General features: G+C 62.8%; 51 protein-coding genes and 4 pseudogenes (1 of these 55 cut by a window edge). 30 read left to right on the top strand and 25 right to left on the bottom strand.

Annotated features, from left to right (window positions below):
* On the bottom strand, positions 1-464 hold the 5' end (the start) of the coding sequence (gene pdhA, locus ACIP9X_RS08595) for a pyruvate dehydrogenase (acetyl-transferring) E1 component subunit alpha (protein WP_400479293.1). The gene continues 799 nt to the left of window position 1, outside the view; only the first 464 of its 1,263 coding nucleotides appear in the window; its start codon is at positions 462-464; the stop codon falls past the left edge of the window.
* A 159-nt stretch (positions 465-623) separates the two neighbouring features.
* Between pdhA and ACIP9X_RS08590 the strand changes: the two genes are divergently transcribed.
* The 5 genes from ACIP9X_RS08590 to ACIP9X_RS08570 all read left to right on the top strand — a co-directional run bounded on the left by ACIP9X_RS08590 (position 624) and on the right by ACIP9X_RS08570 (position 6,921).
* Positions 624-1,088, top strand: a complete 465-nt coding sequence (locus ACIP9X_RS08590) for an Lrp/AsnC family transcriptional regulator (protein WP_400479292.1) — start codon at positions 624-626, stop codon at positions 1,086-1,088.
* 369 nt (positions 1,089-1,457) lie between these two features.
* Positions 1,458-2,999, top strand: a complete 1,542-nt coding sequence (locus tag ACIP9X_RS08585) for a polysaccharide biosynthesis tyrosine autokinase (protein ID WP_400479500.1) — start codon at positions 1,458-1,460, stop codon at positions 2,997-2,999.
* A gap of 292 nt (positions 3,000-3,291) precedes the next feature.
* Positions 3,292-4,188 (top strand): glycosyltransferase, encoded by an 897-nt coding sequence (locus ACIP9X_RS08580; RefSeq protein ID WP_400479291.1) that lies wholly within the window; start codon positions 3,292-3,294, stop codon positions 4,186-4,188.
* 992 nt (positions 4,189-5,180) lie between these two features.
* Positions 5,181-6,146, top strand: coding sequence for a hypothetical protein (locus ACIP9X_RS08575; protein ID WP_400479290.1), 966 nt, complete (start codon positions 5,181-5,183; stop codon positions 6,144-6,146).
* Positions 6,147-6,411: 265 nt separating this feature from the next.
* Positions 6,412-6,921, top strand: a complete 510-nt coding sequence (locus ACIP9X_RS08570; RefSeq protein WP_400479289.1) for a transposase family protein — start codon at positions 6,412-6,414, stop codon at positions 6,919-6,921.
* Between the two features lie 3 nt (positions 6,922-6,924).
* Here the strand turns inward: ACIP9X_RS08570 and ACIP9X_RS08565 are convergent, their stop codons facing one another.
* The 4 genes from ACIP9X_RS08565 to ACIP9X_RS08550 all read right to left on the bottom strand — a co-directional run bounded on the left by ACIP9X_RS08565 (position 6,925) and on the right by ACIP9X_RS08550 (position 12,566).
* Positions 6,925-8,217 (bottom strand): ISL3 family transposase, encoded by a 1,293-nt coding sequence (locus ACIP9X_RS08565; protein ID WP_400479288.1) that lies wholly within the window; start codon positions 8,215-8,217, stop codon positions 6,925-6,927.
* 409 nt (positions 8,218-8,626) lie between these two features.
* Positions 8,627-9,532 carry a glycosyltransferase gene (locus ACIP9X_RS08560; RefSeq protein WP_400479287.1) on the bottom strand — a complete coding sequence of 302 codons (906 nt, stop codon included), beginning with the start codon at positions 9,530-9,532 and terminating at the stop codon, positions 8,627-8,629.
* 530 nt (positions 9,533-10,062) lie between these two features.
* Complete coding sequence (locus ACIP9X_RS08555) at positions 10,063-11,259, bottom strand: hypothetical protein (RefSeq protein ID WP_400479286.1); 1,197 nt, start codon at positions 11,257-11,259, stop codon at positions 10,063-10,065.
* A 119-nt stretch (positions 11,260-11,378) separates the two neighbouring features.
* Positions 11,379-12,566: a glycosyltransferase gene (locus ACIP9X_RS08550; RefSeq protein ID WP_400479285.1), complete on the bottom strand. Its 1,188-nt coding sequence runs from the start codon at positions 12,564-12,566 to the stop codon at positions 11,379-11,381.
* A 511-nt stretch (positions 12,567-13,077) separates the two neighbouring features.
* On the opposite strand from ACIP9X_RS08550, the gene ACIP9X_RS08545 reads away from it, so the two are divergent.
* The 6 genes and pseudogenes from ACIP9X_RS08545 to ACIP9X_RS08520 form a co-directional block, all read left to right on the top strand.
* Entirely contained in the window at positions 13,078-14,508 is a 1,431-nt protein-coding gene (locus ACIP9X_RS08545) for a sugar transferase (RefSeq protein ID WP_400479284.1), read from the top strand.
* Between the two features lie 54 nt (positions 14,509-14,562).
* On the top strand, positions 14,563-16,446 hold the full coding sequence (locus ACIP9X_RS08540) for a DUF4012 domain-containing protein (protein ID WP_400479283.1): 1,884 nt from the start codon (positions 14,563-14,565) through the stop codon (positions 16,444-16,446).
* A gap of 166 nt (positions 16,447-16,612) precedes the next feature.
* Positions 16,613-17,236 carry an LPXTG cell wall anchor domain-containing protein gene (locus tag ACIP9X_RS08535; protein ID WP_400479282.1) on the top strand — a complete coding sequence of 208 codons (624 nt, stop codon included), beginning with the start codon at positions 16,613-16,615 and terminating at the stop codon, positions 17,234-17,236.
* Positions 17,237-17,394: 158 nt separating this feature from the next.
* A pseudogene (locus ACIP9X_RS08530) lies at positions 17,395-17,688 on the top strand (hypothetical protein); the annotation flags it as partial.
* Between the two features lie 232 nt (positions 17,689-17,920).
* Positions 17,921-18,802, top strand: a pseudogene (locus ACIP9X_RS08525) (ISL3 family transposase).
* A 184-nt stretch (positions 18,803-18,986) separates the two neighbouring features.
* Positions 18,987-19,860, top strand: a pseudogene (locus ACIP9X_RS08520) (transposase); the annotation flags it as partial.
* 180 nt (positions 19,861-20,040) lie between these two features.
* Here the strand turns inward: ACIP9X_RS08520 and galU are convergent.
* Positions 20,041-20,931: a UTP--glucose-1-phosphate uridylyltransferase GalU gene (galU, locus tag ACIP9X_RS08515; protein ID WP_400479281.1), complete on the bottom strand. Its 891-nt coding sequence runs from the start codon at positions 20,929-20,931 to the stop codon at positions 20,041-20,043.
* An 87-nt stretch (positions 20,932-21,018) separates the two neighbouring features.
* On the opposite strand from galU, the gene ACIP9X_RS08510 reads away from it, so the two are divergent.
* On the top strand, positions 21,019-21,477 hold the full coding sequence (locus tag ACIP9X_RS08510) for a VanZ family protein (protein WP_400479280.1): 459 nt from the start codon (positions 21,019-21,021) through the stop codon (positions 21,475-21,477).
* 22 nt (positions 21,478-21,499) lie between these two features.
* Here the strand turns inward: ACIP9X_RS08510 and ACIP9X_RS08505 are convergent, their stop codons facing one another.
* The 9 genes from ACIP9X_RS08505 to ACIP9X_RS08465 form a co-directional block, all read right to left on the bottom strand.
* Positions 21,500-22,279: an enoyl-CoA hydratase/isomerase family protein gene (locus ACIP9X_RS08505; protein WP_400479279.1), complete on the bottom strand. Its 780-nt coding sequence runs from the start codon at positions 22,277-22,279 to the stop codon at positions 21,500-21,502.
* A gap of 45 nt (positions 22,280-22,324) precedes the next feature.
* Entirely contained in the window at positions 22,325-23,563 is a 1,239-nt protein-coding gene (paaE, locus tag ACIP9X_RS08500; protein WP_400479278.1) for a 1,2-phenylacetyl-CoA epoxidase subunit PaaE, read from the bottom strand.
* A gap of 10 nt (positions 23,564-23,573) precedes the next feature.
* Complete coding sequence (gene paaD / locus ACIP9X_RS08495; protein WP_400479499.1) at positions 23,574-24,110, bottom strand: 1,2-phenylacetyl-CoA epoxidase subunit PaaD; 537 nt, start codon at positions 24,108-24,110, stop codon at positions 23,574-23,576.
* Between the two features lie 11 nt (positions 24,111-24,121).
* Entirely contained in the window at positions 24,122-25,033 is a 912-nt protein-coding gene (gene paaC, locus ACIP9X_RS08490) for a 1,2-phenylacetyl-CoA epoxidase subunit PaaC (protein ID WP_400479277.1), read from the bottom strand.
* Positions 25,030-25,401 carry a 1,2-phenylacetyl-CoA epoxidase subunit PaaB gene (paaB, locus tag ACIP9X_RS08485; RefSeq protein ID WP_400479498.1) on the bottom strand — a complete coding sequence of 124 codons (372 nt, stop codon included), beginning with the start codon at positions 25,399-25,401 and terminating at the stop codon, positions 25,030-25,032. Before paaB ends, paaC begins: the two co-directional genes overlap by 4 nt.
* A 161-nt stretch (positions 25,402-25,562) precedes the next feature.
* Positions 25,563-26,591, bottom strand: coding sequence for a 1,2-phenylacetyl-CoA epoxidase subunit PaaA (gene paaA, locus ACIP9X_RS08480; protein WP_400479276.1), 1,029 nt, complete (start codon positions 26,589-26,591; stop codon positions 25,563-25,565).
* Between the two features lie 125 nt (positions 26,592-26,716).
* The gene (locus ACIP9X_RS08475) at positions 26,717-27,532 is read right to left on the bottom strand and encodes an alpha/beta fold hydrolase (protein WP_400479275.1); all 816 of its coding nucleotides are present in this window, start codon (positions 27,530-27,532) and stop codon (positions 26,717-26,719) included.
* A 244-nt stretch (positions 27,533-27,776) separates the two neighbouring features.
* On the bottom strand, positions 27,777-28,193 hold the full coding sequence (locus tag ACIP9X_RS08470; RefSeq protein ID WP_400479274.1) for a DUF302 domain-containing protein: 417 nt from the start codon (positions 28,191-28,193) through the stop codon (positions 27,777-27,779).
* 33 nt (positions 28,194-28,226) lie between these two features.
* Entirely contained in the window at positions 28,227-28,484 is a 258-nt protein-coding gene (locus ACIP9X_RS08465; protein ID WP_011777016.1) for a metal-sensitive transcriptional regulator, read from the bottom strand.
* Between the two features lie 124 nt (positions 28,485-28,608).
* Between ACIP9X_RS08465 and ACIP9X_RS08460 the strand changes: the two genes are divergently transcribed.
* From ACIP9X_RS08460 to ACIP9X_RS08435, 6 genes are all read left to right on the top strand, one after another.
* Positions 28,609-29,229 (top strand): rhodanese-like domain-containing protein, encoded by a 621-nt coding sequence (locus tag ACIP9X_RS08460; protein WP_400479273.1) that lies wholly within the window; start codon positions 28,609-28,611, stop codon positions 29,227-29,229.
* Positions 29,229-30,125, top strand: coding sequence for a sulfite exporter TauE/SafE family protein (locus ACIP9X_RS08455; protein WP_400479272.1), 897 nt, complete (start codon positions 29,229-29,231; stop codon positions 30,123-30,125). Before ACIP9X_RS08460 ends, ACIP9X_RS08455 begins: the two co-directional genes overlap by 1 nt.
* Before the next feature lie 26 nt (positions 30,126-30,151).
* On the top strand, positions 30,152-30,493 hold the full coding sequence (locus ACIP9X_RS08450; RefSeq protein ID WP_400479271.1) for a rhodanese-like domain-containing protein: 342 nt from the start codon (positions 30,152-30,154) through the stop codon (positions 30,491-30,493).
* Between the two features lie 47 nt (positions 30,494-30,540).
* Complete coding sequence (locus tag ACIP9X_RS08445; RefSeq protein WP_400479270.1) at positions 30,541-30,837, top strand: rhodanese-like domain-containing protein; 297 nt, start codon at positions 30,541-30,543, stop codon at positions 30,835-30,837.
* Between the two features lie 194 nt (positions 30,838-31,031).
* Positions 31,032-32,432 carry a rhodanese-like domain-containing protein gene (locus ACIP9X_RS08440; RefSeq protein WP_400479269.1) on the top strand — a complete coding sequence of 467 codons (1,401 nt, stop codon included), beginning with the start codon at positions 31,032-31,034 and terminating at the stop codon, positions 32,430-32,432.
* Positions 32,433-32,555: 123 nt separating this feature from the next.
* Positions 32,556-33,824 carry an MFS transporter gene (locus ACIP9X_RS08435; protein ID WP_400479268.1) on the top strand — a complete coding sequence of 423 codons (1,269 nt, stop codon included), beginning with the start codon at positions 32,556-32,558 and terminating at the stop codon, positions 33,822-33,824.
* Positions 33,825-33,946: 122 nt separating this feature from the next.
* On the opposite strand, the gene ACIP9X_RS08430 is transcribed toward ACIP9X_RS08435, so the two are convergent.
* Positions 33,947-34,792: an SDR family oxidoreductase gene (locus ACIP9X_RS08430; protein ID WP_400479267.1), complete on the bottom strand. Its 846-nt coding sequence runs from the start codon at positions 34,790-34,792 to the stop codon at positions 33,947-33,949.
* A 126-nt stretch (positions 34,793-34,918) separates the two neighbouring features.
* Here ACIP9X_RS08430 and ACIP9X_RS08425 point away from each other — a divergent pair, with 126 nt between their 5' ends.
* Entirely contained in the window at positions 34,919-35,848 is a 930-nt protein-coding gene (locus ACIP9X_RS08425; protein ID WP_400479266.1) for a helix-turn-helix transcriptional regulator, read from the top strand.
* Between the two features lie 42 nt (positions 35,849-35,890).
* Here ACIP9X_RS08425 and ACIP9X_RS08420 read toward each other — a convergent pair whose 3' ends face one another.
* Entirely contained in the window at positions 35,891-38,557 is a 2,667-nt protein-coding gene (locus ACIP9X_RS08420) for a DNRLRE domain-containing protein (protein ID WP_400479265.1), read from the bottom strand.
* Positions 38,558-38,873: 316 nt separating this feature from the next.
* Between ACIP9X_RS08420 and ACIP9X_RS08415 the strand changes: the two are divergent.
* Together ACIP9X_RS08415 and ACIP9X_RS08410 are read left to right on the top strand one after the other, a co-directional pair.
* Positions 38,874-39,056, top strand: a pseudogene (locus ACIP9X_RS08415) (CBS domain-containing protein); the annotation flags it as partial.
* A 114-nt stretch (positions 39,057-39,170) separates the two neighbouring features.
* A complete protein-coding gene (locus tag ACIP9X_RS08410; protein ID WP_400479497.1) occupies positions 39,171-39,347 on the top strand; it encodes a CsbD family protein in 177 nt (58 codons plus the stop codon).
* Positions 39,348-39,431: 84 nt separating this feature from the next.
* On the opposite strand, the gene ACIP9X_RS08405 is transcribed toward ACIP9X_RS08410, so the two are convergent.
* Both ACIP9X_RS08405 and ACIP9X_RS08400 read right to left on the bottom strand, forming a co-directional pair.
* A complete protein-coding gene (locus ACIP9X_RS08405) occupies positions 39,432-40,472 on the bottom strand; it encodes a hemolysin family protein (RefSeq protein WP_400479264.1) in 1,041 nt (346 codons plus the stop codon).
* A complete protein-coding gene (locus tag ACIP9X_RS08400; protein ID WP_400479263.1) occupies positions 40,465-41,826 on the bottom strand; it encodes a hemolysin family protein in 1,362 nt (453 codons plus the stop codon). The genes ACIP9X_RS08405 and ACIP9X_RS08400 overlap by 8 nt, the downstream gene beginning before the upstream one ends.
* A 198-nt stretch (positions 41,827-42,024) precedes the next feature.
* Here ACIP9X_RS08400 and ACIP9X_RS08395 point away from each other — a divergent pair, with 198 nt between their 5' ends.
* The 3 genes from ACIP9X_RS08395 to ACIP9X_RS08385 all read left to right on the top strand — a co-directional run bounded on the left by ACIP9X_RS08395 (position 42,025) and on the right by ACIP9X_RS08385 (position 44,061).
* Positions 42,025-42,423, top strand: a complete 399-nt coding sequence (locus ACIP9X_RS08395) for a YidH family protein (RefSeq protein ID WP_400479262.1) — start codon at positions 42,025-42,027, stop codon at positions 42,421-42,423.
* Between the two features lie 5 nt (positions 42,424-42,428).
* Positions 42,429-42,800, top strand: coding sequence for a DUF202 domain-containing protein (locus tag ACIP9X_RS08390; protein WP_400479261.1), 372 nt, complete (start codon positions 42,429-42,431; stop codon positions 42,798-42,800).
* 178 nt (positions 42,801-42,978) lie between these two features.
* A complete protein-coding gene (locus ACIP9X_RS08385; protein WP_400479260.1) occupies positions 42,979-44,061 on the top strand; it encodes a TerC family protein in 1,083 nt (360 codons plus the stop codon).
* Positions 44,062-44,157: 96 nt separating this feature from the next.
* Here the strand turns inward: ACIP9X_RS08385 and ACIP9X_RS08380 are convergent, their stop codons facing one another.
* Entirely contained in the window at positions 44,158-45,102 is a 945-nt protein-coding gene (locus ACIP9X_RS08380; protein ID WP_400479259.1) for a GlxA family transcriptional regulator, read from the bottom strand.
* Between the two features lie 138 nt (positions 45,103-45,240).
* Here ACIP9X_RS08380 and ACIP9X_RS08375 point away from each other — a divergent pair, with 138 nt between their 5' ends.
* Positions 45,241-45,879 carry an isochorismatase family protein gene (locus ACIP9X_RS08375; protein ID WP_400479258.1) on the top strand — a complete coding sequence of 213 codons (639 nt, stop codon included), beginning with the start codon at positions 45,241-45,243 and terminating at the stop codon, positions 45,877-45,879.
* A gap of 113 nt (positions 45,880-45,992) precedes the next feature.
* Here the strand turns inward: ACIP9X_RS08375 and ACIP9X_RS08370 are convergent, their stop codons facing one another.
* Positions 45,993-47,273 carry a glycosyltransferase gene (locus tag ACIP9X_RS08370; RefSeq protein ID WP_400479257.1) on the bottom strand — a complete coding sequence of 427 codons (1,281 nt, stop codon included), beginning with the start codon at positions 47,271-47,273 and terminating at the stop codon, positions 45,993-45,995.
* A gap of 364 nt (positions 47,274-47,637) precedes the next feature.
* Between ACIP9X_RS08370 and ACIP9X_RS08365 the strand changes: the two genes are divergently transcribed.
* The 3 genes from ACIP9X_RS08365 to ACIP9X_RS08355 all read left to right on the top strand — a co-directional run bounded on the left by ACIP9X_RS08365 (position 47,638) and on the right by ACIP9X_RS08355 (position 50,138).
* Positions 47,638-48,387, top strand: a complete 750-nt coding sequence (locus ACIP9X_RS08365) for a DUF2306 domain-containing protein (protein WP_400479256.1) — start codon at positions 47,638-47,640, stop codon at positions 48,385-48,387.
* Positions 48,384-49,388 (top strand): NAD(P)-dependent alcohol dehydrogenase, encoded by a 1,005-nt coding sequence (locus ACIP9X_RS08360; RefSeq protein ID WP_400479255.1) that lies wholly within the window; start codon positions 48,384-48,386, stop codon positions 49,386-49,388. The genes ACIP9X_RS08365 and ACIP9X_RS08360 overlap by 4 nt, the downstream gene beginning before the upstream one ends.
* A gap of 147 nt (positions 49,389-49,535) precedes the next feature.
* The gene (locus tag ACIP9X_RS08355) at positions 49,536-50,138 is read left to right on the top strand and encodes an NADPH-dependent FMN reductase (RefSeq protein ID WP_400479254.1); all 603 of its coding nucleotides are present in this window, start codon (positions 49,536-49,538) and stop codon (positions 50,136-50,138) included.
* A 140-nt stretch (positions 50,139-50,278) separates the two neighbouring features.
* Here the strand turns inward: ACIP9X_RS08355 and ACIP9X_RS08350 are convergent, their stop codons facing one another.
* Together ACIP9X_RS08350 and ACIP9X_RS08345 are read right to left on the bottom strand one after the other, a co-directional pair.
* The gene (locus tag ACIP9X_RS08350) at positions 50,279-51,532 is read right to left on the bottom strand and encodes a type II toxin-antitoxin system HipA family toxin (protein ID WP_400479253.1); all 1,254 of its coding nucleotides are present in this window, start codon (positions 51,530-51,532) and stop codon (positions 50,279-50,281) included.
* The gene (locus ACIP9X_RS08345; protein ID WP_400479252.1) at positions 51,525-51,728 is read right to left on the bottom strand and encodes a helix-turn-helix transcriptional regulator; all 204 of its coding nucleotides are present in this window, start codon (positions 51,726-51,728) and stop codon (positions 51,525-51,527) included. Before ACIP9X_RS08345 ends, ACIP9X_RS08350 begins: the two co-directional genes overlap by 8 nt.
* Positions 51,729-52,038: 310 nt before the next feature.
* On the opposite strand from ACIP9X_RS08345, the gene ACIP9X_RS08340 reads away from it, so the two are divergent.
* Both ACIP9X_RS08340 and ACIP9X_RS08335 read left to right on the top strand, forming a co-directional pair.
* Positions 52,039-53,703 (top strand): DUF222 domain-containing protein, encoded by a 1,665-nt coding sequence (locus tag ACIP9X_RS08340; protein ID WP_400479251.1) that lies wholly within the window; start codon positions 52,039-52,041, stop codon positions 53,701-53,703.
* A gap of 242 nt (positions 53,704-53,945) precedes the next feature.
* On the top strand, positions 53,946-55,211 hold the full coding sequence (locus ACIP9X_RS08335) for a S8 family peptidase (RefSeq protein ID WP_400479250.1): 1,266 nt from the start codon (positions 53,946-53,948) through the stop codon (positions 55,209-55,211).
* Between the two features lie 28 nt (positions 55,212-55,239).
* Here the strand turns inward: ACIP9X_RS08335 and ACIP9X_RS08330 are convergent, their stop codons facing one another.
* Together ACIP9X_RS08330 and ACIP9X_RS08325 are read right to left on the bottom strand one after the other, a co-directional pair.
* The gene (locus ACIP9X_RS08330) at positions 55,240-56,007 is read right to left on the bottom strand and encodes a cation diffusion facilitator family transporter (protein ID WP_400479249.1); all 768 of its coding nucleotides are present in this window, start codon (positions 56,005-56,007) and stop codon (positions 55,240-55,242) included.
* Positions 56,004-56,330, bottom strand: a complete 327-nt coding sequence (locus tag ACIP9X_RS08325; RefSeq protein ID WP_400479248.1) for an ArsR/SmtB family transcription factor — start codon at positions 56,328-56,330, stop codon at positions 56,004-56,006. The genes ACIP9X_RS08330 and ACIP9X_RS08325 overlap by 4 nt, the downstream gene beginning before the upstream one ends.
* Positions 56,331-56,379 lie beyond the last annotated feature (49 nt).

Genomic DNA, 56,379 nt, shown 5'->3' with positions numbered 1-56,379 from the left:
ACTAGGTCGACTCCTCTGGCCATGACGGCGACAGAGTCACGGTAGGTGGGAAACATCCAGTCACCGTCGGAGAGGCAGAGCGCGGCAGCCACCTGGCAGGCCTCCTGCCCATGGCTGGAGGGGTAGACGGCCATCCGCCCCTGCCGCACCAGGGCGGAGTTCTGGTCGTTGACTCGGCGGCCGACAACAAGCTGCTCATAAGCAGCAATAAGTTCCTCGTCACTGGGCAGCGGATACTCGTGGCCCGGTTCAGTTCCCTGTTCGGAGTGCGGTTTGAGGTTGCCGTCCTGATCCACCATCTGGATCTGGTGGCGTGCCGGCAGCATGTAGTCCTCGGCGGTGATTCCGAATTTGCGCACGGCTTCGGCAACGGCGCCTTCCAGGTGCAGGTCTTGGCCATGTTCCGGGGCCTGCCCGGCCTGCGCGGCCTGGTCCCGGGCAGTGTGGTCCGCGGAGATCGTCATTGGTCCGTCCTTCTGTAGCCACTATTCGCTCTCAGTATGCTCCCGGACGAAGTTTCGTATCCAGCCCCTGCCGGAATCATGGAGAAGTTTGAGGCATTGCCATAATCTGAAAGACGAATCGTGACTCTGAGCGGGGTTACCGACGGGAGTAGTAGACGAATGGCTGGAGCTGAACCGGAGCAGGTGGCGGTGCCGCTGGACGCTGTGGACCGGAACATCATCGCGGAGCTGACACGGGACGGGCGGATGTCCGTGACGCAGGTGGCCGAGAACGTGCACATTTCCCGTGCGCACGCCTACACGAGGATTGCCAGGCTGACCGGCGAGGGCGTGCTGACGAAGTTCACTGCAGTGGTGGATCCCATCAAGGCGGGGCTGAAGTCATCCGCATATGTGACGCTAAAAGTGCGGCAGCATTCCTGGCGTGAGCTGCGGGAGCTGCTGCAGGCTATCCCTGAGGTGCACCACATTGCCCTCGTGGGTGGCGATTTTGACGTCATCCTGCTGGTAAGGGCCGTGGACAACGTTGACCTGCGCAGGGTCATCTTCGACCAACTGCAGTCCATGCCTGGAGTATTGGATACACAGACGTTTTTAGTCTTCGAGGATGTAGACACAAGATGAGTCATGCATTCCTTCCAGAAATAGCCATTCCTGACAGAGTTGCAACAGGCCGTTAGCCTGAGAGCTCCACTGACGCTGTTAGTAAGAGGGAATGGTGCCTCAGAAAAGGTCAGTTCGGCTTCGGGAAGTAGGACGCTCAGCTAACGCAGTCGTTGAGTCCAGCTCGAGCCGTTCGGCAAGACGAGCACAATCCGCTCGGGGAGCGACCCGAGGCGATCGACATAGATGGCTGGCAGCTACGTATGTGAAGCGGGGGTATTGAGCGACCGGCAACTCATGGCGGGTAGAATTGAGAGAATCGCACGAACACGCCGATCTGGTGACCGCCATCTGGCCGCTCCAGTAACCTGTACAGGGGGACCCAAGGTTTTGGATATACATGACTACGTGCGCGTTTTGCGCCGCAGCTGGGTGCTTATCACCGCAGTAACCTTGGGCTGCCTGTTGACAGGGGGCGCAATCTCGGTCCTGGTCAAGCCGACATATACGTCGGAGACGCAGCTTTTCGTTGCCCTCCAAGGCTCAGGAAGCATCTCTGAGCTGCAGCAGGGGAACACGTTTAGTCAGGCCAGAGTGCAATCGTACGTTAAGACGGTCACCACGCCGTCGGTCCTCCAGCCAGCCATCGACGAATTGGGGCTTCCGGAGACCACAGAAAAACTGGCAAGCCGAATAAAGGCCAGCGCCGATCTCAATACGGTTTTAATAAACATCTCGGTCTCGGATGAGTCACCTGTGCAGGCAGCGGCCATCGCCCATGCCGTTGGTAACAGCTTAGTGAAAGTCGTGGAGAGCTTGGAAAAGCCGAAAACGGGCGGCACGTCTCCGGTCAGTCTTTCCATCATCACACCAGCAGAAGCGCCGGCAGCGCCTTCTTCGCCAAACACGCGCCTGAATTTGCTTTTAAGTGCGCTCATCGGGATGGCAGCAGGAGTGGGAGCCGCCATTCTCAGGAATATGCTGGATAACCGAATCCACGGTGAAATGGACTTGCGTCGCATCACCGATGCCCCGCTCCTCGGCGGTATCTCCTTCGATCAAGATGCCTCAAAGAAGCCCTTGCTTACTCAAGCTGCCCCCCAAAGCTCACGTGCAGAGTCTTTTAGACAACTACGTACAAATCTCCAATTTGCGAATGTTTCAGGAGCGGCTAGATCCGTTCTCATAACATCTTCACTCCCCGGTGAGGGCAAGAGCACTACAGCAACAAACTTAGCCCTCGCCTTGGCTGATGCCGGCCAATCCGTCTGCCTGATAGACGCCGACCTTCGGCGGCCCATGGTCAACGAGTACTTGGGGCTAGAAAGAAGCATTGGCTTAACTACCGCCCTGCTCGGAGCTGCCGAAGTGGACGATCTACTCCAACCATGGGGAACCGCACCGCTCTATGTACTGACCTCGGGGCAGATCCCCCCCAATCCAAGCGAGTTGCTGGGATCAGAGGCGATGCAGCATCTTCTGGCGAGACTTGAAGAAGTGTTTGACGTGGTCATTATCGATGCGCCTCCACTGCTACCCGTGACGGATGCCACAGTGCTTTCTCAGCATGTCGGAGGGGTGGTGGTTGTTGTCGGCTCGCAGTCCATCAAACTTGCAGAGCTAGACAAGTCGCTTGCGGCATTACGACTGGTCGGAGCGAATCTCCTTGGAGTGGTGCTCAACCGGCTCCCTGCTAAAGGACCAGACGCGTACACCTACAGTTACAGTTCGTATGCGACCCCTACCCCAGAAAAGGGGCGACTGAAGCGTCCAGGTAATCGAGCAGGTGAAAGTCCAGCGCGTCAGGCTGAACCATTGAGTCAGGAACCGATGAGCACACCGTCCTCAAACGATCGATACAAAACCCCCTTCACCGAGGAGAGACAACGTGACGCTGCGCGCTTTCCTTCCTCGTATGTAGATCGCAAATAATCAGACTATTGTCAATGGCTACTGTGAATTTTGACCGTAATGCCGGATCGCCATACCTGGACAGGAACCTGTGACCAATCAAACGCTGTGGACGATCACACACGACTTCTCTCACTCGTGGGGCGGAGCAGAAAAGTGTACCGAGGTCCTGTCCGCGCATGTGCTGCCCAACTCTTCGACCTGGGTTATTAGCGGCAATTCTGAAGTGACTGCTCGGTTGTTCCCTGGGACTCCAGGCAAGCCCACAAAGTCACTACTCCCTCTGGACAGCATTTCAGCAAGCTTGGCTCGCATGCTGACGCCCGTTCTCTACCCGGTGATCAGAGCAATCCCGGCCACGGACGAGAACATACTTGCGTCTTCCTACGCCCTTGCCCACCTTCGGCGAAGCAAGAATGTCAAGGTAATCTACTGCCATTCTCCCTTCCGACAGATATACAGCGGCGTCAGCGATTATTTCCCGAAGAATCGGATTGTCCAGAACCTTTTGTCAGTAGGTTTGGCCCCATTCCGACACATCGATAAAAAAGCCGCTAATGAATCACAAATAATAATCGCCACGAACAGCATTGTCGCCGCGCGCATAAAGGAGTTCTGGGGAAGGGATGCCGACGCAATTATTCCCCCACCAATCGATACCCAGCTCTTTCGACCAGTACCGCTACCAGAAAGATCATACTTCGTCTGGGCCGGGAGGATCGTGGAGCCCTATAAAAAAGTTGAACTCCTGCTAGATACTTTCAGGATGCGGCCCGATCTACAACTAACAGTGGTTGGTGATGGTAGAGATCGCCGCGCATTGGAGGCGGTCGCTCCGGCTAACGTGACATTCGTTGGCAAGAAGATGGGAGCCGAGCTCAGTGATGTCATTGCAAACGCCGAAGCCCTCATCTTTCCTAGCGCAGACGATTTCGGGATGGTTCCGCTTGAAGCCATGGCCGCCGGGACTCCTGTAATTGGCTTTTCAGGTGGCGGGGCCCGGGAAACCGTCGTGGATGGACTGACAGGCGTTTTATTCGAGGAACAGTCTGTTGACAGCCTTGGGGACGCCATTAATCGCATGCGAACATCAAATTGGGACTATAGAGCAGTCCGTCAGCACGCTCTTCAATACGGCCAAGAAGCATTCGTGGAGAGGTTCAGCAAGCTGTTGCAGGCTGGCCTGGAGACCGAACGGCGTAATAGTTGATCGAATCGTGGACAACAGTCGTCCTCGCCCCCGGATTAGGAGCAACTCATGCCTAAACTCGCAACGATAAGCATGCTGAAACGCTTAATGTCCTCGCTGGAGATCAACTCAATTTGGCTCGCCAGCTACTTTCCATCCAATTTTGTTCGTCGAACAATTTTACGAATATGGGGTGCGGAGGTTGGAGCGGGGGTTGCACTGCACCGGGGTCTGCAAGTCAGAGCAGCAAGGCGACTTGTCATAGGGTCCGACTGCTATTTGGCCGAAGACCTAGTCCTCGATGCCAGAGGCGGGATTACCATAGGCGAAAGCGTTAGTGTCAATAGTGGTGTGCAGATTTGGACTGCTCAGCATGACTGGCAATCTGAGACATTTGCCTACACAAGTGAGCCTGTTGTCGTCGGACATCACTGTTGGATCAGCGCGAGGGTGATCATAATTCCGGGACGTGTCGTAAATGAAGGTTCTGTAATTGCGGCCGGTTCCGTTGTTACGAAGAACATTCCGGCTTGGTCGCTTGCTGGGGGTAATCCCGCTAGAGTGCTATCCGCACGGCCCAGGGTCGACAGCTATACGCTCGACGCCAGTAGGAGCAAGTTGTTGTGGTGGTGAAGCGCATCCAGGAAAGAAGATGGGAACAACGTGAGGGGCTGAACCAAGTTGGTCCTGCTCGTTGGGCAGAGGTTCAGGACCCATACCGGCACCGGTCCGGAGTAAGCCCACTTACAAGACGTTTTATCTGTGCGCTTCTATTCATCTCAATAGTCGGACAACAACTGGCAGTTCCGGGCCTGGGAGTGCCGCTAGCGCTAGTTCCTTTTTGGGCCTGTGTGTTATGGCTTTGGGCCTCTGGAGAAATCGTACTCGGTGCCCGACGTCTTGCATTCAGTTCGATACTCGCGGCGACATTAGCATTGTGTCTTTGGGGCTGGCTCTCCTTGACACCCGTACCGCCGTCGCTCTTTTCTCTGCTTTTTCTTGTCGCGTGTTGGATGCCTTTCCTCTTCGTTGCGCCACGGAGTGCGGAACTCACACACGCGGTATCAAAGACTTTCCTCCGGACTGTGGGGGCACTTGCGGTAATCGCTATAGCACAGTTCGCTATCCAAATACTTGGCGGCCCTTTCATCGACGTTTTTTCGCTAATCTCGAAAGAAGTCGTAATTCCGGGGTACGTTCACCGTGCCAGGCTAGATATTGCGGGTTTCGAAGGATATCTGATTCGCTCGAACGGCATGTTCTTCCTTGAGCCAAGTATCGCGTCGCAATTTTTCGCCTTGGCGGCAATTCTCGCCTTAAGAATCGCCCCTGCCTCAGTACCACTATTCATCGCTGCGCTACTTTTCACCGGTTCTGGAACTGGTATCATCGCGCTTGCCGTCGGAGTACTTGGTATTGCAATCACAGGAACCTCGAAGGAAAGGGTCCTCAGTGTACTTGCAGCGTCGCTCGGCCTAGCAGTTCTCACCTTCACAGGCCTGCTTCTTGCGTTCTTCTCCAGAACTTCTGAGTTCCAGACAGAAGGCAGCTCTGCCTCGTTCCGCTTCCTCGATCCATGGGAGCACGTCGCCAAGTTCATGCTGGACTTTCCGGCTGCAATAATGACGGGATATGGACCCGGCGGTGCGAGTCTTACCGCGGTGACGTATGGCACCGGCGTAAATTACACGTTTACGCCAAAACTCGTCATTGAATACGGAATTGTAGTTGGACTCGGATGCACTATGGCAATGTTGTTATTCGTCATGAAAAGCACTGATCTTCCGCTTGCCGGACGCCTGGTTATATTAGCAATGACGTTTGCACTATCCGGCGCCCTTGGACAACCGGCTTCTGCAATTCTCGTGTGGTGTTTCTGCCAGCCTCAGAGCCATCTCAAAACCCCCAGGGCGACACGATGGGACCCACTTTTTCCGCGCTCCTTGCCAACTCTGGAGGCATCTCCCAAGCGCTGGTGATGGCCTCAATAGGGCCCTTCGCATTTAGCGGTCCAGCGACGCTGTCGCGCCGTGGTAGGAGAAAGTACGCTGTCGCCTCTCCACGGGCTCTGGGCAGTCCAAGGCTGGGCGGCGGATCATGGAGGTGTCTGCCACGGTGGACGCCGGTTTTGCGGCTCTTGGTGGTTGATGGGGATTTGAATTCGTGTCGTTGAAGACAAAGGGGCCCGTGGCCCTGTTGGGATGAGTGTGTCTAAGCATTCAACCTGGAACAGGACCACGAGCCTTGAACGAGCCTACCGGGGTCGCAGCCGACGCTGCCACCATCCTCTTCAACCTTCCCGACTACCGCGTCATTTCCACCACCGTCACTGTTGGCCGACGGCAGGTCATCATCGAAACGGACCAGCCACCGGGCTGCCCGAGCTGTGGCGTCATCGCTTCCCGGCGGAAGGAGCGGCGCCTCCAGCGGCTCCGCGATATTCCTGTCGCCGGGCCCGTGGATGTGCTCTGGTCCAAGTACCGCTGGTACTGCGAAGAACCGGCCTGCGACAGGCTGTCGCTCTTCGAATCGACGCCACAGGTCCCGCGCCGCGCACGCTCTACCAGCCGGCTCCGGGACCAACTCGTGGAGGCGGTCATCCGATCGGGCAGAGCCGTATCGGAAACGGCCGCCGGCTTCGCCGTGTCCTGGTGGATGGTGCGGGCTGCGCTCAACGAGGCATGCCTGCTGCGGCTGCCCGACGTGGACAAACTGGCTCTTCACGGTTCGTGGGGAAATGAATCTCTGAGATGAGTGTCATGCCGCCGTCCGGACGGCACTTCTCAAGAGAATAACCGATTTGTAGTTGGCTGGGTTGCGGTAGCCGCGGGCGGTGCGCTTGATGTTCTTGATAGCGGTGTTGTTGGCCTCGACCTTGCCTGTCGTGGCGCCGGTAATGATCTTCAACTCGATCTCTTTCCACCACCGGCAGACGGTGCGATAGAGCCTGTTTGTCTCCGGTCGGTCCGCCGCCTTCACCAGCTCCTCGAGCTTTGTTTTCGCTACTGTGGCGTCCTCCAAAGAGCCGGTGCGCAGCAGGGCCCTGACCTGTTCCTTGACCTTCCAAACGGCTTGGAGGGTCCCGGTCGGATCGTCGACGGCGAACACCTCGTCCAGCCGGATGGCCGCCCTGCTGCTGAGCGTGTCGCCACCGCGCAGGAGCAGCATGCGGTGCGCCCACGCCTTGTCGATGGCCCGACCGCGGCGGCCCTTGACCTGCTGTGAGAGGTTCTGCCGGGTCTCGGTCATCGCTTGGTTGGCCAGCGAGATCAGATGGAAGTGATCAACCGCGACCACGGTGCGCGGAAGCCACATCCGCAGCGCCTTCCGGAACGCAGCAGACGGATCGATGGCCACGACCTGCACGGCCAACCGCCAGTGCAGGGGCCGGGCGAACAGCCAGTCCCCGACCCCCTGATGGTCCCGGCCGTCAACCACGCCAAGGACCTGGCCGGTATCGAGGTCCACAATGGTTGTCATCCACGGCTCGAACCGCGTCCAGGTCTTTGACTCCGGATCCTGGAAGTAGTGCACGGATCGGAACCGGTGTTCATCGATGCCCAGCATCCGCGGGCTGAGCGCATCCACGTCTGGCAGCTTCAGCAGGCACGCTTCATTCAGTGCCGCCCTGACCATCCACCAGGACACGGCGAAGCCGGCAGCTGTCTCGGACACCGCCCGGCCCGAACGGATGACCGCGTCAACGAGTTGGTCCCGGAGCCGGCCGGTGGGGCGGGCACGGCGAGGAACCTGCGGCGTCGATTCAAAGAATGACAACCTGTCGCAGGCCGGTTCCCCGCAGTACCAACGGTATTTGGACCAGAGCACCTCCACAGCGCCGGCAACAGGAATATGGCGGATCCGTTGGAAACGGCGTTCTTTCCTCCGTGACGCCACCACCACGCAGCTCGGGCAGCCTGGCGGCTGCTCACTTTCGATAACGACCTGGCGCCGTCCATCGGCAGCCAAGGTGGTGGAGATGACTCGGTAGTCGGGCAGGTTGAAGAGGATGGTGGCAGCGTCGGCTACGACCCCGGTAGGCTCAGTCAAGGCTCGTGGTCCTGTTCCTGGTTGAATGCTAGACACACTCATCCCAGCAGGGCCACGGGCCCCTTCTTCAGCTACGACACGGAATCAATTCCCCACCAACCACGAAGAGCCGGGTTACTACGCGGCCGCGAGTGAATCGAAAAGCGCGTCAGCGGGGCGCGGCAAGCTACTCCGAACGCGCCGGCGAGCAGTTCGAGGAGCCGCCGAGGGCCTTTTGGCACTCGGTGTGGAGCTCAGGCGCAGATAAAAAGCCCTGGTTTCCCCCGCCGGCAACAGGACTCTCCAATTTTCTCGCGAGGTGGTGCCCGGGGCTAGAAGAACAGCCCGTGATGCAGCGGTCTACTCAAAATCCATGCACTAAGGAAATGCGCCAAGTCAGGAGGATCACGAGCCCTACCGTCAATAGCCCTTAAATGTAAAAAACCTTGTCTCGTACACTTCCACGGATGCGTCCAAGATGAGACCCCAGCCTCTCCACAGCTTTGCGCCGCTTCAACGATCCTTTCGGGGCAAAGAGAAAAGTAAGGGAACTGTGCGACATTACGAGAATAGACCGCATGGGATTCGATCTGGGCATCCCGAGGTGTTGGTACTTCGCGTAGAGACGAACATGTGACCGGCCATAGTTAACGGCCTGTCGGAAGACCTGCCGCAGGTTGTCACGAACGAAGTACTTGACGACGGCGGTTTCTACAAGTTCGGTAGAAAAACCCGCAAAGTGAATCCTCCAGAAGTAGTCCGTTTCATCAGCGCCACCCATCAAGTCCTCATCGAAGAGTCCAACTGCTTCGAACACTTGTCTAGAGAAGCCACAGTTAGCCCCGGCTGGCCAAGGAATATTCCAGAACATCGTATAGAGACGCTTCTCGACCGAGAGCTGATATCCATTCTGAAGACGGCGGTCCAACGTTCCGCCTACGGAAACAGCACCTGCAGACACGGCCGCAGACATCGCTTGCAGCCAATCTCTGTCGACCTCGTCATCTGCATCACAGAACAGGATAAAATCGCCCCGTGATTCCTCCACTCCCCGATTCCGAGCATGGTTGATCCCCTTGCGCGAGCTAGCATCTACTCGGCGGATGTACGAGTGCATGGCCCGAAAATCAGCAATGACCTCCGCCGTCCCGTCAGTAGATCCGTTGTCCGCGACAAGAACTTCAAAGGTACCCGAATAGCTTTGATTGACCAGGGCCGACAATTGTCGAGCTAGGGTGCCTTCCCCGTTAAGGCACGGAATCACTACTGTAAATTTCGGAACGGGCGAAGCTGGGTGTGACTGCGAGTCCTCCTGCTGAGGAATAGACGGGGCCACGATCAAACTTTTCGCAGTAGCGGAAAGACATCCGACAACAATTTCAAGAGTCGTACCTCACAATTAGAAGAGCAGTGCCATACACCAAAAACTGAACAGTGTATGCTTCCAATACTCTACAACAAAGTCCCGGGTCTCTATCAGAAGTGACCTGGATAAGACCAAAAGTTCCTTCAAAATGACTACGCGCAGTGCCGGCACGCACTCCTGTCGTCATGCTTGTGTTTGCCCTCATTGCCCAGCTGCCACGCGGGATTGTGCCTTGTTGCACGTATCGCACGAAGTAGGACTTCACTCTGAAACCGCAGCCCTCCTAGTCGCCCAATCAACCCTTAGGATTGCAGCACCGCGGCCTTAATTCGGGATCTTCAGCGCTACGGAAAGGCTTGGACCAGCAGAACGCGCAACCCTCACCTATCGGCGACAACAGGCCGCGAACACGATTTTAACGATCTCTTGCGAAGATTACCCCTTTCTTAGCGACAGCTAACGCATCGAGCCAGTCTCTAATTGGTGAAAAATGACCGCATCTAGATAACCAATAGCGAGGTGGAGACGGTCAATGCGGTGAAAACGGCCGCGGCCTGCCATAGACTCTTGAGGGGTAGCTCACGTCGAACCAGCCAGACCATCCAGGACATCACCAGAACTTCCCTAAGGACCGCAAGCCAGGCCGCAAAAGTGAGCCCAAACATCGCAGCAAAAGCAATCGGTACTGCAAGGACCAGTCCAAGCATTTTTGGCTGAAGTCCAGAACGAAGCTTCCCCGTTCTCGTCAAATAAATAGTCGCCGAGTAAGAAAATACTTGAGGGAGCGTGCATAACGCCATGACGGGAACTGCATTCAAAGCATCAAACCACTCAGCGCCCAAGACTGGCTTGAGAATGATTTCTGTTCCAGCGACTGTAAGTATAATCATGCCCGCTATCAGCAAAGATGCTCTATCCAACAAGGTCTTCACCGTGTTATCGGACGTTGCATTGCTAAGAAGAATTTGGGGCCGTAAAACATTGATGGTGGCGTTCACTATTGCATCCCCCAAGCTCCGTGAGACCGACCAGGCCAAGTTGTATTGTCCTAGCCTGGCAACACCTGCGAAAAATCCGACGAGCACTCGATCTGATTGTCCTTGGCCCCACCCTAATGTGGAATAAATGGATGCAGAAGAAAACTGCGAAGATATGTTCGGTGGAGCAGTGACGGCGTTCGTACCAGATGGAATTATCGTTCTTCTGGCATTCAGTGTGACGAGCAGCGCGAAGATGACCTCCACAACTGCGACTTGAAGCACGCAACCTGCAATCGATTGAGTTAGTAGTACCACGGGCAAGCTGATGGCCAAAGATGCCATAACTGCCTTTGACTGGGCGGACGCAAGAGCTTTCCATTCACCTGCAGATTGCAGAATGGCAACCGATCTAGTTGCAAGGGCCATAGAAATAGGCGCCAGTATAAGTGGGGCCAAAGTCCAGATGGATCCATAAAGCTCAGCGGGCTGCGATATTAGTAGCAGCATTATAATGAACACGAGAAATGCAGGGCCAGCGATAATAAATGTCTGCCGGTATCTCTTCAGGAAACGAAGACCGCGACGAGTCTGCAATGCCCCTACAGCAACTTGGCGAACGGCTACATCGAAGGCGGATTGGAGAAGACTTAAGCCTAGAATGGCCCAGGTGTAAACACCCAGCACCGAGGGAGAGACGTATATCGCTGCCAAAAACATTAGTCCTGCTGTGGCTGCTCGTGGCATTATGCGTTCGATAAAAGACCATACAAGGCTACCGAACACCGGAGCACCGTTCAGTATACCGCTCTGCGGCTCGGACCGCTCCCTGAGATTTTCTAGGCAGTTTTCTCACCGGAAAGGTCGTGAACTAGTGTCGCCAGTGCCGTCCCGGCCGCTAGTGGCGTAAACGATCGAATGTTTCGCTGAAGCAATTTCGACTTGCTGGCCCATAAATCATCTGAAGTCAATAGGTCAACGCAAAGCTTACTGAATTCAATGGGGCTATCGGCAACGCTCAACCCCGATGCAATTGCATCCAGTCCACGGGCTCCGATTGATGTCGAGACTATGGGTACTCCATGTTGACTGGGCGGCCCAACTTTCATGTTGACCCCGCTGCCGCTGAAAACGGGGTTTATGAATATTCGGACAGAAGATACAGTGGGCTCGAGGTCCCGCACTTCCCCCATGTACCGAACGTGCGGGTTACTTTTTAGCTCCTGAACCAATCCTGGGGATGCACGCCGTCCTGCGATAACGAGCACTGCACTGGGGAAGCTTTCCCTAATTAAAGGTAAGACGTCTGTTATGAACCACTTCAGGCCCTGTACAGCCTGCGGCGCATCCAAGGAACCCACAAACAGGATTTCTGATGATTCGGGCGGACGGCGATCCGCGGTACGTTGCTCTTCGCTGCTCTCCGTAAGCACCGGTGGAATCAGTTGGGTTCGAACACCAAGAGACTCGTAAGGATGTGAATCTGCGTCGGACAAGACAGCGGCCAGGCATACTTTTTCCATGAGGCTAGCCAGCGCCCATCTGAGCCGCACTGCTTCAGCGCGGTAGTAAAGCCTCTGGATAGCGTAAGCGTCTTGTGCGAGGCTGTTCATGTAGGCTACCTCGTCATTATGGCTGCGAAGGATCACCGGGGCTTTGCATACCTTCGCCGCGCGGTGCGCTAGATCTATTGTCCATTCGTGGGAGGCGATGACAGCCCGGATTGTTGATCCCCCGATCAGCTCCCGTGTCTGAGCTAGGGTCATTCGTCGACTTGCAAGCTGGTACGGACTCCAAGGCCGACAAATTGTTGAAGTCAAAAATGAAGATCGCTTCAGGAAGACAGCCTCCGGGTCGATCGCTCGGTGGAGTTCCTTGTCTTTATCTGAAATATCGAGCCGATGTGAGACGAGTAACCGGACAGGGATACCCAATTCGATAAGCCCATGAAGCTCACCCAAAGCTTCAACACGCCCCCCGCTGTTCGTGGGAAACAGCGAATCATCGGCTATAAATAACACGGTCATATAGAATCCCCTTGTCTATGGCCGAGTCGGCTACTTTGCAGCGTCGGGCTAAGAATTGGACTCCGTCAAGTAGTCGTTAGAGGAACCCATGAGCTCAGCATATGCAGTATTCTCCGCCCTCTCGGGCCCAGCAAGATTGGCTGTGCGAGGATCGGACGCGTCGCTAGATATTATGCAAGGGGAAGGCACTTGTCCATTTGGTGGCTGCATTCAATAGGGACCACCCCCTGCACGCTGCAAGGGAGGACCTGGCTTGCAACGCGCTTCACACAGCTCACCTCGCCCGTACCGGCCCTCGGCGTATCGTGATACGACATTGGCTGGGTGCACCAGGTGGTAGCGCCGGCGAGCGTTCAACGAGGACGTTGCCACCCTTACTGCTCTGGTCTTCCGTCCGGGTTCCGGTCAAGCACCAAGCCTACTGTGCAAATCCTGATTGCTACGCCCGCTTGTTCGACATGTAACCTGAACCCTGGACATTAGCTGATTTACCGGCACTATTGGGGGGCAGATGCTTAGTGCGCTCGACTGGCGTACCAGATATTCGAGGCGGCTAGCAATCATTGACGCAGCCGTGGTGTCGTGGGCAGTGGCCGGGGCCTACATAGTCCGGTTTGGCTTCGAGCCCGTAGGCACCAGCGAAGACGCGACCTATATCTGGTTGTCGTTCATATTAGCCATGGCTTGGTGGCTGATGTTGGGCGCGTGGAGCAGCAGGGAAACGCGAATACTCGGCGCTGGGGCCGAAGAGTACAAGCGGGTAGCAGCGGCCTCACTCTGGTTGTTCGGTGCGGTTGCAATATTTTCCTATGTATTACGTGTTGACACAGCCCGTGGGTACGTTGGGGTCGCGTTGCCGGCGGGCCTGGCTGGGCTACTACTGTCTCGCTGGTATTTGCGGCAACACCTGAGCGTGGATCGACTCCACGGCCGTAGCGTTTCGCGTTTGTTACTGATGGGCGGACCGAGCGCTGTTGCCCACTTGGCAGCGACGCTACACACCGCGAAACAATCGGGATACCACCCAGTTGCTGCCTACATCCCCGGGTCTAATGATGGTCACGACGTTGAGCCCCAATCTGGCTTGGCGATCCTTGGTAGCGCAGCGGACACGAAGTCAATTCTCGAAGCCATCGAACAGTGTGGGGCGGATGCAGTCGCCTTGTCTGCCGGGGTTCAGCTCCACCCGCAGACATTGCGACATCTCGGGTGGGAACTAGCAGCTCGCAACGTCGGGCTCATAATGGCACCAGCTCTCACTGATATTGCCGGACCTCGAATTCACACCCAACAGGTGGCCGGACTCCCCCTTATCCATGTAACAACTCCCACACTGGAGGGGGGTCAGCGTGTCGCGAAGCGGCTTTTCGACATTGCTGTGTCCGGAATCCTTATAGTTTGCCTTTTACCCCTAATGGCCATTATTGCTCTCGTGATCAAACTGGATAGCCACGGCCCTATTCTTTTCCGGCAACAGCGCGTTGGCATGGAGGGTGTGCATTTCGGCATGCTTAAGTTTCGCTCGATGGTCGTCGATGCTGAAAAGCGACTTGAGGACTTGCAGCATCGCAACGAGGGCAGCGGGGTTCTATTCAAAATCAAGAATGATCCCCGAATCACCCGTGTCGGCGGGGTTCTACGCAAGTACAGCCTCGACGAGCTCCCACAACTTTTTAATATTTTCGCGGGAACAATGAGTCTTGTCGGCCCTCGGCCGCCTCTTCCCCGCGAGGTCGAAGCTTACGAGCAGTATGTTCGGCGCAGGCTCTTGGTAAAACCTGGCCTAACGGGTCTTTGGCAGGTGAGTGGTCGTTCCAACCTCTCATGGCAGGACTCTGTTCGCCTTGACCTTTACTACGTGGAGAACTGGTCACTGGCCGGCGATCTATTGATAATACTGCGCACAGTTCGGGCGGTTTTCCACAGTACCGGAGCGTACTAATGCTTCCATTCGCGCCACAACGTTATAATAAGATCCGGAAGGACGCCGTGCATCATGACGGATCAGAATGAACCGACTTACCAGCGTTCTAGTACTCCAATTAGGCCGGCATCACGCCAAGCGCCTTTCCGCCTGTTTCCTCGTCGCATTGCGATTTTATTGGCGTTTGCCTCCACTGTCGTAGTAGTTCTCGTCGTTGCGTCACTACTGCTGGTCGCGAAAGCCTCTACCATAAGGTCGGAGCTGACGTCAGCGGCGGAACTAGTTCCCGAAATCAAGGCGGGCATCGCTCAGAAGGACGTTGGCCAGGCCACGACTACGGTGAGCCGATTCAACGCACACACCTCAGCAGCACGTGAAGCTGCTGAACACCCCCTTTGGACTTTGGCCTCTGCGCTGCCGTTGATCGGTGCGAATTTCAGTGCCATCACAGAAGTGGCGCGGTCGGCAGACGACGTATCCTCACTCGCAGTTGCACCACTAGTGAGAGTGTTTCAGTCCCTAGATTGGGACCAGTTAGTGCCGAGCAGTGTCGGAGCGGAGTTGGAGCCCCTCCAAGAAGCCGCGCCGACCGTTAGCTCGGCCGCCCATGCGGTACGGGCTTCAGCTGCGCGGTTGCAGCGCATCGATGTAGAACATCTACTCCCTCAGGTTAGAGAGCCGTTACTCCAAGCCCGTCAGCAGTTGCAGTCGATCACTGGCACTTTGGATGCGTCGGCAGACGCTTCGCAAATCGCCCCAGGAATGTTGGGCGCAGACGGTCCTCGGACCTACCTCCTGATGATCCAAAACAATGCCGAAGCGCGCGCTTCTGGAGGTATTCCAGGTGCGCTGGCGGTCATTACTGTTGACCAGGGAAAGCTCACAATGGGTGCGCAAAGCACTGCTGCAGATGTGGGGGTGATGTCGCCCCCTCTGGATGTTGATCTTGAGCAGGAAAAGATATATTCCAAACGCCTCGGGAAATTCATGCAAGATGTCAACCTGACCCCCGACTTCCCCACTGCCGCAAGGACGGCACAAGCTATGTGGGAGAAAAAAACCGGTCAGCGAGTCGAAGGGGTCATATCGTTGGACCCAGTCGCATTGAGCTACATGTTGTCTGCGACAGGACCCATAAAGATTGCCAACTCATCGGTGCCCGAGCTTGACAACAGTGGTCTGTCTACCGAACTCTCTCAAAGCAACGTGGTCGGCACACTTCTCTCCGATGTGTACTCGAAGATAGAAAGCCCCGAACTTCAGGACCTGTACTTCGCGGCTGTCGCCAAAGAGGTTTTCGGAGCCCTAACCACCGGTAAAACCGATACAGCAGCCCTTATAGAAGGACTTACTCGTGGCGCGGCCGAAGGGCGAGTTCTGCTATGGTCGGCATCAGCCAATGAAGAGAAGGTCATTTCGAGTTATCCCCTTAGCGGATCGATTAAAGGTCCAAGCACCTCACCGGCTCAATTTGGCGTGTATCTTAATGACGGCACGGGCGCAAAGATGGATTACTACGTCAAGAGGACCGTTCAGCTGATCAGCGGGTGCAGCAACGACGGCTACCAACAAATCAAGGTGCGTGTCACGAGCAAGAATACTGCGCCTAGTGATGCCGCTACTTCCTTGCCGCAGTACGTTACGGGAGCGGGCGCCTTTGGCGTACCTGCAGGAACAGTACAAACTAACGTTGTGGCTTATGGCCCCGTCCAATCTCATGTGGACAGCGTCACGGCAGATGGCAAGAAGATCAGCTTTGCGTCCCAGATGCACAGTGAAAGGCCTGTAGGGACTGTGACCGTGGCGCTGCCTCCTGGTAAGAGCAGCACCATCGAATTTCTGTTCGACAAGATCGTCCAGAACACAGAGCCTAAGTTGTCCGTAACGCCAACGGTGCAGGCACATGGAGACGTGGTCCTCGATTCAATATTGGAAGATTGCCAGGTCGCTCCGTAGCCAATGCATTAACAGTATGTAAAGTGTCTGGATTCACTTTGGAGTCGCCCTCACTTGGATGCTAACCTTTGGTAGGCAGGACAACGAGATTCACCCCACGGTCACATGGGGACGGGGAATCTCCACAATAATGTGACACACGTGTAAAGGTCTCAGGGGGACATAAATGAAGAAGTCTATTGCTGCGCTCGCGCTCGCAGGCACCATCGCACTCACGGGGGCTGTACCGGCAATGGCCGCACGCTACCCGGCGCCGCCCGCTAACGCCGCTGTTTCTGACGGCGTTGTTGGCCCCGGCGAAGCCTTTACTTTCTCGGCCCGGGGCTTCAGCCCTAACGAGCCGCTGATCATCCGTGTTACTCCAGGAGCGCGGCCGGCATCCACTGGAGCAAGCATCGCAAACGGTGGCCGTACCGTTCCTGTCAGAATTGCACCCGTCGCGGTGGCACAGGAGTTCAACGCAGTGGCTGACGCTAACGGTGCTGTTTCCCTGCCGCTGACCATCAGCGAGCCGGGCGTTTACACCATTACCGCCACAGGCCTTGAATCGGACGTCACCAGCGCGCCGGTGACGGTAACGGTTGTCGGTAACGAGCAGGCAGGTGCCGTTGTTCCTGGTTCAGCTGGCAACTCCGGTGCTGGCCTGGCCAACACGGGTGCCGGTCTCGCCAACACCGGTGCCGACTCCAGCCTCGTGCTGTGGTCGCTGGTTGGTGGCGGCGCACTGGTCGCCGGCGCTGCTTCGGTTGTAGTAGTTCGCCGCCGTGCAAACGCTGAGGCCTCTGCGTAAGGGCTAGTAACACAAGCTTTCTAAAAGCGGGTGTCTATCCGGGAAGCCGGAAGGACACCCGCTTTTGTGTGCCCGGATAGCTCGACAGGCAAAACGGGCTCTTCGCAGATGAGCGTGGTTAGGGCGGTTTGAAGCGCCGCCGCGGCTGGACGTGCCCGATGCGGCGTGGTGCGGTGAGAATGAGGTCAGGGCCTCTTCGAATTGGTAGCGACCAAGCAACCAAATCCCAAAGAGACCCTGACATGACTAACTCTATGTCTTGTTCCCATGGCCGCTGGTGCACGCGTGCGGATGTGCTGCTCGGTGTCGAGGGCATCCACGTTTGTGCCGTCACTGCAACCCCGTCAGGCCTGGTTCTGCACGTCGAGACCGGTGACGATCTTGCCGGTTGCCCTGACTGCGGCGTCGTTGCGGTGGGTCACGGGCGCCGGCAGGTCCGGCTGCATGACATTCCCTGTTTCAGCAGGCCGGTCCGGCTGCTCTGGGCCAAGCGTGTCTGGCGCTGCCCGGACGCCGGCCGCCCCGGAACCACGTTCACCGAAGAGCACCCGTTGGCAGGAGCGAGGGCGAAACTAACAGCCCGTGCCGCGGCGTGGGCGACCGACGGGCTGCAGCGTTTTCGACACCTCGGTTTCCGCCCTGGCCCGTCAGCTCGGCGTCTCCTGGCATACGGCCTGGGACGCCATGAAGGCAGAGGCCGCCCGCCGAATCGCAGCGGTCGGCAGGCTGACAGGGGTGAATGCGCTCGGCGTCGACGAGCACGTCTGGTCCCACACGGGACCGCCGGGATCCGGTACGGTCACCGGGATTGTGGACCACACCCGCGACGCCCATGGAGTGGTGCAAGCCAGGTTGCTGGACCTTGTTCCAGGTCGGTCCGGGAAGGCCTACGCGGACTGGCTCAAAGAACGCGGCGAGGAATTCACGGCCGGCATCAAAACGGCGGCGCTGGATCCGTTCCGCGGCTACGCGAACGCGATCCGCGATGAACTGCCCGAGGCCATCACCGTCCTGAGTGCCTTCCATGTCGTGAAGCTCGGCTCGGCCATGGTCGATGAGGTCCGCCGCCGGGTCCAGCAGGACACCCTCGGGCACCACGGCCGCAAGGGCGATCCGCTCTACGGGATCCGCCGTACCCTGCAGATCGGAGCGGAACACCTCACCGACAAACAAGCCGCCCGGCTCGACGCGAAGCTCACCCTCGGGGACCCGGACCACGAAGTGACCCTGGCCTGGCAGTGCTACCAGAAGCTCCGCCACATCTACCACGCCACACCCGCCCGGGGCAGGGAACTCGTCGACGAAGTGATCGCCTCGTTCCCGTCCTGCCCGATCCCCGAGTTCTCACGACTGGGCCGGACGCTCAAACAATGAAAGGCCGCGATCCTGGCCTACTTCGACACCTTTGGCGCCTCCAACGGCCCCACCGAAGCCATCAACGGCGTCATCGAAACAACCCGCAGGATCGCGCGCGGCTTCCGAAACTTCACCAACTACCGAATCAGATGCCTACTCGCAGCCGGCGGCCACCGCCCCTACCGGACTAAACCGACCAACCATGCGTAATTGCGAAGGGCCGCAAAACGAGGCGGGTCTCTTCGTGATCTCCACGAAGAAGCCCGCCTCAACTTACTGCGCTACTAGTCTCGGCTTTTCATGAGGCGGCGTTCCTGGGTGCGTGTTTAAACAGGGGAAGAGTACTCTGAGCTGGGAAAATAGTGGTTGTCGAGACCGTTATTCTGCCGAGCATTACGGCACGGTCTGCGGCACCGGGGAAATCCTCGCTGTCCTGCTGCGCCCGGGCAACGCCGGCAAACAGCGCCGATGACCATATCCGGGCCTTGGAAACCGCGACCGCCCAGCTGCCGGATGGGTTCTTCGACGGGAATGGGCACCTGGACGGGAAGAGGATCCTGGTCCGCACCGACAGTGCCGGGGCCTCGCGGAAGTTCCTCTGGTACATGCACGGTGCCGACGCCCAGTTCTCCGTTTCCTACCCCGCCCCGGCCGCCAAGGCCCACGTGATCGACTGGATTAACGACAAAACGAACTGGCAACCGGCCTTGGACCAGCAGGGCCGGGACCGTACTGATGCGTGGGTCATCAACGCCACCGACATCATCCCGTTGGCGGACTACCCGCCCGGGACGAACATCTACCTGCGCGCAGAACCCCTGCACCCCGGCGCGCAGCCAACGCTGCTGGACCTGGACGGGCACCGGATCACCGCGTTCCTGACCAACTCACCGCGCTGGCACGGCCCGTTCCTGGACGCACGGCACCGGGCCCGCGGCCGATGCGAGAACCGGATCAAAACCCTGAAAAACACCGGCCTGGGCAAACTCCCGTTCTTCAACTTCGCAGCGAACCAAGCCTGGGCCAACATCGCCTCCCTGGCAGGCAACCTCGTCTCCTGGCTGCAGCTCACCGCACTCCCGGACGGCCACCGCGCCAAGAACTGGGACATCAAAGCCTGGCGCTATCGGTTCTTCGCCACCGCCGGCAAAATCATCACCCGGCGCAAGCACATGCTGCTTCCCGAAAAAGCACCCGAGAGGGCACTCATCGCCCTGATCCTGGACGCAATCACACAGTTGCGACGCCCATGGCTGGTCCCCACCTGAGAACCAGCCGCCAGGCCCTGACCCGACGAACAGAACCACGCAACATCACACCGGCCGTGGAACCGGCGCCCATCCCGGGCGACAACGGGCCATCCCGCACGCCCCCGACCAACCCGGCTAAACAAGCCGACCAAGATCGAGCCTAGGGCGACACCTCAGACAACCGATGAAAAATCGGGGCTAGCCGTTGAATTCCTTCATCCATGCCTTCAGGTCCTCACCGAACTCAGGACGTTCTGACGCCAGCGTGATCACGGCCTTCAGGTAGCTGAGCTTGTCGCCCGTATCGTAGCGGCGGCCGCGAAAGACTACGCCGTACACACCAGACCCCTCCCCTTCCGCTGCCGCCAGCGTCTGCAGAGCATCGGTCAGCTGGATCTCGCCACCGCGGCCCGGTTCCGTATCCTCCAGAACGTCGAATACGGCCGGGTGCAGGACGTAGCGGCCGATGACGGCAAGGTTGGACGGCGCCTCTTCTGCAGAAGGCTTCTCCACCAGGCTGTTGACGCGGACGTAGTCTCCGCCAGCAACAGCCGAGATGTCGGCGCAGCCGTAGGCGCTGATTTGCGACGGCTCCACTTCGATCAGCGCGATCACCGATCCGCCGGTCTTCGCCTGCACCTCGATCATTGTCGTCAGAAGCTCATCCCGCTCATCAATGAGGTCATCACCCAGCAGGACGGCGAAGGGCTCGTCGCCGACATGCTGGCGGCCGCAGAGGACTGCATGTCCGAGGCCTTTGGGCTCGCCCTGACGGACATAGTGAATGGGTCCAAGGCCGGACGCGTGCTGGACGGCGTCCAACCGGGCCTGGTCGCCCTTGAGTTCCAACGTCCGCTCAAGGGCGGGAGCACGGTCAAAGTGATCCTCCAAGGCTCGTTTGTTACGGCCAGTGATCATCAAGATGTCGCTGAGGCCAGCGTCTACAGCTTCCTCAACTACGTACTGGATAGCCGGCTCATCTACTACCGGCAGCATCTCCTTCGGCATCGCCTTGGTGGCAGGCAGGAAGCGCGTGCCCAGTCCAGCGGCCGGAATAACTGCTTTACGAACTGATTTCCCCAATGTCATGATCGAACCTTACAAATTGACTTGCAGAATGCGAAATTTTGTCGGCCAGATTTCGGAGTCATCGCGTAACTCGCGTAGCGTCATTGCATGGGCAAATGGGGGCGGAACGGCACAGCAGCACCTGCGCGGTTGCTGCTGGCCCTCTACCTTGCCGCGCTGGCCTTCGTGGCATTCTGGCCGACGCCCGTTGACCGGCCCGCGGCAGGTCGCCTCCAGACCGCGCTGTTCGCCCTCCACCGCGCCGGGCTTCCCGACCTGATCAACTACAGCTTCGTGGAGTTCGCCTCCAACATCCTGCTGTTTGCCCCCATCGGCATCCTCGCAGCGCTGGCATTCCCCGTGTTTCACCGGGGACGGTTCGTGCTGGCCGCTTTCCTGGCCTCCTGCGGCATGGAGTTGGGGCAGAAGCTGTTTCTACACGACCGCTTCCCCAGCGCCATGGACATCGTGGCCAACACAGCCGGTGCAATGCTGGGGCTCTGGGCGTTGGGCGCGGTGGAGGAATGGGTCCGGGAGGGTGGCTTGGACAGGGCTAAGCGGCGGTAGTTTCCTGACTCGGCAGGCTCAGTCAGCCCTTGAAGCTGGGCTCGCGCTTCTCCTGGAACGCACGGAAGCCCTCGGCATAGTCGTCGCTCTTGCACAGCCGCGCCTGCTCGGCGTTCTCCTCCTGCATGGAGGCCCACAGGCCCAGTCGCTGGTCGCGGATGTGCGCCACCAGTTCCTTGCTCGCCTTGAAGGCACCCGTAGCGCCGGTCGCAACGCGGGAAACGATTGCACGCGTCGACTCCAGCAGCTCCCCCGCCGGCATTGCCCGGCTGAACATCCCCTGCGCGACGGCTTCAGCGCCGGACATCAGCTCGGCGGTGTAGATCAGGTCCAGCGTCCGGTGCATGCCCAGCCGCTCTGTGAAGTACCAGTGCCCGCCTGAATCCAGCGTCGCGCCGAGCTTGGCGAACGGGGACCCGAACTTTGCATTCTCCGCCACGTACACCACGTCCGTGGCCAGCAGCAGACCCAGCCCTACACCCAGGCAGGCACCCTGCGCTGCGGCGAACGTCGGCGCCGGGAAGGCGGCCATCTTCTGCAGCAGCGGCTGAACCAGGCCGCCCAGGTACGCCTCGGCGTCGTCGCTCTCCGGCGTCACGCCCGCGATGTCCCGGCCCGCGCAGAAGGCGCGGCCCTCTCCCCTGAGCAGCAGGGCCCGCACCTCACCGCGCGCGGCGGCGGCAGCAGCGTCGTCGTACGCCTGGGACAGATCCGCCAGCGCCTCCTCGTCCAGCGAGTTCAGCTTGTGCGGGGCGTTCAGGACGACTTCGGCGACGCCGTCGGCGATGGAAAGGGAAATCATGGCTGCTCCTTTGGAACCGGGAAAGCGGGTGAGACCGGGAAGGGCTTAGACGTCGAAGTCGACGGTGACTTCCTTGCTCGTGGGGTGGGACTGGCAGGTCAGGACGTAGCCCTTGTCCAGTTCATCCTGCTCCAGCGCGTAGTTTTCGTCCATGGTCACGGTACCGGTGACCACCTTGGCGCGGCAGGTGCCGCACACTCCCCCGGCGCACGCGAACGGCACGTCCGGGCGGACCCGCAGCGCGGCGTTGAGGATGGACTCGCGGGCGTGCGTGGGGCTGGTGATGTCGCCCTGCAGGCCGTCCAGCTTGAACGTGATCTTGTACGTCTCCTTGGATTCGTCCTCCACGACGGGACGGCCGGCGTTGCCCTCGGGGCGGTCCGGCTTGCCGGAGGTGAACAGCTCGAAGCGGATGTGCTCGGCCTTCACGCCGCGCTCGGCCAGGTGGTCCCGGCACAGCTGCACCAGCTCGAACGGCCCGCACAGGAACCACTCGTCCACGTCGTCCGCGTGGATGGCGGTGCCCAGCAGCTTCTGCAGCTTCTCGGCGTCGATCCGCCCGCTCAGCAGCGGCGCGATCCGCTGCTCGCGGGACAGCACGTGGTGCAGCGCCAGGCGCTGCGGGTACTTGTCCTTCAGGTCCGCGAGCTCCTCCAGGAACATCACGTCCATGGCCGCCTTGTTGGCATAGATCAGGTCAAACCGGGTGTCCGGGTTCGCGGCCAGCAGCGTGCGGGCGATCGCAATCACCGGGGTGATGCCCGACCCCGCAGCGATGGCGACGAAGTTCCCCGGCTCCCCCGCCAGGTCGCCTGCCATTTCCTGGGGACGGTTCATGGAGCTCATCACATTTTGCTCCACGGCCTGCCCGTCCCGGCCGTGCTTGGAGACGAAGGCTCCCATGGGGCTCATGACCTCCAGGGTGTCCCCGGCCTTCAGCTCGGCGTTCGCCCACGTGGAGAACAGCCCGCCCAGGTCCTTCTTGATGGCCACGCGGATCTCGCTGCTGCCGTCCTGGAAGCTGCGCGGTTCGGCGCAGATGGAGTAGCTGCGGCGGATCTCCTTCGGCTCGCCGGTCTCATCCGGCAGCGTGGTGCGCAGGGCCACGTACTGGCCCGGCAGGTAGTCGAAGTGGCCGGCCAGTTCGGCCGGCACCGCGAAGGTCACCTCGATGGCGTCCTCGGTGAGCCGGCGCACCTCCGCGACGGTGAGGGTGTGGAAGGACGGACGACGGCGGCCGGTGGCTTCCGCTGTTTCGGCGGCAGTCTGGCGGACAACGGGCATGGCAGATTCCTTACAGGACTTTGAAGTAGTCGAACGGTTCCTTGCAGTCCTGGCACACGTACAGCGCCTTGCAGGAGGTGGAACCAAAGCGGGTGAGTTCCTTGGTGTTCAGCGACGAGCACTGCGGGCACTTCACGGCCAGGCTCAGCCGCACCGGACCGTTGTGGCCCAGGCCTGCTTTGCCCGTGGGAGGGGCGATGCCGTACTCCTGCAGCTTGGCCTTGCCGGACTCGGTCATCCAGTCCGTGGTCCACGCCGGGCTCAGCACCAGGTCCACGTGCACGCTCGGGTAGCCCTCCTTGCGGAACGCGGCCTTGAGGTCGTCGCGGATGGCGTCCATCGCGGGGCAGCCCGAGTACGTGGGCGTGATGGTGACCTGCACAGCGGGCACCAGCCCGCCGTCGTCGAACAGCTGCACTCCTCGCAGGATGCCCAGGTCCTCGATGGTGAGGACAGGGATCTCCGGGTCGCAGACCGTGGCGGCGATGTCCCAGGCCTTCTGCTCCGCGGTGACCCCGGTCTTGGTCTCGAAGTCCGACACGTACATGGGCACGGGACTCACCAGCTTGCGCCGGGATGCTCGCGGGCCAGCACCTGCATTTCGGCGAGGATGTAGCCCAGGTGCTCGGAGTGCTTGCCGCGGCGGCCCCCGCCCGGCGCTGCCGGGACGTCGGGCACCTCGAGCTCCGCCTCTGTGAGGATCTCACCTGTGAGGCGGTCAAAGTCGGCGCGCAGGCTGGAAGGCTCGACGGCGGCACCGGCTGCAGTCAGGCGGGTGGTCAGCTCGTCATCCGTGAAGAGCTCCTCGACGTAGGGCCAGATGAGACGCAATGCGTGGATGATCCGGCGGCGGGACTCCTCGGTGCCCTGGCCCAGGCGCAAGATCCACTGGGCGCTGTGGTCGCGGTGGTAGTCCACTTCCTTCACGGCCTTGGCGGAGATCGCGGCGATCGTGGCATCGGTTGACTGGGTCAGCCTGCGGTACAGCTCGAACTGGTAGTAACTCACCACGAACTGGCGAGCGATGGTGACGGCGAAGTCGCCGTTGGGCTGCTCGAACAGGTGCGCGGAGCGGAACTCGTGCTCACGGCGGAAGTAGGCGAGGTCGTCCTCTGACTTGTCCCATGCACCGCCGGCGTAGCTGAGGAAGGAGCGGGCGTGGCCCAGCTGGTCCAGGGCGATGTTGCCGAGGGCCACGTCCTCCTCCAGCTCAGGTGCCCGGGAAATCCAGTGGCCCAAGCGCTGCGCGAGGATCAGGGCGTCGTCACCAAGGCGCAGCGCGTATTCGGCCACGTCCTCGGTGGGCTTGGCCAGGCCCGTGCGGACCTCAAGGGCAATGTCCTCCGGGCGGAGCGCGTTCCCCGGGGTGATGCGGGTGGCACTGGCTGACGAGTCGCCGCTGCCGGCGACGCCGACCGAGATGTCGCCGTGGCCTTCGGTGTGGGTTTCTGTCTGCTCGGGAGTCGTCACAGGTGTTTCACTCCTTCGCTCTTGGTGTAGTAGGTGGCATGGCGGTAATCCTTGCCCTGCGGGGACTCGAAGAACGAGCCTTTGGCGTCGGGGTCGCTGGCGGCGATGGCATCGGCCGGGACCACCCAAATGGACACGCCCTCGTTGCGGCGGGTGTAGAGGTCGCGGGCATTGCGCAGGGCCATGGCGGCATCCGGTGCGTGCAGGCTGCCGGCGTGGACGTGGGAGAGGCCGCGGCTGGACCGGACGAAGACCTCCCACAGCGGCCAAACGCTGCGGTCGCTGGTTGAGCTGGCCGAAACCGCCGAGACCGGGTAACCGCTGGTTGAGCTGGCCGAAACCGGAACCTCCGCGGCCGAGCTCGTCAGGACGGAGATTTCCTCACCGTTAGTGGAGCCCGAGCCGTTGGTTGAGCTTGTCGAAGCCGAAGGGTCCGGGCTCGCGGTCTTCTCGGGTTCAGTGACCGGGGCCACCGGGCTCTTCTCGGTCACAGGACGTTCGCCCGGGAACTCCGGGTTGCCGTGAGGGCTCATGCTGCAAATTCCTTCTGTGCGTTTTTACGTGCCTGTTTTGCCGCATAAGCTGCGGCTGCCTCACGGACCCAGGCGCCGTCGTCGTGTGCCTCCCGGCGGCGCTCAAGCCGCTGGGCGTTGCAGGGACCGCGGCCGGCGAGGACTTCCTTGAACTCTTCCCAGTCCAGCGGGCCGTGCTCCCACTTCTTGGTCTCGGCGTTGAAGCGGACTTCGCTGTCCGGGAGGGTGAGTCCCAGGACCCTGACCTGCTCCACCATCATGCCGACGAAGCGGCTGCGCAGCTCGTCGTTGCTGAAGCGCTTGATGTTCCAGGCCATGGACTGCTTGGAGTTGGGGGAATCGTCGTCCGGCGGGCCGAACATCATCAGAGCCGGAGCGTACCAGCGGTTTACGGCGTCCTGCGCCATCTGCTTCTGCTCGGGGGTGCCGTTGGAGAGTTCCAGCAGGATCTCGAAGCCCTGGCGCTGGTGGAAGGACTCTTCCTTGCAGATGCGGACCATGGCCCGGCCGTACGGACCGTACGACGCGCGGCACAGCGGCACCTGGTTGCAGATGGCGGCGCCGTCAACGAGCCAGCCGATCGCGCCCATGTCAGCCCAGGTCAGGGCCGGGTAGTTGAAGATCGAGGAGTAGCGGGCCTTGCCGGCGATGAGGTCGTCCATCATCTTGTCGCGGGACTGGCCCAGCGTCTCGGCGGCGGAGTAGAGGTAGAGCCCGTGGCCGGCCTCGTCCTGCACCTTGGCCATGAGGATGGCCTTGCGCTTCAGGCTTGGGGCGCGGGAGATCCAGTTGGCTTCCGGCTGCATGCCGATGATCTCCGAGTGCGCGTGCTGCGAGATCTGGCGCAGCAGCGTCTTGCGGTACGCGGCGGGCATCCAGTCACGCGGCTCGATCCGGGAGTCCTCGGCCATTACGCGGTCAAAGTACGCCTGGCCTTCGGCCTCGAGCCGTGCCTGTTCGTCAGTTTCGCCCGTCCCCTGGGCTGCCGACTGGTCAGGCACTGACTGCAGATTCTGCGCTGCCATGGTTGCTCCTATGCATTCACGTCCGTACTCGGAAATTATTTACCGACCGTTCGTTCAGGATATGCGGAAGCGAGGAAGGGCGTCAAGCAGTGAGAGAGGAGAACCAACTCGTGGCCGGGTCAGCCCTAGGGCGGGGCCAAGGGCGGCAAATGCCGGTGGAGGAAGTCCAGTACGGCGGGTCCGGCTGGGTCGATGAGGTGTCCGCCCGCCACGAGGGCCGATTCCGAGTTGGGCAGCAGCTCGGCCAAGCGCCGGTTAACGGCGTGCAGGGCTTCCGGGGAGTCTTCCGCGGAAACGATCAGGGCCGGTTGGCGTATGTCAGCGGCTTCCGCCTTGCTGAGCTCCAATGGCGCCCCACTGAGGTCCAGGCCACGGCCCCTGATTTCGGCCAGCACGGCCGGGCTCGCGTCCGTGAAGTGCTGGCGCAGATGGCCGGAAAGCGCCACCCATGCCTCGTGGCCCAGCGCCGCCCTGAGCACGGTCTCGGAAGCCGTCGAAGGGCTTCTTTCTGCCACGGCGAGCACTGTCTGGCGCAGCTGCTGTGCCCACGCCGCAGCCTGGGGGTCCAAAGTGAACAGGGCCGGCTCCAACAGCACCAACGCGGCAACCTTCCCTGGGTGGCGGCGCGCCAGCTCCAGGGCGATCTCTCCACCGGTACTGCGTCCGATCACCACAGCCGGGGCCGCGGACAGAGCCTCCAGCAGCGCGGCCGCGTCCTCGACGTGATCGGCGAGGTTGACGGCTTCGAACGGTTCGGGCCGTTCGCTTCGGTAAAAGCCCCGGCGGTCATAAATGATGCACCTGCTGCGCCGGCCGAGCACTTCCGCAGCGTCCTCCCACAGCAGCGCCGAGCTGGGCGTGCCGTGAATCCCCAGCACGGGCGGACCGCTGCCGTGGACTTCGTAGTAGAGCTCAACCCCGTTCACCGCCAACATGGGCATGGCTTCAGCCTAGGATCGACCACGGTATCAAGACAATGCACCCGACCGGTGCGGCGAAGGCCCAACGACCGGACGGATCATCCTGCTTTTAAGCACCATCCTCTGGCCACGATCCGAACCGGGGCGGTGGCCTGCCCCGGTCCGGTTCAGTGCGTGGCCGTGCCGGGGGCAGCTTGGGGGGCCACTCCCCCGGCACGGGGTCTGTGCATCCCTGCTTGTCAGGCGAGGGAGAGGAAAAGCTTTTTTACCTGACGGCTTCGCCCAGGTCGGCGAGGGCCTTCCGGAGGCGGGTGCCGGCGTCGTCGGCCACTTCTTTGACCGATGGGGCATCGCTGAGCTGGACCATGGTCTGGGGGTCGATGGCTTCGATAGTGGTCGCTTCCGCGTCTCTGCCGCGGCGCACGACGACGTTGCAGGGCAGGAGTGCGCCGATTTCCGGTTCGGCGGCGAGGGCACGGCTGGCCAGGGCGGGGTTGCAGGCGCCAAGGATGACGTAGTCACCGACGGCGTCAGCGGCTTCAACGCCAAGCTTGGCTTCGAAGGTGGAGCGGACGTTGATCTCGGTAAGGATTCCGAATCCTTGTGCTGACAGGGCGTCGCGGGTGCGCTCCAAGGCTTCAGCCCATGGAAGGCCGACGGCGGTGGTGAGGGTGTACGTCATGGTTCTCCTTCGGTAGCTCGAAACTCGGTCCGGTCAGGCTAGGGAGAGGAAAAGCTTTTCGAGGTCTTTTTTATCCATAGTTGCGTCCTTCTGGACGATGCACTGCTCCAGGCCCGTGGCGATGATGGCGAACCCGGCCCGGTCCAGTGCCTTGGATACGGCGGCGAGTTGGGTGACGACGTCCTTGCAGTCCCGGCCTTCTTCGAGCATGCGGGTGACAGCAGCCAACTGGCCCTGGGCGCGCTTGAGGCGGTTGATGACAGGGGTGAGTTCTGAGGGATTGAGTTCCACGGGTTTCTCCAAATGTCGGGGGCCTACACCCATTGTATACCCCCTGGGGTGTATTGACTACCCCCGGGGGTATCTGCAATACTCGGTGGGGTATCCACCTGACCACCTTTTGAGAGGCCAGCACATGACTTCCCCTTCCACAGCATCAGCCGTGACCGCACTCGCCCCCGAAACTCTTCAGTCCTGGGTCAAAGAGCACCAGGATCTTGTGGTGATCGATGTCCGCTCCGCCGCCGAATTTGAGTCCATGCATATCCGCGGCTCCTACAACGTGCCCCTGCCGCTGCTGTCCGAGCACACCGATGAACTCGCTGCCCGGCTGGGTTCCCGCGTGGTCCTGGTCTGCCAGTCCGGCGTGCGCGCCGAACAGGCCCGTCAGCGCCTTGCCAAGGCCGGGATCGAGACCGCCTACGTCCTGACCGGCGGGGCACCCGGGTTCGCTGCCGCCGGCGGCGACGTGGTCAAGGGCAAGGACCGCTGGGACCTTGAACGGCAGGTCCGCCTGGTGGCCGGTTCCCTGGTGGTGCTGGGCCTGGCCGGCGGTAAGTTCGTTTCCCCAAAGATCCGGACGCTTGCCGGGGTGATCGGCACCGGCCTGACGTTCTCAGCTGCGACCAATACCTGTGCGATGGGCAAGGCTATCTCGGCAATGCCGTGGAACAGGGCCGCCAAGGAGCCCACCCGCGAAAGCGCCATCCTTGCCCTGCCTGTTGCCAACAACCAGACCACGGAAGCCGCAGCCTAGTGACCATCAGCCTGCTCCTGGTGCTTGCCCTATCGGTGGTCATCGGACTCTCGCTCGGCGTCCTGGGCGGCGGCGGGTCCATCCTGACCGTGCCGATCCTGGTCTACGTGGCCGGATTCGAAGCCAAGGAAGCCATCGCAACCTCCCTGTTCGTCGTCGGCGTCACCTCCGCTGTCAGCGTGTTCAGCCACGCCCGCGGAGGCAGGGTGATGTGGCGGACCGGCCTGATCTTCGGAGCGGCCGGCATGGCCGGCGCGTTCGTCGGCGGCCTGCTGGGCGGGCACATCCCCGGCCAGATCCTGCTCATCGCCTTCGCGGTCATGATGGTGGCCACCTCCGTGGCCATGCTCCGCGGCCGAAAGAAAAAGGAGGACGGGGCAGCGCCGGTCAAGCATGAGCTGCCGCTTGGCAGGGTGCTGCTGGACGGGGCTGTCGTCGGACTCATCACCGGCCTGGTCGGTGCCGGCGGCGGATTCCTCGTGGTCCCGGCCCTGGCACTGCTGGGCGGCCTGCCGATGTCCGTCGCCGTGGGCACCTCCCTGGTGGTCATCGCCATGAAGTCCTTCGCAGGCCTCGCCGGTTACCTCACCACCGTCCAGCTCGACTGGGGCATCACCCTCGGCGTGACCGCCGCAGCGATCGTCGGATCGCTGATCGGTTCCAAGCTCGCCGGACGGATCCCGGAAGCTGCGCTGCGCAAGACATTCGGCTGGTTTGTCCTAGCCATGGGAACCTTTGTCCTCATCCAGCAGGCCCCGGCCGACATGCGGTGGCTCATCATCGCCGGAGTCGCGGCCCTTACGGCCGCCACCGCCGGCATCTGCTGGTTGTTCATCAGCTCCTGCCCCCTGCGCAACCGCAGCGGCCGCCGCAGTAACATCCCCTCACCCGCCTGAACCTGGCACCGACCAAGGAGAACACCATGGGCCTCATCAGCTCCCTGAAGAAAGCCTTCAGCAAGCCCTACAAACCCATCTCAGTAGCTGAGGTCAAGGACCTCCTGTCTTCAGGTGCTGCGCTGATCGATGTCCGTTCCGCCCAGGAATGGCGGACAGGCCGGGCACCCCAGGCAAAGCACATCCCGCTGGACCGGCGGCAGACCAACACCGCGGGAATCAACAAGACCCGGCCGGTGATTGCGGTCTGCGCCTCCGGCGTACGCTCAGCCTCGGCAGCCCGGCTCCTCGCCTCCCAGGGCTACGACGCCTACTCGATGCGCGGCGGCATGGGCGCCTGGCGCCAGGCCGGCGAACCCGTCCGCTAAGCAACACCGTCACCACGAGCCGAAAACCACTTCAAAGGAGAACTCCCATGGCCGAAATCACCGTCGCTGAAGCCGAGCAGCGGCGCTCCACTGCCCGCATCCTCGATGTCCGCGAGGACTTCGAGGTCGAGGACGGCATGATCCCCGGCGCCCTGCATATCCCCATGGGCCAGCTGCAGGCACGCCTGTCCGAACTGGACCCTGCCGTCCCCATCATTGCGGTCTGCCGCAGCGGCAACCGTTCAGCCCGCGTGGCCGACGCCCTCAACGGAGCCGGCTTCACAGCTGACACCATGGCCGGCGGCATGACCGCCTGGACCCGCGCCGGACTTCCCACCACCTGACCTCGCAGGACCCAGGCCGTGAAGAACCTGGACAAGAACAAACTCCGCCCCGACGCTACACCGCACCAGCCCTAACGCCCACAGCAAAATCAGCTGGCACATCCAGCACTCAGGAATACCCCACGGGGTATTTACGTTGGAATCAGAGAGAACGACAAAACCACCCTCCACCCCTTACTGAAGGAGAGCACTACATGCTTATCGAGCGCATTTACGATGAAGACCTCGCCCAGGCCAGCTACCTGATCGGCTGCCAGACCAACGGCACGGCCGTTGTTGTTGACGGACGCCGCGACATCGCCGTCTACAAGGAGCTCGCTGAGAAGAACGGCATGAAGATCGTGGCCGTAACCGAAACTCACCTCCACGCCGACTACCTCTCCGGCACCCGCGAACTGGCTGCCGCCACCGGCGCGAAGATCTACGTCTCCGGCGAGGGCGGGCCGGACTGGCAGTACGAATTCGACGGCGAACGCCTCTACGACGGTGACAAGATCACCATCGGGAACATCAGCATCCAGGCCGTCCACACCCCGGGCCACACCCCCGAGCACCTGTCCTTCCTGGTCACTGACGGTGCGTTCAGCGACCAGCCCGGCTACCTGCTCTCCGGTGACTTCGTCTTCTCCGGAGACCTGGGGCGGCCGGACCTTTTGGATGAGGCAGCCGGTGGTGTCGACACCCGCTTCGAGGGCGCCAAGCAGCTCTTCGCCAGCCTGCGGGACAAGTTCCTCACCCTTCCCGACTACGTCCAGGTCCACCCCGCCCACGGCGCCGGCAGCGCCTGCGGCAAGGCCCTCGGCGCCATCCCCTCCTCCACGGTGGGCTACGAACGCCTTTACGCCTGGTGGGGCCCCTACCTCGCCGCCAACGACGAACAGGGCTTCATCGATGAGCTCCTGGACGGCCAGCCTGACGCCCACGCCTACTTCGGCCGCATGAAGCGGGAAAACCGTGAAGGACCTGCCGTAATGGGTGAGCGCACCCAGCTTCCCGAACTGGCAACCGGCATTGTTGCTGCAGGTCTGGCCGAGGACACCCTGACCTTCATCGACACCCGCTCCAACAGCGAAGTCCACGAGGGCACGGTAACCCGCTCCCTGAACGTACCGGCCGGCAAGTCCGTGGCCAGCTACGGCGCCTGGGTAGTGAACCCCGAGACGGACAAGAACCCGCTGGTCCTCCTGGCGAAGGATCAGGAACAGGCCATGGACATGTGGGACCACCTGGTCCGCGTCGGCATCGACAACGTGGCCGGCTATGTCAGCAGCATCGACGGGCTCCCCACGTTCACGCCCAAGCTGATCCAGCCCGAGGAACTCAAGGACTTCGACGCGGCCATGGTTGTGGATGTCCGCAACCGCAGCGAGCACACTGCGGGCAACATCCCCGGGTCGTACCAGCTCAGCGGCGGTCGCGTGATGTGGCACCTGGACAAGCTCCCGGGCGAAGGGAAGATCGTGACGTACTGCCAGTCCGGCGTCCGGAACTCCGTGGCCGCCAGCGCCCTGCGCCGGGCCGGATATGACGTCGTCGAACTCGACGGCAGCTACGCCGCTTGGAACGCCTGGCACACCGGCGTCCCCGCGGCCTAACCAAGGCGCACTACCCCATACCTCCCGGGCAGGACCCCCCTCCTGCCCGGGCTCCGGCCCGGGCGCGTTCCCCCCAACGCGCCCGGGCCACCTTCATATCCCCCCACCAGGACGGAATATCCAATGCCGGGCAAAACACTTCCCAACGCATCCGGTTCAGCCGTTCCCGGGCTGGGCCTGCGGCAGAACCTGGCGCAGTTCATGCTGCTCGTTGCCGTCAACGCCTTGGTCGGCGGCACCCTTGGCCAGGAACGCACCGTCCTGCCCCTGCTCGCCTCCCAGGAATTCCACCTCGACCTGTACACCGGCGCGCTGACTTACATCCTCGCTTTCGGCCTGTCCAAGGCCGCGATGAACTACTTCGCCGGCACGCTTTCCGACAGGTACGGCCGCAGACCGGTCCTCATCGCCGGCTGGCTGGCCGCTGTACCGGTCCCGCTCATGCTCATCTTCGGCCCTTCCTGGGCCTGGATCGTGGCGGCCAACGTACTGTTGGGCATCAGCCAGGGCCTTACCTGGTCCACAGCGGTCATCATGAAAATGGACCTCGTCGGACCAAGACAGCGCGGCCTGGCCATGGGCTTCAACGAAGCCGCAGGGTACCTTGGTGTCGCCGTCACCGCGCTGGCCACCGGCTACCTGGCAACCACCTACGGCCTCCGCCCTGCCCCTTTCCTGCTCGGAGCCGCCTACATCGCCCTAGGCCTGGGACTGACAGTCCTCGCCGTCAAGGAAACCCAACACCACGCCAATACCGAGGCCACCCAGCATGCAGAGGCCCGCAGCAGCGCCCACGCAGGACTCACCACCGGCCAGGTGTTCACCCTCACCAGCTTCAAAGACCGCTCCCTTTCCGCAGCAAGCCAAGCCGGCCTCGTCAACAACCTCAACGACGGCCTGGCCTGGGGCCTTTTCCCCGTCCTGTTCGCCAACGCCGGGCTGAACCTAGATCAGATCGGCATCCTCGCCGCCGCCTACCCCGCCGCCTGGGGCGCCGCCCAACTGGCCACCGGCGCCGCGTCCGACCGATGGGGCCGCAAATGGTTCATCACAACCGGCATGCTGGTCCAGGCCGCCGCCCTGGCAGTCACCGCCTCAGCCCATAGCTTCGGGGCATGGCTCGGAGCAGCCATCGTCCTGGGCCTCGGTACGGCCATGGTCTACCCAACCCTGCTGGCCGCTATTGGCGACGTGGCCCACCCTGCTTGGCGGGCGCGATCCGTGGGCGTATACAGGCTCTGGCGCGACGGCGGATTCGCCGTCGGTGCGCTCCTCTCCGGCGTCCTCGCCGACCTCTACGGCATTCCCACCGCCATCGCCGCCGTCGCCGCGATCACCGCAGTATCTGGCGTCGTTGTAGCCGTCCGCATGCGCGGCAACGACCACGCGTAGGACAGTAAGCCATCACAAAAGACCGCCATAAAGTGATCAAATCCGATTTTCGACTTCTTCGGAGGCGGTGACCCTGTCCCAATTGCCGAACGCGGGCGCAGGGTCACCGGACCGGAGGTCGTTCACTGGTCGTCGTGCGCGAGGGATGAGGATAGTTCGCGGTAAACGTTGGCCTGCTCGAGGAGCAGGTGTGCCTTGTCCTCTGCAGTTTGGACGGCGTCCGCCCCGGCGAGGAAACGCAGCGGCGGCTGGTCCTGGGCGGCGATAGTGATGACGGCGGCTGCGAGTTTGGCCGGGTCCCCTCCCTGCTTGCCGTTCATCCCCCTCCAAGCCTCGATGGTGCCGTGGGTGCGCTGGTTGTAGTCATCAATCGAAAGCTCGGGCCAGATTGTCGAGGCACCTTCGACGAGCAGTTCTGTGCGGAAGAAACCGGGGTTCACGATGGTGGTATTGATCCCGTACGGCTCCAGGTCGTATCGGAGGGATTCCATCCAGCCTTCGGTTGCGAACTTTGAAGCGCAGTACGCGGCGACGAACTCCTGGCCGGTGAGCCCGGCGGTGGAGCTGAAGGTGATGACGTGGCCGCTGCGCTGGGCGCGCATAACCGGCAGCACGGCCCGGGTGACATTCACGGGTCCGAAGAAGTTCGTTTCCATCTGCTGGCGGAACTGGTCCGGGCTGATGACTTCGAAGAACCCGGCGTAGAAGTTCCCAGCGTTGTTCACCAGCCTGTCGATCCGGCCAAACCGTTCCACCGCCGCTTCGACGGCAGTCCGGGCAGCAGTTTCGTCAGTGATATCCAGGGACACGGCGAGCAGGTTCTCGTGCTCACCCAGGGCCTTGGAGACGCGGTGCGCGTCGCGGGCAGTGCCGACCACAGCATGGCCGGCGTTGAGGGCGGCACGGGCGATGTCGATGCCCATTCCGCGGGCGGCACCAGTGATAAACCAAACTTCCTGAGCAGTCATGATGTTTCCTTTTCGTGTCGGTGACTGTCCTCAGTCAATCCGGCTGGCAACAGGCAAGGGAGTCCCCGTTTACACGGTTAATGGCAGTGACCCCCTAACGCCGGTTTTTGGGCGTAGCGTCAAAGGATGGACAGCGCCACCGAGATCCGTGAATTCCTGATGACCCGGCGGGCCAGGATCACCCCGGAGCAAGCTGGCCTGCCCGTCTTCGGATACCGCCGACGCCGCGTCAATGGACTTCGCCGCGAAGAGGTTGCCCTGCTGGCCGGGATGAGCACCGAGTACTACATCCGGCTCGAGCGGGGGAACGCCAAAGGCGTCTCGGAATCGGTTCTGGAAGGCATCAGCCAGGCCTTGAAGCTTGACGACGCCGAGCGTGCCCACCTCTACGACCTGGTACGCGCCGCCAACGAAGGCGCCCAGCCGCAGCGTCGTCGCAATGCTCCCCGGGCACAGGACGTACGCCCGGGCGTGCAAAGGATGATCGACGCGATGACCGCCCTGCCCACCATCGTGCAAAACGAACGGCTGGACCTCGTCGCCTCGAACCAGCTCGGGAGGGCGTTCTACTCAGAGATGTACATCCAGCCCCAAAGACCGGTGAACTTCGGGCGCTTCCTCTTCCTCGACCCCCGGTCCAGGGTTTTCTACCGGACCTGGGACGACGCCGCCCGACAAACGGTTGCGCTCCTGCGCAGCGCCGCCGGCCGGGCACCCTACGACCGGGGCTTGAGCGACCTCGTCGGTGAGCTGGCCACCCGCAGCGACGATTTCCGCACTCTTTGGGCAGCCCACGACGTCCGGCTTCACCACTCCGGTTCCAAACAAGTTCACCACCCGGTCGTCGGGGACCTGGACCTGACCTTCGAAGGACTGGAAGTGGCCACCAACAAAGGACTGTCCATTATCGCCTACACCGCCGAGCCCGGCTCCACCTCCCACGACAGCCTCCAACTACTCGCTCACTGGGCCGCAACCAGCAACCAAGCAGCCCAGCACCAAACACCCGAGCCCCGTCCAGCAACTGCAGTGGCCGAAAACACCGAACGAAGCTGACCAGGGGCTGTTCCCTGAGCCACTGCCCGCTCACGGCGAGCGCTACTTCTTCAGCGTGAGAACCAGCTTGGGTGCGGCCGTGCTGCCGGCTTCCTTGGAGTTGAGATCCAGACCGTCGCTGCTGCTGGAGTCCAGGCCCAGTGAGAGCTGTTGGCCGAGCTCGCCGGCCAGGCCGCTGACCGTCAGCGGAATGCTGTAGTTGGTGTTGGTCGTTGTCGGGCCGAGCGTGCCGATGCTGGTGCCGAGCGCCGGGCGGTTGGCGTATGTGATCGCACCCGCTCCGCTCTCCGTCCACGTGTCATTGGCGACCAGCTTGACGTTCTGCCTGCCCGTGGACCCGCTCCCGGCGCTGCGCAGCTGCAGCGTTGCACTTTCCAGGGTCCTGCCCGCATAGGCCGAGAGGTTGAACTTCAAGTACGTGGCCTCCACCGGGCTGTTGTCCACACCCAGCATCGCACTGGTGCCGAAGTTCGTCCCCGCCGCCCCGCTCGACACATAGCTGTCAGCGGTGGCCGTAAGCGTGACCGTCTCGGACGTTACGCCGCCGCCTGCGGCAGCGGTGGTGAAGGTCCACGTCTTGTCCGTCGCCAACGGGTTACCGGCGAGATCCTTCACCCCGGTGGAGCCGCTCCTGATCCTCGCCGTGTACGTCGTACCCGCCGCCAGGTCCGCACCCGGGTTCAACGTCGCAACCTTGTCTGTGCTGTTGTACGTCACAGATGCCGACACCGGCGTGGTCCCAGTCGTCAACGTGAATGTAATCGCCGTGACCGTTGAGGCATCCAGCGCCTCCGAGAACGACCCCGTCACATTCGCCGTCACCGCCACACCAGCCGCGCCAGAAGCGGGAGACATACCCGACACCACCGGAGCCGTCGTATCACTGGGGGTACCGCCGCTGGGGCCCAGCCTGAGCACCAGTTTGGGTGCGGTCGTGCTGCCTGTTTCCTTGGAGTTGAGGTCCAGGCCGTCGCTGCTGCTGGAGTCCAGGCCCAGTGAGAGCTGTTGGCCCAGCTCGCCGGTCAGGCCGCTGACCGTCAGCGGAATGCTGTAGTTGGTGTTGGTCGTTGTCGGGCCGAGCGTGCCGATGCTGGTGCCGAGCGCCGGGCGGTTGGCGTATGTGATCGCACCCGCTCCGCTCTCCGTCCACGTGTTATTGGCGACCAGCTTGACGTTCTGCCTGCCCGTGGACCCGCTCCCGGCGCTGCGCAGCTGCAGCGTTGCACTTTCCAGGGTCCTGCCCACATAGGCCGAGAGGTTGAACTTCAAGTACGTGGCCTCCACCGGGCTGTTGTCGACACCCAGCATGGCACTGGTGCCGAAGTTCGTCCCCGTGGCCCCGCTTGAGACATAGCTGTCAGCGGTGGCCGTAAGCGTGACGGTCTCCGACGTGCCGCCGCCGCCCGCGGGGGCGCCCTGCCGGTCGCGCACGAACACGTCACTGTTGCCGTTGGTGTCGCCCGGCACCAGGTTGCTCGCAGTCGAAGGGAAGGCGACGTAGCGGCCGTCGCCGCTGATCGCGGCCGGCCCGCTGGAGTCGTTGGCCTGTGTGCCGTCGGTGGCGACACTGATCGGTTCGGTGCTGCCCGTCACTCGGTCATGCACCAAGACGTCCCAAGTGAGCGACTGGAACGCGACGTACCGGCCGTCGGCGCTGATCGCGGTGGGCCCGCTAGTGTCGTTGGCGGCGCTAATCAGTACCGTGCTGCCCGTCACTCGGTCATGCAGGAACGCATCCCACGTAAAGCTGGTGTCGCCGGGCACAAGGTTGTCCGCAAACGATGTGAAGGCGACGTAGCGGCCATCGGCACTGATCGCGGCGGTCCCGCTAGGATCGTTCGCCTGAGTGCCGTCGTTGGCGACACTGACCCGTCCGGTGCTGCCCGTCACGCGGTCGTGCACGAACACGTCGTCCGCGTCGTTGGTGTCACCCGGCACCAGGTTGTCCGCTGGCGATGTGAAGCTGACGTACCGGCCGTCGGGACTGATCGCTGCGCCGACGCTTTCGCGGTTGGCCAGGGTGCCGTCGCTGGCGACGCCGACCGGCTCGGTGCTCCCCGTCACGCGGTCATGCACGAACACGTCGGTGTCGTTGTTGGTGTCGCCGGGCACCAGATTGGGCGCTAATGACTGGAAGGCGACGTACCTGCCGTCGCCGCTGATCGCGGGGAAAAAGCTTTTGTCGTCGCCTTGGGTGCCGTCGCTGGCGACACTGACCCGTTCGGTACTGCCCGTCACCCGGTCATGCACGAACACGTCATCCTGGCCGTTGGTGTCGCCGGGCACCAGGTTGGGCGCAAATGACTGGAAGGCCACGTAGCGGCCGTCGGCACTGATCGCGGGCCAGGAGCTGCCAATGGTTCCGTTGGCCTGGGTGCCGTCGCCGGCGACGCTGACCCGTTCCATGCTGCCGGTGTTCCGGTCGTGCACGAAGACGTCCGAACTGTTGTTGGTGTCGCCGGGTACCAGATTGCTCGCAGTCGACTCGAAGGCGACGTAGCGGCCGTCGGCGCTGATCTCGGCGGGACCGCTTTCTGAGTTGGCCTGCGTGCCGTCGCTGGCGACGCTGACCCGCGTGGTGGTCCCGGCCGCGGAGGACGCCGGCGCCGGGACTCCGAGAATGGCGGTGAGAAGAATCAGTGAAACTCCGAACCGTGTCCCTAGTTTGACCCGTGTTATCCCTGGTTCTCGAGCCGATGTCTTCTTCATGATTTTTCGGACCGGGGCGGAGTATGACGATTCGGGGAGACTGCGCACAGACATGGCGTCCTACGTTCTGCCAGTCGCGGGCGTCCCCAGCGCCGAACCGTGAGATGTTCCGATGTTGTTTAGGCCAAAAGAGACTTGGCCAGTGTATGCCCGGGATAAGAGTCCAACCAGAGTGGTGAGGGGCTTCCCGATACCCGTCTTTTCCGCGTGCACTACCCGTATCCCAGCCCGGACTACTCGACCGCATGGCTAGTCTGTCCCCGTGCCGTCAACCCCACCTGGCGTGGATTCGCACGTCGCTGGCACTCCGTTCGCGGTGCAGGACATTGTCCGCAAGATTCTTCCGCTGCCGGGGACAAACAAAGTGCTGCCCTCGCTGTCCCGCATGCGCCGGCTGGGCTTGCACGTAGCGCTGGTCGTTGATGAATATGGTGGCACGAACGGCTTTGTCACGCTGGAAGACCTCCTCGAGGAACTGGTCGGCGAAATCTACGACGAAAGCGGTCTTGAAGCCGGCTTTGGGGGTTGGCGGCAGCTTCGTGGCGTGCCTAGGATGCAATCGTTAGCCGCTGGCGCTACTGCCGCGGGATCACCAACCGTAGGGAGCAAAACCATGGGTTTGGATGACAAGATCGGCAACGCCGCTGAGAAGCTGGGAGGCAAGGGCAAGGAGGCTGCAGGGAACGCCAGCGGCGATGAGAGCCTGAAGGCAGAGGGCCAGACAGACCAGGCCAAGTCGGATCTGAAGCAGGCCGGCGAGAACGTCAAGGACGCCTTCAAAAAAGACTGAGGCACGAAAGCAAAGGGTGTGGCCCATTGGGGGCCGCACCCTTTGTCGTGTCTTTCCAGCCGGCGTTAGCACCGAGGCGCGGGTCTAGGTGCTGGTGGCGTCCTGGACCTCGCCGACGAGTTCTTCGATGATGTCCTCGAGGAACAGCACGCCGGTGGTGTTGCCGTGGGCGTCGAAAACGCGGGCCACGTGGGCGCCGGTCCGGCGCATGGTGGCCAGGGCGTCCTCGAGCTCACCGCCGCTGAAGACGGACGCCAGCCGCCGGATCCGCTTGGCCGGCACCGGCTTGGTGAACTTCTCGGGCGTGGTGAGGTCCATGACGTCTTTGAGGTGCAGGTAGCCGGTGGGCTCGCCGTCGTCATTGGTGAGGATGTAGCGGGAGTAGCCGTGCCGGGCGACGGCCTGCTGAATGTCCGCCGGAGTGGAATCCGCGGGCAGCAGCACCATCTCCTTGATCGGCACCTCGGCGTCCGCTACGGTCTTGGCCGTGAACTCGAAGGCGGCGGTGAGGGCGCCGCTGGTGTCCGTCAGGACACCTTCCCTCGTGGACTGCTCAACAATGGTGGCCACTTCATCCAGCGTGTAAGCGCTGGTGGCTTCATCCTTGGGCTCCACCCGAAACAGGCGCAGAACCGAGTTCGCGATCCCGTTCAGCGTCCAGATGACCGGCTTGAAGATCCGTGCCACCATCACCAGCGGCGGCGCCAGGATGAGCGCTGCACGGGTGGGAACCGAGAAGGAGATGTTCTTCGGAACCATTTCACCCAGAACCACGTGCAGGAAGGTGACCAGCAGCAGCGCGGTGACAAAGGCGATGATGCCGATCGCCTCGCCGGACAGTGAGGTCAGGCCGAGCGGGATTTCCAGCAGGTGGTGGATAGCCGGTTCGGAGACGTTCAGGATCACCAGCGAGCAGACGGTGATGCCCAGCTGACTCGTGGCGAGCATGAGCGTGGCGTGCTCCATGGCCCACAGCGTGGTCTTCGCAGCTTTGCTCCCCGCCTCGGCCTTGGGCTCGATCTGGGAACGGCGGGCTGAGATGACGGCGAACTCCGCGCCGACGAAGAAGGCGTTGACGACCAGGAGGACGGCGAGCCAGACGATGCCGGGCAGATACTCACTCATGGGTCAGCTCCTGGGTCAGGCTGTCGATGATGCGGTCGTGTTCGCTCTTGGGCGGCTCCTGCGAGGCGTCGGGCGTGAAGCGCAGGCGTTCGACGTGGGTGCCTGCCACCCGCTCAACGCGCAGGATGCCGCCGTCGACCTCTACTTCATCCCCCAGTTCAGGGATGCGGTCCAGCTGGTCAGTGACAAAGCCAGCCACGGTGTCATACTCCTCGCCGTCGGGAACCGTGATGCCGGTGCGGTCCAGCAGCTCGTCGGGGCGCAGCGACGCGTCGAAGGTGATGGAGCGTCCAGTGCGGACGACGCCGGTGCGGGCGCGGTCGTGCTCGTCCTCCAGCTCGCCCACGATCTCTTCCACCAGGTCCTCGAGGGTGACGATGCCGGCGGTTCCGCCGTGCTCGTCCGAGACGATGGCAACCTGCAGGCCCTGTTTGCGCAGGAGCCCCAGCAGAGTGTCCACCCCCATGGATTCGGGGACCTGGAGCGGTTTGATCATGAGGTCGGCCGCGGTGACGTTGCTGCGATCCTCAAGCGGCACAGCGAAGGCCTGCTTGACGTGCAGCACCCCGAGGACGTCGTCCCGGTCCCGCCCGATCACCGGAAAGCGGGAGTAGCCGGTGGCCGTGGCCAAACTGACGATCTCCTCGGCCGTGTCCTCGGCATTGACGGCGGTCATGCGCACGCGCGGCGTCATGACGTCCCCGGCACTGTGCTCGGAGAACCGCAGCGTCCGGTGGAGAAGGGCCGCGTGGTCCAGGTCCAGCACGCCCTCCAGGGCGGAGCGGCGCACCAGAGAGCTGAGTTCCTCAGCGCTGCGGGCGCCCGAAAGCTCTTCCTTGGGTTCAATGCCGACGGACCGGATGAGGGCGTTGGCGGTGTTGTTGAACAGCAGGATTACCGGTTTGAAGACCGCGGTGAAGGCTGCCTGGAAGGGCACCACGATCTTGGCCGTTTTCAGCGGCAGCGCCAGCGCGAAGTTCTTGGGCACCAGCTCGCCGATGACCATAGAAAAGACGGTGGCGATGAAGATGCCGGCAACGGACCCGATTCCGGGCACCACTTCCTGGGGAAGTCCGACGGCGGTCAACGGTTCGCTGAGAAGCTTGCTGATGGCGGGCTCAAAGGTATAGCCAGTCAGCAGTGTGGTCAGCGTGATGCCGAGCTGCGCACCGGAGAGGTGGGTGGAGGTTATTTTGAGGGCTTTGATGGTGGGGGCGAGGCGCTTCTCGCCGCGGGCCTGGCGTGCTTCGAGGTCGTTGCGGTCCAGGTTGACCAGCGCGAACTCGGAAGCGACGAACAGGCCGGTGCCGACCGTTAGGAGCAGGCCGACGCCGATCATGATCCACTCATACATTCGGGCGCCCCTCTCCGGTGATGACCGTCGAATCGGTCAGTTCGTCGAGGGGCCAGGGCATGTGTGAAGGAGGGTCATCCATAGTGCATTCCATTCTATCGGTGCTGCGGTTCGATTCGCTGAGGGTGAACTTTTCCAGTTGCCCGGCCACCGCCGCCTGCGAGGAGCCGGTCGCCCGGAACTGGCTAGACTGACACCGTGCCGTCAACCTCTCCCGATCCACGCCCCACACCTGGCAGAAGCCGGCTCGCCGAAAAGCTGCTGCCCGGCGGCACCGAGCCGGACCCCCGCTTCACCTTGGCCAACGAACGGACGTTCCTGGCGTGGATCCGCACGTCGCTGGCACTCCTCGCCGGCGGCATCGCCGTGGAAGCGTTCACCTCGGACGTGTTTCCCGAGCCTGTCCGCCGCGGGCTGGCAGTCCTGCTCCTGCTGCTTGGCATGCTGCTCAGCGCGGGCTCGGCAGTGCGCTGGCTGCGGGTGGAAGGCAGCCTGCGCACCCAGCGGCCGCTGCCTTTGCCGCTGATCGCTCCCTTGCTCGCCGCCGGCTGCGCCGTCGTGGCCGCCGCGGTGATCGCCGTCGTCGTTCTGGCCTGAACACCGTGGACGAAAAGGCGGGCTCCGCCCCTCTTCCGGGTGACGCTCCCCTACCTGGCGAGGCTGCACTGCACGGCGATCCCGGGCTGCAGCCAGAGCGCACCGCGCTCGCCTGGGGCCGGACGGTGCTGACGCTGATCGCCGCCAGTGCCATTTGCCTGCGGTGGCTCCCCGAGCAGGGGCTGTTCGTGCTGACGCTGTTCGGCCTCACCGTCGCCACAGGAAGCGCCATCTACCTCACCCAGCGGCGGCGCTACCGGCGCAGCGCGGCGGGAATCAAGGCTGAACAACTGGCGCCGGACATCGCCGCGGTCTTCTGGACGGCTGGCGCATGCGTTGTCCTGGGGGCACTTGGCGTGTGGCTGGTGCTGGTCTGACTTGGAGAGAAGGTCCGCGGTTGGGTTAGGATTTTCTTATCAAGGGGAGTACTCCCGTCTGTGATTGGCCCGTCAATACGGATGCAACGAAGCATCCCGGGTCATCGGTTCCGGTTTCACCCGGACGGAGGAGACCTTGGCGTGTCCGTCCAGCGCCTAGCCCCTTGGGAGCACCCCTATGCAAGTCACGCCCCTGATCTGGATCATCACACTTGCTGTGACAATCCTGTTCTTCGTCTACGAGTTCTTTGCCCATGTGCGCAAACCCCACGAGCCGTCCATTGCCGAATCGGCGCGCTGGTCGGCGTTCTACATCGGGCTCGCGCTGCTGTTCGGCGTGGGGATCGGAGTGGTGTCGGGATGGACGTTCGGTGGTGAGTACTTCGCCGGTTACCTTACGGAGAAGGCACTGTCGATCGACAACCTGTTCGTCTTCCTCATCGTAATGGCCGGGTTCGCGGTGCCGAAGATGTACCAGCAGAAGGTGCTGATGGTCGGGATCATCATCGCCCTCGTCCTCCGCGGCGGGTTCATCGCCATTGGAGCAGCCCTGATCCAGAACTTCTCCTGGGTCTTCTACATCTTCGGTGCCCTGTTGCTCTTCCTGGCGTACCGGCAGGCGTTCAGCAGTCATGACTCCAATCCGGCCGAGGGCAGGTTCATGAAGCTCGTGCGCCGGGTCCTTCCTGTCACCGGCGTCTACCACCAAGACAGGCTCACGGTAAGGGAGGGCGGTAAGCGCTTCGCCACGCCGATGCTGCTCACGATCATCGCGATCGGCTTCGTCGACCTCATCTTCGCGGTCGACTCGATTCCCGCTATCTACGGCCTGACTAACGAGGCCTACATCGTCTTCACCACCAACGCGTTCGCGCTGATGGGGCTGCGACAGTTGTTCTTCCTTGTCGGAGGATTGCTCGAGCGCCTGGTCTACCTCGCCCAAGGACTGGCCGTCATCCTCGCCTTCATCGGCGTGAAGCTCGTATTCCACGCCCTACACGTGAACGAGCTCCCCTTCATCAACGGCGGCCAACCTCTCCTCTGGGTTCCTGAGATCCCAATCTGGTTCTCGCTGCTCTTCATCGGTGCCACCATCGTCGCCGCGACCGTCGCGAGTCTATTCAAGACCCGCTATGGCGAGAACCGGGACGACCACGGACTGGTTCACGGCGAACCGGTGATCACCGTCGCCCCACAGGACCGGGATGAGGATTCCCAGGCGGACGAGAAGACAACTTCCACTGCAGACAGGTCGAAGTAGGTGCCGCACCGGCGGCTGTGACACGGGCGGCCCGCAGTGCTTCAGGACCTCTACTTGGTATTGGTGTGAAGCTCTGCACGGATGCGCGGGAGGGCCCTAGCTGGTGTGAAAGCTCCGCCTGTACTCCGTGGGCGTGGTGGAGAAGGCCGTTGCAAAGTTCTGCCGGAGGGTCACGGCGTTGCCGAATCCGCAGTCAGCTGCGACTTGATCCACGGACAGGTCGGTGGTCTCGAGAAGGCGCCGGGCAGCGTCGAGGCGCCGGGCGCGTATCCACACGGACGGCGTTGTCCCCGTTGTGGCCCTGAAGGCGCGGATGAACGTCCGGCGGCTCATGTGCGATCGGGCGGCGAGACGGTCGATGCCGAGCGGTTCGCCGAGGTGGCCCAGTGCCCACTCGAGCAACCGCGCGATCGGGTCGTCAGTGGAGCGCGGTGGAACCGGATGCTCTATGTACTGGGCTTGGCCGCCCTCCCGGTGCGGGGCGATGACCAGACTGCGTGCCACCTGGTTTGCCGCGTCCGCCCCGAGACGGCCCCGCACGAGGTGCAGGCAGGCGTCCAGTGCGGATGCTGTGCCGGCCGAAGTCAGAATGTCACCGTGATCGATGTAGAGCACCGACTGATCGAGGGAAACGTCAGGGTGCCGGACGGCGAGCGATTCAAACGCCTGCCAATGCGTGACCGCGCGGCGCCCCGACAAAAGACCGGCGTCCGCTACGGGGATGGCGCCAAGACAGAGCCCCAGGATGGTCACCTCACGCCGGTGCGCCTCCTGCAGCACCCGTCGCAGCACGTCGCTGGGAGGACGGCCGTCGTCAAACCAGGAAGGCACAACGACGACGTCTGCCGCCTCCCCCGCTTCGGGCCCCTGGACCTCTCCCAGCTGATAGCCTTCGGTCGTCCGAATGTGGCCCGCTTGGTCCGAGAAGAGAACGGTGTTCCATTCAGCGAGTCCCTGACGCGTGACCTCGTCGAAGACCATCTGTGGAACGGCGAGGTGGAACATGGTCACCCCGTCGAAGGCGTACACCGCTATGCGCATTTGCTTCCCCTGCTCCTCCTTGGCCCGATTCCATCGTATATGGGCACCTGTGCCACTGTCGGCGGCTGCAGGTACAGCGAAGGATGGAAGGACTGCCATTAGGCGGTCAGCAATACCACTATCTGGGAGAACAAAATCATGACCACGCCTCGCCGCGCCCTCATCCTCATCGACGTGCAGCAGCAGTACTTCAGCGGCCCCCTCGAAGTCCACTACCCACCGCACCAGGAATCCCTGCCCATGATCACGCGGGCTGTGGACGCCGCGAACGCTGCAGGCATTCCCGTTGCGGCCGTCCAGCACAGCGCAGGTGAAGGCGCCCCGGTCTTCGCACCCGGGACGCGGGGCTTCGACCTGCACCCCGAGATCGAACGCCGCCGAACCGATGCGTGGAAGAGCGTCGTTAAGCAGTACGGCTCCGTTTACGCCGGCACCGACATCGCTGGTTGGCTGCGCCAGCACGACGTCGATACGGTCACCCTCGTCGGGTACATGACCAACAACTGCGTCCTCGCTTCGGCAGTGGAAGCCGAGTTCCTCGGCTTCGCCACCGAGGTTCTCTCGGACGCCACCGGTGCAATCAACCTCGCCAACGATGCAGGTTCCGCCGATGCAAAGACCGTGCACACAACGCTGCTCGCACTGCTGCACTCCAACTGGGCCGCTGTCAGCACGACTGATGCTTGGGCAGAGGCCCTCAGCGCCGGGCAGTCACTCTCGAAGAGCAACCTCGGCAACTCCGCCGTGGCTGGGACGGAGCGGCTGTCAGTGGCGTAGCTAATCGTGGGGCTGCTGCTTCGCTTTGGTCGGCGGGGCCGTGACGCTTCGCTCACCAAGGCGACGCGCCGCCGTCGTACTTCCTTCGCACTCTTTCTTCGCACCTCGCCGCACTAACGCGACTTCAGCGGGTCCTCGCGCAGCATCGCTTCCATCTCGTCGATGAGCCCGTCCACACCGGGCGACGCCGCTATCGCCGAGCCAATCCGCTGGCTCCCAGCCTTGTAGCGGCCGTCGCTCAGGACCTTCCGCACGGCGTCGCGGATGGCGTCCGGCTTGGGTCGGCCGGTCTTGAGGTTGATGCCCGCGCCGGCCCACGCCACCCGGGCCGATCCCTCCGGCTTGTCCTCGGTGTCCCCCGCAACCACGATGGGCACGCCGTTCTCCATCGCGTAATGCAGGCCCCCGTAGCCGCCGTTCGTGACATAGACGGCGACCTTCGGCAGGAGTTCCGCATCCGGGAGGAACTCGGCGGCGCGGGCGTTTGCCGGGAGCGGAGGAAGCTCGGACAGGGGACGGCGTCCCGTGCTGACCACCACGGTGACGTCCTCCTCCTTGAGCCCTTCAAGCGTGGGGCCCACCAGGGCGGTGAAGTCCTCGTTCGAGACGGTTCCCTGGGTCACGTAGACCACCGGGCGCGAGCCGTCCAGGTCGCCCCACCAGTCGGGCTTGGCGCCTCCCGAGACCCCGTGCCGGGCCATCGGCCCGAAGAAGCGGAGGTTGTCCGGGGCGTCCGAGCGCGGATACTCAAATTCCTCCACCGTGAACTGCGCGAACAGATCGGCCTTACGTGGCCAGTCAAGGAAGAACGAACCGTCGAGGCCCACGCCGCCGAGCTCGCGCATCCTGGCGTCCACCTGCCGCTGCGTGTCCTTGAGCGCGACGTTGCTCACGAACCAGTTCAGGGCCCTGTTCCGCAGACGCGACACCGGCCCTTTTCCCGGCATCAGTCCGAGCCCAAAGGGTGCGCAGTCCCGGCTGGAAAGGGTCACGGGCAGGATCCCGCAGGCGATCACTGGCGGCCGGCTCCCCCGGGGCTGCCGGGCGAGGATGGACGTCGCCATGAAACTGATCTCCGCCAGCACGACGTCCGTCGGCTCGGCCGCTATGGCTGCCCTCAACGGCTCGTACTGCCCCCGGGCAGGGTCGATGACCAGCAGCCGGACGCCGTCGCGGATTGCCTGCAGGCCGGTGGCATCCGTGGACCTCGGCGGCTCCTCGGCCCCGGGCCCAAGCGGCAGGAACTCGGCGCCGGCGGAGCGCACGGCCTCCTCGTACTTTGGTCCGGTCAGGAACCGGACCCGGTGCCCGCGGGCAATCAGCCGCCGCGCCACCCCCAGCATCGGTGAAACGTGACCGTCATGGGGAGCGCTGCACACGATCACTGAAGCCATGGGTGGAGCTTATGCCCTGCAGGGGTTTGGAAATAGAGCGCGGGTGTCTAGTTCGGGGGCGTCCGTTTCGGAGCAGGTGGCGCATTCCGAACGGCGAGAGAACGCATTGATGGCGGCCCGTACAACGGCAGTGCAAAAGCGACCTCCTAGCCAAGATCAGCTGCGAGGTGGATGATTCGGGGTGGGTGCTCCGAGACAGCACGGGCGCGCTACCGTCCGGGACGTCTGGACCACCTCCAGCAGCCGTACCGAAACGGATGCCCGATCATCGCACTGCCCGACCATCTCACTGACTGCAGCGGTCACGGCCGGCAATCACCAAGCCTCTAGACAACCCCTTCCATCCCCGGAAAGAGGACCACCAGTGGACCCAACCAGTCATGCAGCAGCGATTCCCGGACCCACCCGAAGAAGCGGACAGGGCGCCAGCCTGGCACCCCCTAACCGCTGGTTTGTGCCGGCAGCCCTGATTCTGCTCACCCTCATCCCGCTGCTGGCCGGAGGTGCACGCCTGACCGAACTGTCCGCGGGCGCCGATATCACCCCCAAAAACGCCAGGTTCTTCGACTCGCCCCTCCCCGTGGTGACCCATATCGTCAGCGTCACCGTCTACTCCCTCCTGGGAGCCTTCCAGTTCCTTCCCGCCCTTCGCCGGGGCAGGCGGCCCTGGCACAAGGCCGCCGGGCGGATTCTGATACCCGCCGGCCTGCTCGCGGCCCTCTCCGGTTTGTGGATGGCCCTGTTTTACGCGCTGCCGCCCAGCGACGGAGTCATTCTCCTCATCCTCCGACTGGTCTTCGGCACCGCCATGCTGGCCAGCATCATCCTCGGGATCCTCGCCATACGGCGCCGGGACTTCACCGCACACGGCGCCTGGATGACTCGCGGCTATGCGATCGGGGTGGCCGCTGGCACCCAGGCCCTCATCCTCATCATCCCCGAACTGCTGACCGGACCGCCGGACGTGACCACCAGGGCCATCTGCATGGGCTCCGCCTGGGTCATCAACCTCGCCGTCGCCGAATATGTCATCCATCGGCGCGCCCGGTACCCGGAACGGGCCGCACGGGCCGCGCAGAGAATCGCCGCACCCGGAGCCGGGGCTGCACGATGAGGGCCGCGGTGTACCGGAAGTACGGGCCCGCCAACGTTGTTCAGGTCCAGGACGTCGCCAAGCCAGCTCCTGCGCCCGGCGAAGTGCTCATTAAAGTCCACACAAGCACGCTCAGCGCCGCAGACTACCGGGCCCGGACCCTCGATGTCCCCCGGGGCCTGCGGATACCCTCAGCACTGTCCCTGGGCATCTTCCGGCCCCGGACACCGATCCTCGGCATGGACGCCGCCGGCGTCATCGAGGCTGTCGGCGCAGCCGTCACCACCTTCACCCCCGGCGATGAGGTGATTGCGATGCTCGGAGCCAGGTTCGGCGGCCACGCCGAGTACGTCACGGTCCCGCAAAACGGAATTATTGCCACTAAGCCCCGCAACATGAGCTTTGAGCAGGCCGTGACCCTGGTCTTCGGCGGGCTTCCTGCCCTTGGATTCATGAAACACGCCACCATCAAGCCCGGCGACAGCATCCTCATCAATGGAGCCTCCGGCGCCGTCGGCACAGCAGCAGTCCAGCTCGCCAAACACTTCGGGGCCGACGTCACCGGCGTCTGCAGCAGGGACAAGGCGGAACTGGTCGCGTCCCTGGGCGCAGACACGGTCATCGATTACTCCACCCACGATTTCACCGCGGACAGCAGAACCTACGACGTCATCATGGACTGCGCCGGCAACGCGTCCTTCGAACGTGTAGAAGGGCTTCTCAGGCCAGGCGGGGCACTGCTGCTCGTCATCGCCGACCTCAAGGCAGTCCTCCTGGCCCGCGCCAGAAGCCGAAGAAGCGGAAAGCTGGTGGTGGTCAGCGCCGGCAAGTACACGGCCGAAGACCTCGCCTTCCTCGTCGCCCTTGCAGAATCCGGGGCCTACCGTGCGGTCATCGACCGGACCTACGACCTGCCGGACATCGTCGAGGCGCACCGCTTTGTGGAATCGGGACGGAAAAGGGGCAACGTCGTTGTACGGGTCGCCGCCACCACCTCCTCCCCTGCGCCGCCGGATCCCTGAGGAGCCAGCCAGACCGGGTGAAGCGGGCACGTACTGGTTTCACCGGCTGATCCATGCTGGACTGGGCCCGGACGGTAACCGCCGTCCCTGCACGCCTCAGGTAGCCGCTCGAGGGCGGCCCGCTGTGTATCGGGAAGGAACACTGCTATGGCCACTCACAAGATCGGATACTTCGTTGGCAGCCTCGCTAAAGGGTCCATCAACCGGACGCTCTCCCAAGCGCTGATCAGGCTCGCACCGGAAAAGCTTGAGTTCACCGAGATCCCAATAGGGGACCTGCCACTCTACAGCTACGACTACGACGCGGACTTCCCACCTCAAGCCCGAGCCCTGAAGGAAGGGATCGAAGCCTCTGACGGCATCCTGTTCGTCTCCCCCGAGTACAACCGGTCCATTCCCGGCGCCCTGAAGAACGCGATCGACTGGGGGTCCCGGCCCTGGGGCACGAATTCATTTGCCCGCAAGCCCACCGGCATCATAGGAGCCTCGCCGGGAAATATCGGCACGGCGGTGATGCAGTCCTCGATGCGGGCGGTGCTGAGCTTCCTGGACGCCCCGCAGCTGAACGCGCCCGAGGTCTACCTGAAGTTCGACGCCGCGGCGTTCGGTACCGACGGCGAAGTCAAAGACGAATCCACGGAAGCATTCCTGCGGCACTACATGGATGAGTACTGCGCCTTCGTCGAGCGCGTCCTGGCCGCGAACGCGCCCGGCCACATCGGTGATCAGGACCCGGAGACGAGCAAGTAGCACGGGCTGCCGGGCATCTGGCCGCTACCGGCGAAACGCCCCGCAACTCCCGCCAGAGAGTACAAAAGGTGATTGCCGCCGTCGTCGTGAGATTCAGCTGAGATCGTGGAGATCCCGGACGGTAGTGCGGGTGAAGGCCGTCAGGGGGTCATCTCGGCCCGCCGGAACCGCAGCTCGCGCAGGGCAGCTTTCAAGGGTGAGCCGGTGAAGGGCAAGGCCGTCAGGTCGATGGCTGCGGCCGCCCTCAGGGCGAGGGTGTTGGCGGCGGCGGCTGCCCGCGCGGGAAGCCCGATGGCGGCTGCAAATTCCTGCCAGTGCCTTGCCCTGAGCCCTTTAACCTTGCCAGCGACGGTGAGGGCCAAGGTGTCATCGCCGTAGAGCAGCGTGCAGGGGATGTCATAGACCGGTGCCACCGCCCAGGCGCCATGCCTGCCGGCAAGGACCGCAACGTTCTTCGCGTGCAGATCCCCGTTGCCCGTCAGCCACGCCAAAACAAACTGTAGGTACAGGTTCCGCACGGCCACCGGCCTGGCCCTGCACGGCCCGGCCAAGCCGGTCACCGCCTCCTCCGAGCTCACGGCGTATTTGGACGCCGGCGGCAGGTTGAGGACCTGCGCGGCATCTTCCAGCGGCAGCCGGACCGGCACGTCGTCATCCTTGCCATCTTTGACCTCCTTGCCGTCCTTGCCATCCTTGCCATCCTGGATCCGGTCGAAGCGTTCGACGAGCAGCCCGGGCATGCCGTTCCGGTCGGTAACGACACGGTGCGCGGCCACGGGGACCTTCAAGCCCTTGGCCCCTGCCAGGTGCGCAGCCTCGTTGACCACCAGGTTGGGGTGGAGCGGCGGGTCCAGCTGGAGCAGGTACCGCCTGCCGGCGAGTGCAAGCGGGGTGGTCAACATGGAGGCGCTGGCCTTGTTCTGGACGCCCGGCAGCCCATGCAGATCCACGGCATCAGCCAGGGCGGCGAAGTCCAGGTCCTCCGGCCTGGAAGTATCGGCCAGCGGCTTCGGCTCCACGGGCGCCTTCCCCGCGGGAACGATCTGGACGTCGCCGGGGACATCCGCTCCGATGGCCAGCAGCAGGCTGAGCTCGTCCGCCAGGCTCGTCTTGACGGCATCTTTGAGCACGGTCAGGCGGTGGCCTTCAGGCAGGAGGCCGCTGAAGAAGGCCGGGAGCGCTCCGTTCGGGGACTCCACGGGATCCTGCGTGAGGGGCAGGGTGGTGGCGACCGGACTGGTTCCCGATGTGAGATAGCCGGACGCGTAGGAAAAGACGACGCTGCCGCGATCTGTCCGGTCCAGATGACCGGCCAGCACGCCGGCCTTATAGACGTCCGCGTTGCGGACAAACTTCAGGCGCCCCAGTTCCTCAGTACCGGTTACCTCAGTCATCGGTCACCCTGAGATGAAGTCCGACGGCGTTCGCTGCCGCGGCGACCGTGAGCAGGGACGGGTTGCCCCTCCCGGTCTCGATGGCGTGGACCGTCCGCGTGGAGGTGCCGATCAGGTCGGCAAGGGTCTCCTGGGTGATGCCCGCGCCTTTGCGGGCACGTCGGATGCTCACCCCAATGGTCTTGATGTCATCCATCACTTCGCCCTGCTTCGGAAATATATTGCTGATCTAGCCGTGACTGGTTCCCAGCCTGCCCGACTTCCCGCGAATCTGCAAGATATTTCCGAAAGTTTGAGGAAGTGCCTTTCCTGCGTTCGTTGGTATGGGAAGCAGAAACATCTTTCCGGTCTTCTTATTGTCTCAGTGGGATTCGGGCTCACGGATTTTGGAGCGCTTGACCGGCAGCAGGATGCGGCTTGCCTCGAGGCGCACGCGTTGAACCTCGGCTGTGTGGTGGCTTTGAGGCGATGGCTTAAATGTCACAGGCTGCCGTCATGCTGTGGGTATGGATGACAAGGCGATAGTGGAGACGTTGGAGGGCATAGAGTCCTCCGTCGCTGCGTTGGCTGTTGTTTTCCGCCCCGCTGGTTTTGTCGTCAGTGCCGACGGCGGGGCCGCCGACGGCAGCACGTCCGCGGCGGGCGCTGATCCCCTGAGCGGTGCTGACGCTCCTTCTGGGCAAGATCCTTTGCGGGATCAGGCGGACGCGTTTTTGGATGGCCTGGCCGGGGTGGCCGGGTTGGAGGCCCGGCTGGCGGCGCTGAAGGTTCAGCTCATCGCCGCGTACGCCGCCGCTGCCGAGGCCCTGGCGGCGCAGGCTCGTTCCCCGCAGGAGCGCACCGCCCAGCAGATGGCCGTGACCGCCGAGGTCGCCGGCGTGCTGACGGTGAGTGAACGCACCGCCGGGGCGCTGCTGTCGGACGCCCGCACCCTGACCACCGGGCGGCCGCTGGCGCTGGCCGCGCTGGGATCCGGGACTATTTCCTGGCTGCACGTACGGATCCTGTGCGATGAAACAGCCAACCTGGAACCGGCCGCCGCGGCGGCCCTGGAAGCCCACTTCATGGATCCGGACGCGCCCGGTGCCGCCCGGGGCTGCCCGGCGGGGGAGCTGGTGCCGGGCAGGTTCCGCGTCAAGGTGCGCGCCTGGCGGGAGCGGCACCATCCGGTGAGCATCGAAACCCGGCACCGCAGGAGCGCCGCGGACCGGCGGGTGGAGTACGTCCCGGACCGGGACGGGATGGCCTGGTTCTCGGCGTACCTGCCGGCCGACACCGCGGCCGCCATCTGGAACCGGGTTACCGACGCGGCCCGGGCCCTGCAGGGTCCGGGCGAATCGAGGACGTTGACGCAGCTGCGCGCGGACGTCACCGAAGGCTGGCTGCTGGGCGGCGTGGCCGAGGGAATCCCGTCACCGAAGGCGCAGGTGCTGGTCACCGTGCCGGTGTTCTCGCTGATCGGTGTTGGGGAGGAACCGGCCACCCTCGACGGGTACGGCCCGATCCCGGCATCGATGGCACGAAAGCTCGTCGCGGACGGGGCGACATCGTTTCTGCGGGTGCTGGTCGATCCGCGGGACGGCGCGCCGCTGGAGATCGGCCGCACCAGTTACCGGCTGACCACCCCGATGCGCCAATGGCTCCGGCTCCGCGACGCGCGCTGCACGTTCCCCTGCTGCAACAACCCGTCCCTCGACAACGACGCCGACCACATCCTGGCCTGGTCCGACGGCGGGACCACCGGAATCAGCAACCTCGGGCAGGCATGCCCCCGGCATCACCGCCTCAAACACAGCAGTCGCTGGAGGCCGGTCGGCGCGACCCATGACAGGCCACCCGGATGGCTCTCACCGGCCGGGCGGTACTACCCCAGCGAACAACAGGACTGGGAACCACCCCACTGGCCAGAAAATCTTGAGCCGGACCGCCTCGAGGAACCGGAGAGCCCCGACTGGCCGGACAGCCTCGAGGAACCGGACAGCCCGGAGTGGACGGGCAGCATTGAGGAACCGGATAGTCCAGGCTGGCCGGATAGCCTCGGGGGCATTGATCCGCCGCCGCCACCAGATCCACTGACCGTGGATGCCTTGCCAGTAGATCCAATGCCCATGGATCCCTTGCCATTGCCCGTGGATCCCTTCCCCGACTGGGCACAATTCACAGCCGCCTAAGCAGAGCAAAGAACGGTCTGCGCCTGTGGCGTTACTGTCACGGCGCCTCACGGCGCGGGAGTCCCGGCGGTGCGCGCGTCCGCGCAGCTGCCGGCCGCCGTCGTTCTCTGTTCTGCGATTTCCGATAACCTGTGGAGCAGACGACGGCCTGTCCACAGGCTCAGGTGCACTCCCTATGAAGCCGAATCTTGACAGGCGGACAGCCACTATCGAGTCAGTGCCGGGTGTAGCAAGATAACCGCATGAAAAAAGTTATGATCGCCGGATTCACAGCGGCAATTATGGGTTTTGGCGCAATTAACTTTGCGGCCGCCAGCACCGCAGCGGCCCCCGCTCCCACAGAAAGCCCGTCATCTTCTGTGAAAGGCCAAATCATCGTCAAATTCCGCGACAATGGCGCCGCGGCCGGCCTGCTACGGCAGCACGGACTCAGCGAGGGGACGGGTATCGGGAGCACTGGCGCTCACCTGATCAAGGTACCCGCTGGCAAGGAAGGTCAGCTCATCCAATCCCTGAGCAGGAACCCGGCGATTGAGTACGCCGAGCCGGACGAGCTCGTCACTGCCACCACAGCTGACGACTACTACTTCGATCGCCAGTACGCTCTGCACAACGAAGGCCAGGCATTTACCAACACCAAAGGCGACATAGGAATAGCCGCAGGCAAAGCCGATGCCGACGTGGACGCTGCCGAAGCGTGGGGCGTCGCGACCGGCAGCGGCATTAGGGTTGCCGTTCTCGATTCGGGTGTGGACCTCAACCACGAGGACCTCTCATCGAAGGTTGTTGCGCGCGCCAACTTCAGCGGTGCTGCATCCGCCGATGACAACTACGGCCACGGCACCCACGTGGCCGGCATCGTTGCCGCCGTGCACAACAGTGATGGAGTGGCCGGTGTGTGCCCAGGTTGCACCGTCCTGGCCGGCAAAATCCTTAACGACAGCGGAGTGGGATCCAGCTCCGGCCTTGCGAACGGTATCAACTGGGCGGTCAGTAATGGCGCCAAGGTGATCAACATGAGCGTGGGAGTGCGGGCGTCACGCACTCTCGAAACTGCCGTCAATAACGCCTGGAGCAAGGGTGTGGTGCTCGTTGCGGCAGCAGGCAACGGCGGTAACCAAACCAAGATCTACCCGGCGGGATATCCGAACGTCATTGCCGTCGCCGCAACTGACAACAAGGACGCCAAAGCATCCTTCTCAACCTACGGAGCCAGCTGGGTGGACGTCACAGCACCCGGCGTCAACGTCTACTCGACCTTCCCGAACCACCCCTTCTACCTGGCCAAGCCAAACAACCGGTCCCTGAACTACGACGTCGGCAACGGCACCTCGATGTCCGCGCCGATGGTCGCGGGCGTAGCCGCGCTTGCCTGGAGCTCGAATCCCAGTGCCACGCACACGTCAATCCGCGCCAAGGTCGAATCAACCGCCGACAAGATCTCTGGAACGGGCACCTACTGGGCACATGGCCGCGTGAACGCATTCAAGGCCGTCAGTCCGCAGTAGCTTGTGGGCGGCTTCGTCCTCGTTGAAGCTATCCCTGGCCCGTCCGGATCCCCCGGGAGCCGGATGCACGATGCTGGGGTTCGACGAGGCCGGTGGGGACCGGTGCTGCAGCACAGCCGGAGCAGCACTCGTCCCCCGCCGCCGGACTGTCAGCGGATTCAGCCGAGTGCGGGACCGTGCAGCAAACGTCGCCCTTCCATGCGTTGATGCCTTCGCGCACGGCGATGCCGGCGATAACGAGAGCGGCGCCGGCGTCGGCCCACCACCACCCCAGGGTGCTGTTCAGCACAAGGCCAACCAGCAGGACCCCAGACAGATAGGTGCACAGCAGGGTCTGCCTGGAATCGGCCACCGCTGTTTTCGAGCCCAGTTCCCGGCCCGCCCGGCGCTGCAGCCAGGACAGGACGGGCATCACCGCCAGGCTCAAGGCAGCGATTACGATCCCGGGAGTTGAATGCTGTGCTTCTCCGGCACCGGCAAGGGAACGGACGGCGTCGACGGTTACAAAGGCCGCCAGCGCGAAGAAGGAGAGGGCGATGATCCTCAGCGTCAGGTGTTCCCGCCGTTCGGGATCCTTCGCGGAGAACTGCCAGGACAGGGCGACGGCGGAGGCCACCTCGATCACCGAGTCCAGCCCGAACCCGATCAGAGCCGAAGAGTCAGCGACACTTCCGGCCCACAAGGCAACCGCAGCTTCGATGACGTTGTAGGTGATGGTCGCCGCAGCGAAAATCCGGATCCGACGTGTCAGCACTGCGCGCCGGGAGGGCGCCGCCGCCACATGCACTGCGCTCATGCCAGGCACGTCCCGTCCGGAGCGCAGCAGACCGGATCGACCGCCAGGACAACCCCGAGCAGGTCGCGGATCGCGTGGCCGAGCTTCGGGTCGGCCAACTCGTACCTTGTCCTTCGCCCGTCCGGAACAGCCACAACCAGGCCGCATCCCTTCAGGCACGTCAGGTGGTTCGACATGCTCTGGCGCGAGACCCCCAGCGTCTCGGCAAGGTCGGAAGGGTAAGCCGGCGCATCAGCCAGGGCCAGAAGGACGCGGGCACGGGTCGGATCTGACACCGCGAAGCCGAACCTGGCCAACACGGGCGCGTGGGTGAGCGTCTCCATGGGGCCAAAAGTACACTCTGCTATGTATTCACGCAAGGCTGTACTTAAC

Source organism: Arthrobacter sp. NPDC093125 (genome assembly GCF_044754225.1).
Taxonomy (GTDB): domain Bacteria; phylum Actinomycetota; class Actinomycetes; order Actinomycetales; family Micrococcaceae; genus Arthrobacter.
This window is presented reverse-complemented; position numbering and strand designations above follow the sequence as displayed.

Bases quoted from the DNA above. Each gene is read 5' to 3' on its own strand.
- ACIP9X_RS08360 (WP_400479255.1), top strand. From the start codon at position 48,384: ATGAGGGCCGCGGTGTACCGGAAGTACGGGCCCGCCAACGTTGTTCAG.
- ACIP9X_RS08325 (WP_400479248.1), bottom strand. From the start codon at position 56,330: ATGGAGACGCTCACCCACGCGCCCGTGTTGGCCAGGTTCGGCTTCGCG.
- ACIP9X_RS08580 (WP_400479291.1), top strand. From the start codon at position 3,292: ATGCTGACGCCCGTTCTCTACCCGGTGATCAGAGCAATCCCGGCCACG.
- ACIP9X_RS08425 (WP_400479266.1), top strand. From the start codon at position 34,919: ATGGACAGCGCCACCGAGATCCGTGAATTCCTGATGACCCGGCGGGCC.
- paaE (WP_400479278.1), bottom strand. From the start codon at position 23,563: ATGCCCGTTGTCCGCCAGACTGCCGCCGAAACAGCGGAAGCCACCGGC.
- ACIP9X_RS08330 (WP_400479249.1), bottom strand. From the start codon at position 56,007: ATGAGCGCAGTGCATGTGGCGGCGGCGCCCTCCCGGCGCGCAGTGCTG.
- ACIP9X_RS08555 (WP_400479286.1), bottom strand. From the start codon at position 11,259: ATGTTTTTGGCAGCGATATACGTCTCTCCCTCGGTGCTGGGTGTTTAC.
- ACIP9X_RS08410 (WP_400479497.1), top strand. From the start codon at position 39,171: ATGGGTTTGGATGACAAGATCGGCAACGCCGCTGAGAAGCTGGGAGGC.
- ACIP9X_RS08355 (WP_400479254.1), top strand. From the start codon at position 49,536: ATGGCCACTCACAAGATCGGATACTTCGTTGGCAGCCTCGCTAAAGGG.
- ACIP9X_RS08370 (WP_400479257.1), bottom strand. From the start codon at position 47,273: ATGGCTTCAGTGATCGTGTGCAGCGCTCCCCATGACGGTCACGTTTCA.
- ACIP9X_RS08475 (WP_400479275.1), bottom strand. From the start codon at position 27,532: ATGCCCATGTTGGCGGTGAACGGGGTTGAGCTCTACTACGAAGTCCAC.
- ACIP9X_RS08540 (WP_400479283.1), top strand. From the start codon at position 14,563: ATGACGGATCAGAATGAACCGACTTACCAGCGTTCTAGTACTCCAATT.
- ACIP9X_RS08470 (WP_400479274.1), bottom strand. From the start codon at position 28,193: ATGACGTACACCCTCACCACCGCCGTCGGCCTTCCATGGGCTGAAGCC.
- ACIP9X_RS08380 (WP_400479259.1), bottom strand. From the start codon at position 45,102: ATGCGCATAGCGGTGTACGCCTTCGACGGGGTGACCATGTTCCACCTC.
- ACIP9X_RS08505 (WP_400479279.1), bottom strand. From the start codon at position 22,279: ATGATTTCCCTTTCCATCGCCGACGGCGTCGCCGAAGTCGTCCTGAAC.
- ACIP9X_RS08450 (WP_400479271.1), top strand. From the start codon at position 30,152: ATGGGCCTCATCAGCTCCCTGAAGAAAGCCTTCAGCAAGCCCTACAAA.
- paaA (WP_400479276.1), bottom strand. From the start codon at position 26,591: ATGGCAGCGCAGAATCTGCAGTCAGTGCCTGACCAGTCGGCAGCCCAG.
- galU (WP_400479281.1), bottom strand. From the start codon at position 20,931: ATGACATTGGGGAAATCAGTTCGTAAAGCAGTTATTCCGGCCGCTGGA.
- ACIP9X_RS08335 (WP_400479250.1), top strand. From the start codon at position 53,946: ATGAAAAAAGTTATGATCGCCGGATTCACAGCGGCAATTATGGGTTTT.
- ACIP9X_RS08445 (WP_400479270.1), top strand. From the start codon at position 30,541: ATGGCCGAAATCACCGTCGCTGAAGCCGAGCAGCGGCGCTCCACTGCC.
- ACIP9X_RS08375 (WP_400479258.1), top strand. From the start codon at position 45,241: ATGACCACGCCTCGCCGCGCCCTCATCCTCATCGACGTGCAGCAGCAG.
- ACIP9X_RS08440 (WP_400479269.1), top strand. From the start codon at position 31,032: ATGCTTATCGAGCGCATTTACGATGAAGACCTCGCCCAGGCCAGCTAC.
- ACIP9X_RS08420 (WP_400479265.1), bottom strand. From the start codon at position 38,557: ATGAAGAAGACATCGGCTCGAGAACCAGGGATAACACGGGTCAAACTA.
- ACIP9X_RS08385 (WP_400479260.1), top strand. From the start codon at position 42,979: ATGCAAGTCACGCCCCTGATCTGGATCATCACACTTGCTGTGACAATC.
- ACIP9X_RS08345 (WP_400479252.1), bottom strand. From the start codon at position 51,728: ATGGATGACATCAAGACCATTGGGGTGAGCATCCGACGTGCCCGCAAA.
- ACIP9X_RS08575 (WP_400479290.1), top strand. From the start codon at position 5,181: ATGCCTTTCCTCTTCGTTGCGCCACGGAGTGCGGAACTCACACACGCG.
- ACIP9X_RS08350 (WP_400479253.1), bottom strand. From the start codon at position 51,532: ATGACTGAGGTAACCGGTACTGAGGAACTGGGGCGCCTGAAGTTTGTC.
- ACIP9X_RS08435 (WP_400479268.1), top strand. From the start codon at position 32,556: ATGCCGGGCAAAACACTTCCCAACGCATCCGGTTCAGCCGTTCCCGGG.
- ACIP9X_RS08460 (WP_400479273.1), top strand. From the start codon at position 28,609: ATGACTTCCCCTTCCACAGCATCAGCCGTGACCGCACTCGCCCCCGAA.
- ACIP9X_RS08430 (WP_400479267.1), bottom strand. From the start codon at position 34,792: ATGACTGCTCAGGAAGTTTGGTTTATCACTGGTGCCGCCCGCGGAATG.
- ACIP9X_RS08510 (WP_400479280.1), top strand. From the start codon at position 21,019: ATGGGCAAATGGGGGCGGAACGGCACAGCAGCACCTGCGCGGTTGCTG.
- ACIP9X_RS08550 (WP_400479285.1), bottom strand. From the start codon at position 12,566: ATGACCGTGTTATTTATAGCCGATGATTCGCTGTTTCCCACGAACAGC.
- ACIP9X_RS08400 (WP_400479263.1), bottom strand. From the start codon at position 41,826: ATGTATGAGTGGATCATGATCGGCGTCGGCCTGCTCCTAACGGTCGGC.
- ACIP9X_RS08545 (WP_400479284.1), top strand. From the start codon at position 13,078: ATGCTTAGTGCGCTCGACTGGCGTACCAGATATTCGAGGCGGCTAGCA.
- ACIP9X_RS08535 (WP_400479282.1), top strand. From the start codon at position 16,613: ATGAAGAAGTCTATTGCTGCGCTCGCGCTCGCAGGCACCATCGCACTC.
- ACIP9X_RS08405 (WP_400479264.1), bottom strand. From the start codon at position 40,472: ATGAGTGAGTATCTGCCCGGCATCGTCTGGCTCGCCGTCCTCCTGGTC.
- paaD (WP_400479499.1), bottom strand. From the start codon at position 24,110: ATGTACGTGTCGGACTTCGAGACCAAGACCGGGGTCACCGCGGAGCAG.
- ACIP9X_RS08590 (WP_400479292.1), top strand. From the start codon at position 624: ATGGCTGGAGCTGAACCGGAGCAGGTGGCGGTGCCGCTGGACGCTGTG.
- ACIP9X_RS08340 (WP_400479251.1), top strand. From the start codon at position 52,039: ATGGATGACAAGGCGATAGTGGAGACGTTGGAGGGCATAGAGTCCTCC.